Below are 55,889 nucleotides of genomic sequence, written 5' to 3'. Positions count from 1 at the left end.
GCGCGCTCGGGGCGGCGCTGTGTCGCCGCTTCCTCGACCTCGGCTGGACCGCACGCGGCACCGGCCGCGCCGTCCGCCTCACCCCGGCCGGGCGCCCCGCCCTCGCCGCCGCCCTCGGCCTGACCCCGGCCGACCTCGCCCCACCCCCCGCCCGCGACACCGGCCCCGCCCGCGCCTGACCCACCCGCCGCCCTGCCCACCCCACCCCCGGCAGGGTCGATCATGAGGTTGGCGGCGGTTTCGGAGATCGACATCGCCGTCAACCTCATGATCGAAGGGCGGGATCGTTCGGTCGGGGCCGAAGCGACCCGGGCCTACGGTCGGGGGATGAGTTGGCCGGAGATTCCGCAGGCCCCGGGGACGCCACCGTGCGGGGCGCCGGTACTTCTCGACGACGGATGGGTCGTCACCCGGCACGCCGACGTGCTCGCGGTGCTGACCGACGACCGCTGCGTGGTGCCCGTCGCGCCCGACGGGCCGCCCGGCACCCTCGCCTGGCTGCGCGGCACGGTCAGCCGGTTCAGCGCCCCGGACCCGCACGCCGCCCGCCGGGCGATCGGGGTCGCCGCACTGGCCGGCCTCGACCCGGACGAGTTGCGTGCGGCCGCGGCCGGGCTGACCGAGGAGGTGTTGAACCGGGTGACCACCTTGCCGAACGGCCAGGTCGGCCTGGGCACCGGGCGCGACCGGGCCGACGTGGACGAGCCGACGTCGGGCCGGGTGGACGTGATGGCGCGGCTGGCCCGGCGCGTACCCCTGGCGGTCCTGGCGGCGCGGCTCGGCCTGGCCGATCCGGCGGCCGGGCCGGCGGTGGCGGCGGTAGCCGCCGCGTACCACCCGGGCGCCGACCCGGCGGCGGTGGTCCGCGCGGACCGGGCGGTGGCCGCGCTGCTGGCCATGTCCCCACCGGCCCCGGCCGAGGTCGCCGCGAACCGGATCGGGCTGCTGGTCCAGGCCTGCGACGCCACTGCCAGACTGATCGGCGCGGCCGTCCGGCACGGCCTCGCGGCGCCGGCGGCGCTGTCCACCGGCGACCTGCTGGCGGAGGTGCTGCGCCTCGACCCGCCGGTACGCGCCACCCGGCGGGTGACCACCGCCGCGCTGCGCCTCGCCGGCCGGGAGATCGGCCCGGACGCCCCGCTGCTGCTCCGCTTCGACGCGGCCAACCGTGACCCGGCCGTGCACCCCGAACCGGACCGGTTCCACCCCGGCCGCCCCGGCGGGTCGCTGACCTTCGGCGCCGGACCCCGGGGCTGCCCCGGGGAGCGGCACGCCCTGGCCCTGGCCGCCGGGGTGGTCGGCGTGCTCCGCCGCCGCTGCGGCGGCACCGCCGGTCCGGTCGGCTACCCGGCCCACCCCACCCTGCGCGTCCCCACCAAGATCGAGGTGACCGTCCGATGAGTGAGCGCACCACCGCCTTCCACGCCCTGCACCGGCCGGGCCGGCCGCTGCTGCTGCCCAACGCCTGGGACCACGCCTCCGCGGCGGCGCTGGCGGCCCGGCGGCATCCGGCGATCGGCACCACCAGCCTCGGGGTCGCCGCTGCCGGCGGGAAGCCGGACGCGGCCGGGGCCACCCGGGCTGAGAACCTCGACCTCGCCCGGCGGCTGCGCGACCTGCCGGTGCTGCTCACGGTGGACGTCGAGGGCGGGTTCAGCGACGACCCGGACGCGGTCGCCGACTACGTCGCCGAGCTGGCCGCGCTCGGCGTGGTGGGCGTGAACCTGGAGGACGGCCGCCCGGACGGGAGCCTGGCACCGCCGGAGCTGACCGCCGCCAAGATCGCGGCGGTGAAGGCCGCGGTGCCGGAGCTCTTCGTCAACGCCCGCACCGACGCCTGGTGGCTGGGCGTGCCTGAGGCGCTGGCGGAGGCCCTGGACCGGGCCCGGGCGTACCGGGTGGCCGGGGCCGACGGCTTCTTCGTCCCCGGCGCGCCGGACGACCTCGTCGAGCGGCTGGCGGTCGAGGCCGGCCGGCCCCTGAACGTGCTGCACCGGCCGGGCGGGCCGGGCCTGGCCGACCTGGGCCGGCTCGCCGTGGCCCGGGTCAGCACCGGCTCGCTGCTGTTCCGGGCCGCTCTGGGCGCCGCGCTGCACCTCGCCGACGCGGTCCGGACCGGCCGGGACGCCGACCTGCCCGCCGCGCCGGCGTACGGCTGGGTGCAGGCGCTTTCCGGACCGGACGCGGCGGCTCGTCTTCCTTAGGGGGAGATAGGAGGATTGTTCGGGGACCTCCCGTTCCTGGCATTTACGGTGACTTCGACCACACCGTGTCCTGCCCGGAGAGGGGACCCGACCATGCGTGTGCCCAGCCGAAGCCCCGGCCAGCAGCCCGGGCCCACCGTCGCGGCCACCGCACCCGCCCGCCGGTTGCCCCCGGCCGCCGGGCGCCGGCCCGCCGGTGCGCCGGACCTGGCCGCCTACCGGGCGGCGGTGGCGGAGCTGCTGGTCGAGGTGGGCGCCCTGGCGGACGCACCCTCGACCACCGCCCGCCAGGTGCTGCTGGACCAGCGGCTACGCGAGCCGGCCATCGCCGCGGTCCTCGACGCCACGTCGCAGGGGTTCGTCGGCGCCCGGGAGACCCTGCTGCTGGAGATGACCCGCTACCAGCCCAACGCCCGCAGTTCGGCGCACGACCTCACCGCGCTGGTCCGGATCTACCTGCTCTCCCGCATCGACGTGATGTGGTGGCGGGACAGTCCGACCTTCCTCACCGACAGCCAGGTCAACACCAGCATCGACCTGGTCGACCTGGAGTGGCTGCGCCGCCGCGGCCTGCTCGCCTTCCGCTACCAGGAACAGCCCGCCGGCGTCCTCAGCCGCGGGCTGCGAGCGGTACGCCGGCGGCTGCTGCCCGACGCGACCCCGCGCACCGCCGGGCTGATGTTCCGCCGGGCCCGGCGCGAGGTGGTGGCCCTGCTCAACGACATCGGCCGGGAATTCGCCCTGGCCACCCCGCCGGGCACCCCGCCGCTCTGGGTCACCAGCCTCGCCCGCAGCGCCGAGCACCAGTACCGGCTGCGCCGCCTGGGGTACGCCGCCATGGTGCCCAGCGGGCACTGCCTCGGCTGGGCGGCCGATGTGGAGATGGCCTGGTTCCGGCGCTTCGGCGTCCGGGAGACCCTGGTCGACCTGCTGCTGGCCCGGCAGGAGGCCGGCGAGATCAACGTGGTCGACGAGGGCCAGGCCTGGCACCTCTGCCTCGCGCCCGACGCCCGCCGCCGGTTCCGGCGGGCGTACGAGGTCGAGATGGGGATGTGACGGGCATGTGCGGGATCGCGGTGAGCATCGGGCCGGAGGCCGACCCGGCCACCTTCCGCCGGATGCTCGCCGTCCTCGCCCCGCGGGGCGAGGTGACCGAGACCCGGCAGGAGAACGGCCTGCTCGTCGGCGTACGCCGGCTGCCGATCGTGGACCGCGAGCGGGCGGTGCAGCCCTGGGTCTCACCCGACGAACGGCACCTGCTCTGCTACAACGGCGAGATCTTCAACCACCACGAGCTGCGCTCGCAGTTGGCGCGGCTCGGGTACCCCTTCCGCAGCGCGAGCGACACCGAGGTGGTGCTCGCCGCGTTCCAGCACTGGGGCGAGGAGGCGGTGCACCGGCTGCGCGGGGAGTACGCCTTCGCCGTGGTGGAGCGGGCCACCGGTCGGGCGTACCTGGCCCGTGACCCGGTCGGGGTGAAGCCCCTCTACTGGTCCCGCGGCCCGGGCTGCCTGCATCTCGCCTCGGAGGTGAAGGCCCTGGTCGGGCACGGCGCGCCGATCAGCGAGGTGCCGCCCGGGCACCACGGCTGGGCCGAGCCCGACGGGCGGGTCCGGCTGCGCCCGCACGTGGACCTGCTCCGCCTGGGCGCCGGGCTGCCGGTGATCGACGACCCGGACGAGGCCGCCCTGCTCGTCCGGGTCGCGCTCACCGACAGCATCCGGATGCGGCTCGACACCGACCTCACCGTCGGCGTGGTCCTCTCCGGTGGACTGGACAGCGCGCTCGCTCTGCTGCACGCCCGGCAGCTGCACCCGGACTGCGTGGCGGTCACCGTTGGCGTGCCGGACAGCCCTGACGTGGTGTACGCCCGGCGGCTCGCCGCCGACCTGGGGGTGCCGCACGAGGTGATCGAGCTGCGCCCGCGGGACATCCGGCTGGCCGACATCCGGGAGGCGATCCGGATCTCCGAGCTGACCGAGTACGGGGACATCATCAACGCCGTGGTCTCGGTGCCGATCTTCCGGCGCCTGCACGAGCTGGGCGTCAAGGTGGTGCTCACCGGGGACGGCTCGGACGAGCTGTTCGGCGGCTACCCGATGTACCGCCAGGTCGGCCCGGAGCAGTCCCGCCGGCTCGTGCTGCACAAGATCCGCAACCTGTGCCGGACCGAGTTGCAGCGGGTGGACCGGGCCAGCATGGACCACGGCGTGGAGGCCAGGGTGCCCTTCCTCGACCTGAGCGTGCTGGAGCTGGCGATGCGCATCCCCCTCGACCTGAAGATGCGTGACGGCCAGGAGAAGTGGATCGTCCGGCGGGCCTTCGCCGACGTGCTGCCCGACTACATCCGCCGACGCCCGAAGAACCCGATGTCCTACTCGTCCGGGCTGCACGAGCGGGCCCGGCTCTACAAGCCGCTCTTCGCCCGCCTGCACCGCTCCTTCGGCTACGACCTGCTCGAACCGGTCCGCCGCGACTTCGACAGCGTGCTCACCCGCTGCGGCAACGATCTGGACCGGGCGATCGCCGACGGCCTGGCCCGGTCCGACTACACGGTGCTGGAGCACGCGCGGGACCTGGTCGGCGCGGCGAAGTGGAACGCCGTGCCGATGGTCCGCCGGCTGGTTGGCCCCCGCGCCACCCGGCGTGTCGCGTCCCGCCGGTGACGGCCGCGCTTGACTCTGACACCGTGTCAGGGGCGAGCGTGAGGGGGCCATGTTCACCATCGGAGAATTCGCCGCACTCGGCCGGGTGTCGGTCCGGATGCTGCGGCACTACGACGGCATCGGGCTGCTCCGTCCGGCCGTCGTCGATCCGCACACCGGTTACCGCTACTACCGCGCGGCGCAGCTGGGCCGACTCAACCGGGTGATAGCCCTGAAGGACCTGGGGCTCACCCTGGACCAGGTCCGCGCCGTCCTCGACGACGACTTGGACGCCGCCGAGCTGCGGGGCATGCTGCGGCTGCGCCGCGCCCAGCTCGCGGCGCAGGTGGCCGCGGACACCGCCCGGCTGGCCGGGATCGAGGCGAGGCTCCGGATGCTCGAGACGGAGGGTCGGATGACCACGAAGGACGTCGTGCTCAAGGAAATTCCGGCGGTGCGGATCGCGGAACTGACCGCGGTCGCCGCAAGCTACGAGACGCCGGACATCGGCCCGGTGATCCAGCCGCTCTACCCGGAACTGTTCCGCCGGCTGGACGAGGCGCGGGTGCGCCTCACCGGGCCGGCCATCGCCTGGTATGAGCCGGTGGGCGAGGGGGAAGCGGTCGTGGTGCACGCCGGGGCGACCGTCGGCGTCGACCCGTCGGTGTCCCGGGACTTCGCCGTCGTCGACCTGCCCGCGCTGCCCACGGCCGCGACGCTGGTGCACCACGGGTCGATGGACGAGGTCGAGGCCAGCATGGAGGTGCTGGCCCGGTGGATCGAGGAGAACGGCTGGCGGGCCGAGGGGTACGCCCGCGAGGTCTACCTCGACTACTGCCAGGAGGCGCCGGAGAAGGGCGTGACCGAACTGCAGATCCCGGTCTCCCGACGCTGACCAGGGCACGGGCCGCCCGAGGGGGGCGGCCCGTGCCGAGCGGCCCAGGGCGGCCGCAACGCGAAGTCCGATCGCCGCCAGCCGACCGCCCCACCACGGGCCAGGCTGGGGACATGAAGACGACCACCGGTTACCTGATCCGGCCCGTGCCCCCACCGGTGCTGGCCGAGGTGCGGCGCACCGGCCGCGACGCCTGCGGCCAGCCGCTGGAGCGGTGCTGCGCCGAGGGCGGCGAGCCGTTGCGCTGCTGCCTCCGTGACGCCACCCCGGGCGAGCCGCTGCTGCTGTTCGGGTACGCCCCGCCCATTCCGGCCGGGCCGTACCGGGAGGTCGGGCCGATCTTCGCGCACGCCGTCGACTGCCCCGGCCGGGCGGACGTGACGGGGTACCCGGCCGACTGGCGGGGACGGCCCCAGGTGCTCCGGGCGTACGACCGGCGGGGGCGGATCGTCGGCGGCCGGCGGCACGACGGCGGGGACCCGGAGGCGGTGATCGCGGAGCTCTTCGCCGACCCGGCGGTGGACCGTCTGCACAGCCGCAACGTGGTGTACGGCTGCTTCATGTTCGCAGTCGTTCGGCCGTAGCAGGGCGTGACCGGCGGTGGCCCGGGTATCAGCGCGGCATGGCCGGACTCGACGCGATCGTGGTGGGGCAGGTGGTGCGGGATCTCGTCCTGCTGGTGGACGAGGTGCCCGGCCCGTCCGCCACGGCTCCCGTCCGGTGCCGGCGGGAGCTGCTCGGCGGTAAGGGGGCCAACCAGGCCGTCGGGCTCGCCCAGCTCGGCGCGCGGGTGGGGCTGCTCGGCGTGGTCGGTGAGGACGAGGTCGGCGACCGGCTGCTGGGCCGGGCCCGCAGCGACGGCATCGACGTCGCCCCGGTGCTGCGCCGCGCCGACACGCCCAGCGCGCTGATCGTCGACGTGGTCGACGCCCGGGCGCACTGGCGCTACCTGGAGGACATCCCCGAGGCGACCCTGCTGACCGAGGCGGACGTGACCGGTGCCGAGGAGGTGCTGCGGGCGGCCCGGGCGGTGGTCGTCCAGCTCCAGCAGCCGCTGCCCGCCACGCTCGCGGCGGCCCGCTGCGCCCGTACCGCCGACCGGATGGTGGTGCTCGACGGCGCGCCGGACGACCCGGCCGGCGCGGCGGACCTGCTCGCCCTCGCCGACGTCTTCCGGGCCGATGCCCGGGACGCCGGGCTGCTCGTGGGCGATCCGCCGAAGGACGCCGAGGCGGGGCTACGCGCCGGCCGGGACCTGCTGGCCCGGGGGCCCGGGCTGGTCGCCGTCGAGGTGGCGCGGGAGGGGAACGCCTTCGTCTGGCCGGACGGGGAACTCTTCGTGCCGCTGTCCGAGACGCCCATGGTGGACAGCACCGGCGGCGGGGACGCCTTCGTCGCCGCGCTCACCGCTGGCCTGCTGCGCGGCGAGGCGTACCCCGAGGTCGCCCGGTACGCGGTCGCCGCGGCCGGGGCCACCGTCGGCCATCCCGGTGGACGTCCCGCCCTGAATCCGGCGGCGATCGAGGCGCAGCTGTCCCGCATCCCGCCCGGCTGACCGGATGGACAATCGTCGCTGGCTCTTCTAGCGTCGCGGACATGCGCAGGACATCGCTCGCCACCGGTCTGGCCCTGCTGCTCCTCACCACCGGCTGTGCGGAGAGCAGGCCGAGCCCGGCGCCGCTGGCGGCCGCGCCGAACGCCGGCGGGAGCCCGACGCCGGGGGCCGTCCCCACCGCCTCCCGGCAGGATCCGGGTCAGGTGGAGCGCACGCTGGCCAGTCTCCGCAAGGTCGACGACCTGCCGCTGTACGAGATGACCTACGTGGGGGACTACGACCCGATGGCGGGCGTCGCCGGCACCCCGCAGGCGAGCCCGTTCGGCTGTTCGCTCTTTGCCGCGCTGGGTGACCGGAACCAGCCGCTGTTCGCCCGGAACTTCGACTGGGAGCCGAACCCGGCGCTGGTGCTGCGGGCCGACCCGCCGGACGCGTACGCCTCGATCTCCCTGGTGGACATCGCCTACCTCGGCGTCGGCGCCGATCCGACCGGCGACCGCCGGCTGCTCAACGCGCCGCTGCTGCCCTTCGACGGGATGAACGAGCGGGGCCTGGCGGTGGGGCTGGCGGCCGACGACGCGGCGACCGCCCGGCCGGTGCCGGGCCGCCCGACCGTCGGCTCGGTGCGGATCCTGCGCCTGGTGCTGGACTCGGCGGCCACGGTGGACGAGGCGATCGCGGTGTTCGAGCGCTACAACCTGGACTTCGCCGGGGGGCCGGCGCTGCACTACCTGCTGGCCGACGCCACCGGCGCCTCGGCGGTGGTGGAGTTCGTCGACGGCGTCATGCGGGCTGACCGGAAGCGCGGTCCCTGGCGGGCGCTGACCAACGTCCAGGCTGCCGGCGTGCCCGACAAGGAGTTGCGGCGAGATCACCGGTACGGGCTGCTGGCGAAGGCGTTGGACGCCGCCGGCGGGACGGTGGACGCCCCGACCGCGCTGCGCGTGCTGGACTCGGTGCGGCAGCCGCACACCCGCTGGTCGGTGACGTACGGGCTGCGCAGCGGCGAGGTGCGGGTGGTCCCGACCGGCGGCGGGGAGCGCAGCTACCGGCTGCCCATGAGCTGACAGCCGACGGGCCCGGCCCCGCGGATGCGGTGGCCGGGCCCGCGGACGGTGGGACGTCAGTCCCGGTAGTCGGGTTGGGTCTGCACGTTGAGCCGGGTGAAGTGCCTCGTCTTGGCGCCCGGGATGGACGCCTGGTCGATCTCCACCACGTCCAGGCCCTTCTGGATGTCATTGGAGTAGATGTGACCGTTGTAGTAGTACGACGACCAGGACCCACCGACGATCAGTCGGGTGTCCGAGAGCGGCCCCCGCTCCCAGTAGCCGATCTCCTTCGGGTTGGCCGAGTCGGTGAAGTCCCAGACCGAGATCCCACCCTGGTACCAGGCCTGGACCATGATGTCGCGTCCGGGCACCGGGATCAGCGAGCCGTTGTGGGCGACGCAGTTCTCGGTGTCGCCGTTCGTCCGGGGGATCTTGTAGTAGCTCCGGAAAGTCATCGTCCGCGCATCACCGGCGCCGGTGATGTCGAAGATGGCGTCCGCGCCGCGGTTCGGCCCGACGGTGGCGTTGCAGGTCGCCCCGCCGCCGCCACCCAGTTCGTCGGTGAAGACGACCTTGGTGCCGGTGTTGTTGAAGGTGGCCGAGTGCCAGAAGGCGAAGTTGGTCGTGTCCCGGACCTGGTTGATCACCCGGGGCGCCTCCCGGTTGGAGATGTCCATCAGGATGCCGTCGCCCATGCAGGCGCCGGCGGCCAGGTCCTTCTGCGGGTAGACGGTGATGTCGTGGCAGCCGGTGGTTGCCGAGCCGCCCGGGCGGCCCGCGTACCCGCCGTCCGGGAAGAGGTTCGGCGTTGCCACCACCGCCGCGTCGGTGGGCGTCTCCAGCGGCACCTTCACGATGGAGATCGAGTCGTGCGGCGGCTGGCAGTCGGGGAAGGCCGCCGACGGGCTGTACGAGGAGACGTACAGGTAGACGGAGAGGCCGTCCTTGGCCGGCACCAGGGTGTGCGTGTGCGAGCCGCAGTCCGTCTCGACGGACTTGATGTAGCGCGGATTCTTCTTGTCGCTGATGTCGAAGACCTTGATGCCCTCCCAGGACGCCTTGATGCTCGCCGACTGGGACGCGCTGGCGCAGGAGTCGTCGCTGCGCGACGAGTCGGTGGAGAGGAAGAGCAGGTCACCGTAGACGGAGACGTCGTTCTGGGAACCTGGGCAGAGCACCTGCGACATGACCTTCGGTGCGGCCGGGTTCGCGATGTTGTAGATGGTGAAGCCGTTGTAGTTGCCGGCGTAGGCGAACGGCCCCTGGAATGCGAGGTCGCTGTTGAGGGCGCTCTCGCTGTCGAACGGTCCCTGCTTTGGCAGGTTGGCGATCTGACGGAGGTTCGGGCTGCTGGAGATCTCATCGACGCCGAGCCCGGTGCTGGCGCTGTCCACGGTGGCCGGTTCGGCGGCGAGCCGTGGGGTGGCCTGCGCGCTGGCCGGAGCGGCGACGGCGGCGAGGAGGAGACCGGCGGCGGCAAGGCTGCCGATCCGGAGACGACGGGACTTGGACGTGTGCGATCTGACCATCGGCGAAACCCTTCGAAAGGGGATGACGATTGTGGATACCTTACCGTCAGCTGATGGGGATCAATGTGGCCTGCGTCACATTGACGGTCCTTTATCGCTGGTTAGGATCGCTGTCACCTCGATCGGAGGGGGTTGACGCATGACCGGCCAACGTGGACGCGTCCTGATCGTCGTAACAGTTGTGGTCCTGGCGCTCGGCGCGCTGGGCCTGACGCTGTGGCACCAGCCTGACCGTCCGGACGCCGTCCGCGCCGCCGGGTCGAGCCCGTCACCGACGGTGGAGGCGCCGCCGGTCATCGTGCCCGGACGACCGGGGGAGCCGGCGGTGACCCGCCCGGCCCAGGAGGTGCGGGACACCTCGACGCCCCGCTACAACAGCCTCGACGTCTGGTTCGTCCGGATGATGATCCCGCACCACCAGCAGGCCGTGGAGATGGCCGCCCTCGCCCCGGACCGGGCCGCCGACCCCCGGATACGCGCGGTCGCCGACCGGATCCAGGCCGCCCAGCAGCCCGAGATCGGCGTGCTGCGGGCGTGGCTCGCCGCCCGGGGTCTGCCTGCCGAGGTCCCCGGCCACGACCACGGCACGATGCGCGGGATGCAGTCCCCGGAGGCGATGCGGCAGCTCGCCGCCGCCCGCGGCGCCGACTTCGACCGCCTCTTCGTCCGGATGATGACCGAGCACCACGAGGGTGCCGTGGTGATGGCCACCGACCTGCTCAAGGTCGGCGTGGACCAGACGATGCAGGAGTTCGCCAACTCGGTCGCCGCCGAGCAGTCCGTCGAGATCACGCGCATGCGCGAGCTGACCGCGTCCTGACCCGCCGGCCACCGTCGTCGCCCTGGCATGGGACATGCCGTGGCGGTCGCGAAACCGGCATGCGCCGTCGATCAAGACTTGGCACCCTCGACGGATGCAGACGACCGACGACCTCGCCGCTTCGCGCTATGTGCGGATGCGCTGGAACACGCCGCTGTCGGAGGAACACGCCGCGCTGCTGCTGCAGCGGCTGGACATCCGGCCCGGCGCGCGCGTGCTTGACCTCGGCTGCGGGTGGGGCGAGCTACTAATCAGGGCGGTTGCCGCCGGAGGCGTGACCGACACAGCTGTGACGACGGGCATCGGTGTCGATACGGATGATGCAGCTCTCGCCCGGGGGCGGACAGTGGCCGCCGGCCGCTCACTGGACCGGCAGGTCACCTTCGTCAAGGGGGAAGCGGCGGCCTGGCGGGAGCCAGCCGACCGTGTCGTGTGCGTTGGCGCCGCGCATGCCTTCGGCGGGACGGCCGATGCCCTCAAGGCGCTCGCCGAGCTCGTGCGGCCCGGTGGCCGGCTCCTGTTCGGGGACGCGTACTGGGAGCGCCCACCCACGGATGCGGCTCTGGAGATCTTCGGGAAAGACACCGTGCCGCTCGCGGATCTCATCGAGCAGGCGCGTGGGCTGGGCTGGCGAGTCCTCCATTTCGGCACCGCCGACCAGCGAGAGTGGGACGACTTTGAGTCGACCTGGCGCGCCGGCCGGCAGGAGTGGCTGCTGGCGCACCCGGAGGACCCCCGCGCGACCGAGGTCCGCGAGGAACTCGACGCCCGGCTGCGCGAGTACGTCAGCATCTACCGCGGCGTGCTGGGCCTCGCCTACCTCGTACTCGGTCGTTGACGCACGCCCGGGATGCCTACGCCGTCCCGGTTCCGTTTCGGTGCTGACAGCGAGGCCGCGGGAGCGGAGGATTGGGGCGTGGAGGCAGAAGGACGAGCATCGTGACCTCGGCTGGGACGCGCCTGGGTCGCGGCGCGTCGGTTGCATTGCTGCTCGCCGCCGCTTACGGCATCGTGCTCGTCGTCGCGGGGTTCGTCGCCCCGGTCTACAACTCGGAGACCGTGTCAGCCTCGGGTGAGGTCACGCGAGGATCGGGCACGGTCGTGGGTGTGAACGGTCCAGGTGCCGCGGTCGGACTCGGCGTGCCCCTGCTGGCGACTGTCCTTGTCGGGTGCGCGCTGTGGCTGCGCTCGATGCCGTCCGCGTGGGCGCTGACCGGGCTCCTGGCCGGGTTCAACCTGCTGGCGCTGGCGTCCATCGGTCTCTTCGCGCTTCCGGTCACCGCCGCCCTGCTGGTCGCCTGCGCCAGGTGCCGACGGCAGCCGAAGCAGCAGGACCCAGCCGCGGCGGCTGCCCCCTGAGGCCGGATCGACGTCGATCGCGGTGGTCGAGGCCGGGCTGCCGGACCTTAGCCAGGTCTGGTCGGACCCGCACTGGCGGCTGTACGCGGTGGCCGACCCCACCCCGCTGGTCGGCAGTCTCGACGCCCCGACCTGAGCCGCAACGCTCGGGGGTGTGGCAGGTGGGTCGTCGGGCTGAGATGGCCCGGAGCGGTTGTTGGTGAACCACGCTTTCGAGCTGATATCGCAAACGACTCAAGCGTGGCCCGGGCCGGGGGCCACCAGCCCCGATGCGGGGTGGCGGCCGGCACCGGTGAGTCGTTGGCGACATCAGCTCCAAAGCCGCTCTCCGGTGCCCGGCCGGCGTCGGCCGCCAAGGGTGTACGTGCCGACGCGGGGCACGGTCACCGTCGTCCACTCGCGGCAGCCGGCTTCGCGGAGGCGTACGGGCAAGTATCGACGGGCAGCACACCCCGTACGCTGAGTGACCGTGGACCGCATGATCTTCGGCCGCCCGTTGCGGAGCGTCGCCTTTGACGTCGCCGTCTCCGGGCTGGTGGCGCTGCTCGCCGTCGCCGGAGTGGTGGCCCAGCCCGGCGGCTGGAAGGCGACCACCGTCGGGGTCGCGATGGCGCTGGCCCTGCTGTTCCGGCGGACCCATCCGTCGGCGGTGGCGGCTGCGGTGGCCGCGCTCGCGCTGACCCAGGTGCTCGCCCACTGGGGTCCACTGGCCTACGACGTCGGCGTGCTGATCGCCCTCTACAGCGTGGTCAAGTACGCCGATCGGCTCCGGGACGGGGTGATCGCCGGAGTCGTGGCCGCGGTCGGCGTGGTGCTGGCCGCACTCCAGGTGCCCGGACCGGCCGCGTGGTGGGCCAGTGCGATCTGGTTCGGGACGGTCACCGGGGCGGTCTGGCTGGTCGGGCTGAACGTGCGGACCCGCCGGCTCTACGTGCTGAGCCTGGAGGAGCGGGCCACGACTTTGGAGCGGGAGCGGGAGGCGGAGGCGCGGGCTGCGGTGGCCGAGGAGCGCACCCGGATCGCGCGGGAGTTGCACGACGTGGTCGCGCACAGCATGGCGGTGATGATCGTGCAGGCCGACGGCGTGCGGTTCACCATCGACCGGGACCCGGCCACCGCCCGCGAGGCGGCCAAGGTGGTGGCGGACACCGGGCGGCAGGCGTTGGAGGAGATGCGCCGGCTGGTGGGCGTACTGCGGGAGCCGAGCCGGCCGGAGCCGGCGGCCGCGCCGGGCGCGGCGGCCGAGCCGGCGCACCGCCGGCCGGCGGTGGTCGAACTGCCCGACCTGCTGGACCGGTTCCGCGCCGCCGGCCTGGAGATCGCCTACGCCACCACCGGTGAGCCGCCGGCCCTGCCGCCCGGCCTGGAGCTGACCGTCTACCGGGTGGTGCAGGAGTCGCTGACCAACACGCTCAAGCACGCCGGGGTGGGCGCGTCCGTCGCGCTGGACCTCGACTGGTCCCCGGACGCCGTCGTGGTCCGGGCCGTCGACGACGGGCGCGGCCGTCCGGCGGTCCGGCCGGCGCCGTCCGGCGGGCACGGCCTGGTCGGCATGCGCGAGCGGGTCGGGGTGTACGACGGCAGCCTCGCCGCCGGCCCCACGCTGGCCGGGGGATGGCGGGTCGAGGCGCGGTTGCCGCTACCGTCGGCACCCGGCACGGAAGAGGAGGCGGTGTGAGCGTCCGAACAGAGGTGGCGGAGTGACCGTCCGCGTGGTCATCGTCGACGACCAGGCGCTGGTGCGCGCTGGGTTCCGCATGGTGCTCGACTCGCAGCCCGACCTCGAGGTGGTCGGCGAGGCGATCGACGGCGCCGACGCGCTGCGCGTGCTGGACCGGGTCGAGGCCGACGTGGTGGTGATGGACCTGCGGATGCCCACCATGGACGGGGTGGAGGCGACCCGCCGGATCGTCGCCCGGCCGGCCGACCGCCGGCCCCGGGTGCTGGTGCTCACCACCTTCGACACCGAGGCGGACGCGTTCGCCGCGCTGCGGGCGGGCGCCAGTGGGTTCCTGCTGAAGAACGTGCCGCCCGAGGAGCTGCTCGGCGCGATCCGGGTGGTCGCCGAGGGCGATTCGGTGGTGGCCCCGTCGGTGACCCGGCGGCTGCTCGACCGGTTCGCCGGCCAGCTCGGCCCCGGCCCCACCGAGGACCCGCGGCTGGCCCAGCTCACCGAGCGGGAGCGGGAGGTGCTGCTGCTGGTGGCGCAGGGACTGTCCAACGCGGAGATCGCCGCCCGGGTGCACGTGGCCGAGGCGACGGTGAAGACGCACGTCGGTCGGATCCTGGCGAAACTGCAGCTCCGTGACCGGGTGCAGGCGGTGGTGCTGGCGTACGAGAGCGGGCTGGTCACCCCCGGCGGCTGACCCGGCGTACGACCTGAGTCGTAGGGGTCGACCCGATCCGGGGCGACCCGGGGCGTACCGAGGTCGAGCGCGCAGGTGGAGATCGACAACGGGGTGTCGGACATAGCGTCGGACTCGAAAGATGATCGGGTCCGACAGGAGCACCACGTGTCCGCAACCCCGCCCACCGGCGTCGCCGTCACCACCCGCGAACTGCGCAAGGAGTACGGCTCCGGCAAGTCCACCCTGCTGCACTGCCTGGCCGGCCTGGACCGACCGTCCGCCGGGACGGTGCGGATCGGCGACGCCGATCTCGCCCGGCTCGACGACCGCCGGCTGACCCTGCTCCGGCGGGACCGGGTCGGCTTCGTCTTCCAGAAGTTCAACCTGCTGCCGACCCTCACCGCCGAGGAGAACATCGTGCTGCCGCTGGCCATCGCCGGCCGGCGACCCGACCCCGGCTGGTTGCGGCAGGTGGTGGCCGCGGTTGGCCTCACCGACCGGCTCGGCCACCGGCCCGCCGAGCTCTCCGGCGGCCAGCAGCAGCGGGTGGCCGTGGCCCGCGCCCTGGTCGCCCGGCCCTGGGTGATCTTCGCCGACGAGCCGACCGGAAACCTCGACTCCCGTTCCGGGGCGGAGGTGCTGCGGCTGCTCCGCGAGGCGGTCGACACCCTCGGCCAGACGGTGGTGATGGTGACCCACGACCCGGTGGCCGCCGCCCACGCCGACCGCGTGGTCTTCCTCGCCGACGGCCGGCTGGTCGACGAGCTGCACGCCCCGACCGCCGCGCAGGTGCTCGACGCGCTGGCCCGCCTCGAGCCGGCCGTGCCGGCGGGGCGGTGAGCGGGATGCTGCGCCTCACCGTGCGCCAGGTCCGCGCGGACGGGCTGCGCCTGCTGCTCTCCTCGCTGGCCATCGTCCTCGGCGTCGCCTTCGTCGCCGGCACCCTGATCTTCACCGACGGAATGCGCGCCGGGGCGTACGCCCGGGCCGGTGCCTTCGACCGGCACACCGACCTGGCCGCGTACGCCGGGGACAAGCCCCTGCCGCCCACTGTGGTCGACCGGGTCCGCGCCGTCGACGGGGTGGCCGCCGCCGACGGGGAGCTGACCGGGACCGCCGGGATCGTCGGCACCGACGGCCGGCCCGTGCTCGGTTACGCCGTCCTGGCCGCCATCCCCACCGACCCGGCCCTCCAGTCGTACGACGTGGTCGCCGGGCGGCTGCCCCAGCGCCCGGGCGAGCTGGTGCTCGACGCCCCCACCGTCGCCGACCAGGGCTTCACCCTCGGCAGCCCGGTGCGGATCGGCGGGTCCGGGGGGCCGGCGCGGCCGTACACCCTGGTCGGCACGGTCGACGTGGCTGGCACGACCCGGGACGTCGGCGGTCCGTACCTCGGGCTGGTCGGCGCGGACGCGCTGCGCGTCGGCGGCGAGCCCGGGTACGGCCGGATCATGGTGGCCGCCCGACCCGGCGTGGACCGGGAGGCGCTGGCCGACCGGGTCCGCGCGGTCGTCGGCCCGGGCGTGCCGGTCAAGGACCGGCAGACCATCCTCGACGAGGCGGTCACCGACGCGGTCCGCGACGGTCGGCAGTTCGGGCTGTTCCTGATGACATTCGCCGCCGTGGCGGTGGTGGTGGCCGGCTTCGTCATCGCCAACACCTTCGCCATCGTGCTCGCCCAGCGGATCCGGCGGACCGCGTTGCTGCGGCTGGTCGGCGCCACCCGGGGGCAGGTCTTCCGGGCCGCCCTGGCGGAGGCGGCGCTGACCGGGCTGCTCGCCTCGGCGGCCGGCGTGCTCGCCGGCGTCGGGCTGGCCGTGGGGCTCGGCGCGCTGCTGTCCGCGTTGGACGCCCCGGTCTCCGGCGCGCTCACCGTCACCGTCCGTACGGTGCTGCTCTGCCTCGGTCTCGGCACGCTGCTGACGGTGGTGTCCGCCGCCGTACCGGCCTGGCAGGGCACCCGGGTCGCCCCGGTGGCCGCGCTGACCGACGCGGCCGTGCAGCCGGCCCGGCGGGCCGGTCGGGTCCGGCTGGCGGCCGGCGCGCTGGTCCTCGCCGCCGGGCTGGCGGCACTGGTCGGTGCCGGTCAGACCGGTCAGCTGCCGCTGGTCGCCGCGGGCGGGGTGCTGGCCTTTCTGGGCATCGTGCTGTTCGGCCCGGTGCTGGTGCCGGCGCTGGTCCGGGGGCTCGGCTGGCCGGTCCGCCGGCTGCTCGGCGCCACCGCCGGGCTGGCGGTGGCGAACGCGGTCCGCAACCCGCGCCGGGTGGCTGCGACCGCCACCGCCATGGTGATCGGGATCGGCCTGGTGTCGGCGTTCGTCGTCGGCGCGGGCAGCGCGAAGGCCAGCATCGAGGGTGCCGTGGACCGGCAGATCGGGGTGGACTTCCTGGTGACCGCGATCGGCGGGGAGCTGCCGGCCCCGCTGCTGGGCGAGCTGTCCGCCCGCCCGGAACTGGGGGTGGTGCACGAGCAGCGCAGCCGGGTGGTCGGCGGCGTCGAGCTGCGGGCCGCCCACCCGAAGCTGGTCCGGCGGACGCTCACCGCGGTGGACTCCGGCGACCCGACCGGGTTGGCGCCGGGATCGGTGCTGGTGCACCGCGAGCTGGCCGCGGCGAAGGGCTGGCGGGTCGGTTCGACGGTCACGCTGGCCGGTCGACCGTTCCGGGTGGCGGCGGTGGTCGCCGACGAGGGGCCCGTGCTGGCCGGCAGCCCGGTGCCGGCCGGGCACGTGGTCGACGTGACCGACGCCGACTTCGCGCGGCTCTTCCCCGCCGAGCGGGGTTACCTGGCGGAGGTCGATCCCGCCGACGGTGTCTCCCCGGCCACCGCTCGGGGGGCCCTCGAGTCGGTGCTCGGGAACTACCCGACGGTCAACGTGCTGGACCAGGGCGCGTACAAGAAGATGCTGACCGGCACGGTGGACATGGTGCTGGCGTTCGTCACCGCGCTGCTCGGCCTGGCCGTGGTGATCTCCCTGGTCGGCGTGGCCAACACGCTCAGCCTGTCGGTCGTGGAACGCACCCGGGAGAACGCGGTGCTGCGGGCCGTGGGCCTGACCCGGGGCGGGATGCGGGCGGTGCTCGCGGTCGAGGCGGTGCTCACCGCGCTGGTCGGCACCCTGCTCGGCGTCGCGCTGGGCACCGGCGTCGCGGCCGGCGCGATGGCCGTCGTCGCCCGGATCAGCGGCGACTTCACCCTGGTGCTGCCGTGGGGTCGGCTCGGCCTGGTCGTCGCGGTGGCGGCCCTGGCCGCCCTGGCCGCCTCCGTCCTGCCGGCCCGGCGGGCGCTGTCTCGCCCGGTGGTGGCCGCCCTCGGCGGGGAGTGACCGGATTCCGCTCCGGCCCCCCTGGCGTCCCGGGCTCGCCTCAGTTGGCCCCGGCCGGCTGCTGAGCCCCGACACCGGCGGCCGGCGGGTTCGTCGGGGGGACGGTCGGGGGCGTCGAGTCGGTCGGCGGCGCCGTGGTCGGCTCCGTGGACGGTGCGCTCGGCGTGGTGGACGGGTCCGGGGAAGGAGTCGGCTCCACCGAGGCGCTCGGGGACGGGGTGGGCGTCGCCGAGACCGACGCGGACGGCCTCACGGGCCCGGCCGGCCGGTGGGTGCGACCGGGATTCGTCGGGGGCGCCTCGGTGACCGCGGTGTCGCCGACGGAGTCGCTGGGGGCGACCGCCGGGGGCGTCGTCTGGTAGTTGGTGGCCGGCTCGCCGGTGTTGCGCGCCGCGCCGAGCGCCGCGCCCAGGGCGGCCAGCGCCACCAGCACCGCGGCCAGCGCGCCCACCAGCGTCCCCCGCCGGGCCCGGCGGCCGCCCGGCGCCGTCGCGGCGCGCGGCGCCGCGACGGTCAGGTCGTCCCGGGTGGTCGTCGGGCCGCCCGCGCCGCGCAGCGCCATGGGCACCATCGCGGTGGGCGACTCGGCGATCGCCGCCCGGGCGGCCTGGGCCATCGCCGCGCCGGTGGGGTAGCGGTCGGCCGGATCCTTGGCGAGCGCCCGGGCGACCAGCTCGCGGACCACGGGCGGGATCTCCTCCGGCAGCTCCGGGGGCTCGTCGTCCAGGTGCCGAACGGCCACCTGGAGCGGGTTGTCACCGGTGAACGGCGGCGTGCCGGTGAGGCAGCAGTAGGCGACGGCGCCGAGCGCGTAGATGTCGGTGGCACCGGAGACCGGGCGGCCGGCGGCCTGCTCGGGGGCCATGTAGAGGGCGGTGCCGGGCACCGCGTTCGTGCTGGTGATGCTGGTCACGTTCGTCGACCGGGCCACCCCGAAGTCGACGAGGACCACCGTGCCGTCCGCCTGCACCAGCAGGTTGCTCGGCTTGACGTCCCGGTGCACGATGCCCCGGGAGTGCGCGGCGTGCAGGGCCTGGGCCACCTGCGCCACGATCGACATCGTCTCGGCGACCTCGAGCTGCCCGGCCGCCTCGATCCGCCTGGACAGCGGCTCGCCGTCGACGAACTCCATGACCAGGTAGTCGGCCCGGCCGCCGTCGGGCAGTTCGTCCTCGCCGCAGTCGAAGACCTGCACGATGCCCGGGTTGCGCAGCGACGCCATGATCCGCGCCTCGGCGCGGAACCGGGCGATGAAGTCGGGATCGGAGACCAACGCGGGAAGCAGGATCTTCGCCGCGACCTGACGACCCAGCACCAGGTCCGTGGCACGCCAGACGTCCCCCATGCCGCCGGTGGCGACACGGTCATCTAGGCGGTACCGACCGCTGAGTACGACCTCCGAAGACAGCACCTCCATACCGTACCCAGCGGCGGCGGGAAGTATTTCCCGCGATCTCTCGCGTCGCGACCGGCAAGCGGCTCTATGCTCCCGCCGGAACGGTCAGCGGATCTCGCGCCCGTGGGCTGACGGTGACGACCCGGGTGCAATCGGCCAGGAGAGGACGCTCCCCGGTGCGGGTGTCCGAGTGCGGGACAGGGGTTTCCCGGGCCGCGGCGCGTCACCGGAGCGTCCGGCGGGCGCTCTCCGTTACGCCGACCCGCCGCTGACTCAGGTAGAGAATTCTCACTTTTTCGCCCTCGAGTGGCGGCTTGTCCACCCGGCTCTCCGCTCCTAGCGTTGGCCCGGCTCTGCGCCGCCCCGTGACGCCGGTACGGTATGTCCGCCGACGCGGTACTCAGCGGCACATGTCCACACGCGCGCCCGTGCGCTCCGGCTCGGGGCGGCGGATCAGGTCAGCGGGGGGCCGATGGTGCGGGTGGGGGGTCCGGTCACCGGGCCCGGCGGCGTCGGTCACGGCACCGGTGGAGGCCGGTCCGGGACGTTGGCACGGCGGGGACGGCGGGTTCATGACCGGTGAGCTGAGCGAGGCGGTGGCCGCGGCGCAGGCGGGCGACGAGGCGGCCTTCCGGTACCTCTACCGCAGCCTGCAGCCCGGACTGCTGCGCTACCTCACCGCGCTGGTAGGGGGCGACGCGGAGGACGTCGCCTCCGAGACCTGGTTGCAGATCTCCCGCGATCTGCCCAGCTTCACCGGCGGCGAGTTCCGTGCCTGGACCGTCACCATCGCCCGCAACCGGGCCATGGACCACCTCCGACGGCAGCGCCGGCGGCCCTCCCTGCCGGTGCCCGTGCAGGCGCTGAGCGAACTGGCCGGCGACGCCGACACCGCCGAGCGGGCCGGCGAGACGATCGGCACCGAGAGCGCGCTCGCGCTGATCGCCACCCTGCCGCCCCGCGAGGCGGAGGCGGTGCTGCTGCGCGCGGTGATCGGGCTGGACGCGGAGACCGCCGGGCGGGTGCTCGGCCGGCGGGCGGGGGCGGTCCGGACCGCCGCGCACCGCGGACTGCGTCGCCTCGCCGCGCTGCTGGAACGCTCCGAGGTGGCACAGCCGACGGGCCGGGCCGGGGCAGCCACGCTGCCTCGCCCGCGTACCGGCCGGGGACGGCACGCGCCGAACGCGCCCAAAGCCGAACCGGCGGACGGATGACGTGAGGGGAACCTGGATGAGCTTTCGCCGCTCCGACGGACCCGCCGACCGGGCGGAGTCCGAGCGTCTCCTCGACGCGGCCCGCGCCGGGCGTCCCCCGACGCCCGGCGCCGACCCGCTGGCCCACCTGCTCGCCGCAGCGGCCGCCCCGGCCGACCCCGGCGAGCTCGCCGGCGAGGAGCACGCGCTCGCCGCGTTCCGGGTGGCCCGGGCAAACGCCGCGTCGGTGCCGGCCCGGGCACCACGCCGACGCCGCCTTCGCGTCGGCGTGACGGCCTGGGCGGCCGGGCTCGCCGCCACCGCCACCGCCGGTGCCGCCTTCGCCGCGGTGAGCCTCGACCGGCCCGAGCAGCCCGCACCCCCGCTGGCGCCGACCAGCGCGGGCAACACCGGCGGGAGCAGCGCGGCGTCGCCGACCGGGTCCGCCGGGGACAGCCCGACCAGCGGGACCGCGGGCCCGGCTCCGTCCACCGGCGTGGCACCCACCGGCACCGGCGGACCCGGTCAGCCGGCGAAGGCGGAACAGCTCACCGGTCTGTGCCGGGCGTACCTGGCCAAATCGGACGAGCAGCGGGTCAAGGCCCTGGAGGCGCCCGCCTTCGCCGACCTGGTGGCCGCCGCGGGTGGGGCCGAGCAGGTCGAGACGTACTGCCTCCGGCTCGTGCCGGACCAGGGCCCGAAGGGGTCGCCGAGCCCTCGCGGGGACCTGTCGCCCGGTGCCGCCACCGAGCCCGCGCCGGCCCGCCGCACGGGCGAGCCGAGCGCCGACAGCTGACCCGCGGCCAGGCCGGCGCAACCCGATTTCGGACAAAAATTCATCTTCCTGGGCGCGCGGATTCCGTCTGCTAGACAGAAGATGGTGGGACTGCGCCCGCGCGGCCGGTGTCGGGCGGTGGCGACGGAGCGACCCGGTGGTCGCCGACCCGCAAGGGAGAGGAGCCGTCTCTTGGTGATGTCACCGGAGCTCGACCGGGCCACCGTCCTGCGGGGCGAGGCCTCGGCCGCCGGGCACATCGCCAGGATCTGCTTCAAGACCGGCCCACCCACCCTGACCGGCGTCGAGCTGGAATGGACCGTGCACGACGCCGGGGATCCGACCCGCCCGGTCGACCGCGAACGGTTGCGCCGGGCGCTGGGGCGACACAGCCCCGTGACCATCGACCCGACCAGCCCCGCCGAAGGGCTCCGGCACGGCGGCGCCGTGACCGTGGAGCCGGGCGGGCAGGTGGAAATCTCCTCCGCGCCGCGACCCTCGGTCGCCGCGCTGATCCTGGCCACCGAGGCCGACATCGCCGAGTTGAGCGCCGTACTGGATGCCGCCGGCCTCGTCCTCGGCAGCACCGGCATCGACCCCTGGCGGACGCCCCGCCCGGTCGTGGAAACCCCCCGCTACCAGGCCATGCGCTGCGTCTTCGACCGGCGCGGCCCGGCCGGTCGTGCCATGATGTACAGCACCGCCGGTCTCCAGGTCTGCCTGGACGCGGGCGAGCCACAGCAACTGGCCGAGCGGTGGGCCGCCGCGCACGCCGTCGGGCCGCCGCTGCTGGCCGCGTTCGCCACCGCGGACCGGCACGCCGGCCGGCACACCGGGTGGGCCTCCGCCCGGATGGCCGCCTGGCTCGCCATCGACCCGGCCCGGACCCGGCCGGTCTGGTCGCCCGACCAGGCCGACCACGACCCGGTCGCGGCCTGGACCGGGTACGCGCTCGCCGCGCCGCTGCTGTGCGTGCGGGGCGACGGTCCCGATTGGACGCCGCCACCCGGCGTCACGTTCGCCGACTGGCTGGCCGGCGCGCTGCCCCGCCCGCCGACCACCGACGACCTGGAATACCACGTCAGCACGCTCTTTCCGCCGGTCCGCCCGCGCGGCTACCTGGAGATCCGCTACCTGGACGCCCAGCCCGGCCGGGAGTGGACGCTGCCGCCCGCGGTGCTGACCGCGCTCTTCGCCGACCCGGCCACGACCCGGGAGGCGCTGGCCGTCGCGACACCGGTCGCCGACCGGTGGTACGCGGCCGCCCGGTACGGGCTCGGCGACCCGCCGCTGGCCGCCGCCGCCACGACCCTGTTCGACCTGGCCCTGGCGGCCCTGCCCCGGCTGGACCTGCCGGCCGGGACGCACGAGGAGACGAGCCGAGGAATCCGGCGGCGCCGCGCCGCCGCGGAGAGGAGGCACCGGTGACGACGACCGAGCGGCCGGGCCCGGAGAGCGAGCAGCTGCGCAGCCTGATCGCGGCGGAGCTGGAACGCACCCGGGCCCGTACGGCCCAGCTGACCGACGCGGTGGACGACGACGACCTGATGCGGCAGCACTCCACGCTGATGTCCCCGCTGGTCTGGGACCTGGCGCACGTCGGCAATCAGGAGGAGCTCTGGCTGGTCCGCGACGTCGGCGGCCGCGAGCCGGTGCGCCGGGACATCGACGACCTGTACGACGCGTTCAAACAGCCCCGCAAGGACCGCCCGGCCCTGCCGCTGCTGCCACCGGCGGCGGCCCGCGCCTACGTGCGCACCGTCCGGGACAAGGTCTACGACCTGCTCGACGGGATCCGGTTCGCGGACCGGAGGCTGGTCGAGGACGGGTTCGCGTTCGGGATGGTCGTGCAGCACGAGCAGCAGCACGACGAGACCATGCTCGCCACCCACCAGCTGCGCGCCGGGGCGCCGGTGCTGGACGCGCCGCCGCCGCCCGAGCCGCGGCTCCGGGTCGGCGGCGAGGTGCTGGTGCCGGCTGGGCCGTTCACGATGGGCACCTCGACCGACCCGTGGGCGCTGGACAACGAGCGGCCCGCGCACACCGTCGAGCTGCCCGCGTACGTCATCGACGCGGCGCCGGTCGCCAACGGGCAGTACCGCGCCTTCATCGCCGACGGCGGATACGACGAGCCGCGCTGGTGGAGCGAGGCGGGCTGGCGGCACCGGGTGGAGGCGGAACTGAGCGCCCCGATGCACTGGCGTCGGGACGGCGACGGCTGGGCGTACCGGCGGTTCGGCCGCTGGTCGCGGGTGCGCGACGACGAGCCGGTGGTGCACGTCTGCTTCTACGAGGCGCAGGCGTACGCGGCCTGGGCCGGCGGGCGGCTGCCCACCGAGGCGGAATGGGAGAAGGCGGCCCGCTGGGACCCGGCGACCGGCCGCTCGCGCCGTTACCCCTGGGGCGACGAGGACCCGACCGCCGAGCACGCCAACCTCGGCCAGCGGCATCTCTGGCCGGCGCCGGTCGGGGCGTACCCGGCGGGCGCCTCGCCGCTGGGCGTGCACCAGCTCATCGGCGACGTCTGGGAGTGGACCTCGACCAGCTTCCGCGGGCACCCGGGCTTCGTGGCGTTCCCCTACCGGGAGTACTCGGAGGTCTTCTTCGGCGACGACTACCGGGTGTTGCGCGGCGGTTCGTTCGGCACCGACCGGTCGGCCTGTCGGGGCACCTTCCGTAACTGGGACTACCCGATCCGGCGGCAGATCTTCAGCGGCTTCCGCTGCGCCCGCGACGCCCGGCCGGAAGAGGCGGACACGTGAGCGAGCGGAGCGAGCGAACCATCGGCTCAGTAGCGGCGCCTCACGCCGTCGCGGAGCGAAGCGAGGCGGCGGCGTGAGCGTTGGTGCCGCCTGATGTGCCGCCACCTGGCTTACCTCGGGCCGCCGGTCAGCCTGCGCAGCCTGCTGTACGACCCACCGTACGGCCTGCTGCGGCAGTCCTGGGCGCCGCGCGACATGCGCGGCGGCGGCACCATCAACGCCGACGGCTTCGGGGTCGGCTGGTACCCGCCGGGCGACGGCGACCCGGTCCGCTACCGGCGGGCCCAGCCGCTGTGGAGCGACACCACGCTGCCGGGGCTGGCGGCGGCGACTGTCGCCGGCGCGGTGCTCGCCGCCGTCCGCTCCGCCACCGTCGGCATGCCGGTGCAGGAGACCGCCGCCGCGCCGTTCGCCGAGGGTCGCTGGCTGTTCAGCCACAACGGCGTGATCCGGGGCTGGCCGGACGCCGTGGCGCCGCTCGCCGCCGAGCTGCCGGTGCGCGATCTGCTGACCCTCGACGCGCCGACCGACGCCGCGCTGCTCTGGGCTCTGGTACGGCACCGGCTGCGGGCCGGGGAGGATCCGGCGCGGGCGGTGGCCGACACCGTCGCCGCGGTCGCCGCGGTCGCCCCCGGCTCGCGGCTGAACCTGCTGCTCACCGACGGCACCTCGGCGGTGGCCAGCGTGTCCGGTCACGCGCTGTCGGTCCGGGCCGGCGACCGGTCGGTGCTGCTGGCCTCCGAGCCCCTCGACGACGAGCCCGGCTGGCGACCCGTGCCGGACGGGCAGCTGGTGGTGGCCACCGCCACCGGGCTGGACACCCGGGAGCTGATGGGCGTCTGACACCTCGTTTCCGCAGGTAGGACAAGAAGGGACAGCTGATGAGCGCGGAGCCGTTGGAGATCTACCTGGAGGAGCAGGACCTCGAGCGCAGCCTGCGCGAGGACGTACGGATCGGGTTGACCGCCACCCCGAAGTGGCTGCCGCCGAAGTGGTTCTACGACGCCCGGGGCAGCGAACTCTTCGAGGAGATCACCCGGCTGCCCGAGTACTACCCGACCCGGGCCGAGCGGGCCGTGCTGGCCGAACATGCCGACGACATAGCCGAGCTGACCGATGCCAAGACGCTGATCGAGCTGGGCTCCGGCTCGTCGGAGAAGACCCGACTGCTGCTGGATGCCTTCGCCCGCCACGGCGGCCTGGGCACTTTCGTGCCGCTGGACGTCTCGGTGAGCGCCCTCCGCCAGTCCACGGAGCAGATCGCCGCCGAGTACCCCGGGCTGCGGGTCCGCGGCATCGTCGGGGACTTCACCCGGCAGCTCGACCGGCTGCCGACGGGCGGCCGGCGGCTGGTGGTGTTCCTCGGCGGCACCATCGGCAACCTGCTTCCGCGGGAGCGGGCCGAGTTCCTCACCGCGATGCGCGCCGCGCTGGAGGCCGGCGACTGGCTTCTCATCGGCACCGACCTGGTCAAGGACCCGAAGGTGATCGTGCCGGCGTACGACGACGCGGCCGGGGTCACCGCCGACTTCAACCGCAACGTGCTGCGCGTGATCAACCGCGAGCTGGGGGCGGACTTCGACCCGGAGGCGTTCACCCACGTGGCAGTCTGGGACCCGGAGCACGAGTGGATCGAGATGCGGCTGCGCGCCGAGCGTCCGACCCGGGCGCGCGTGCTGGACCTGGAGGTCGACTTCGCCGCCGGCGAGGAGTTGCGCACGGAGGTCTCGGCCAAGTTCCGCCCCGAGGGGATCGCGGCGGAGCTGGCCGCCGCCGGGTTCGAGCGGCAGGCGTTCTGGACCGACCCGGACGGGCTGTTCGGGGTGACCCTCGCCCGGGCCGACTGAGTTGTCCGGGTCCGCCGCGGGTGGAGGCTCTTCAGCCGCGGCGGCTCCGCCGGCCGGGGTGGGATAGGCTTGCCGGCGCGAAGGGGAGTAGCCCCCAATGTCGTGGTCGACATACTGATGCGTCCCGCATCCGGCCACGCGGCCCCGTTCCACGGGCGGGCGAGACCTTCGACTCAGGCTGTCGCAGCCGGGTCGAGGGCGCCCCATACCTCCTCCCGGCTTGATCGGGAAGGTTCACATGGACGGTTTCCTCGTCGCGCTGGTGATCAGCTTCGGCGTCATCTTCGTCGCCGAACTGGGCGACAAGTCCCAGCTCATGGCGCTCACGTTCGCCACGCGGTTCAAGCCCGTACCGGTGCTCATCGGCATCACCGTCGCCACCGCGATCGTGCACCTGGCGTCGGTGGCGATCGGGTACGGCCTGCACGCGGCGCTGCCCACCGCCTGGATCTCGCTCATCGCCGGTCTCGCGTTCCTCGGGTTCGGCGCCTGGACGCTGCGCGGTGACAAGCTCACCGAGGAGGAGAAGCGTAAGGCGGAGAAGACCAGCAAGTCGGCCATGGTCGCCGTCGGTGTCGCGTTCTTCCTGGCCGAGCTGGGCGACAAGACTATGCTCGCCACCATCACCCTGGCCACCAAGTACGGCTGGTTCGGTACCTGGCTTGGCTCCACCCTCGGCATGGTGGCCGCCGACGCCCTGGCGATCATGGTTGGCCGGCTGCTCGGCCGGCACCTGCCGGAGAAGGCCATCCGGTACGGCGCCGCGATCCTCTTCGCCATCTCCGGCCTCTGGCTGGTCCTGGAGGCGATCAACGAGCTCGCCTGAGTCGGTCCGCCGTCGCGGCCGTGACCGGTCGCGACGGCGGAATCCCGGCTCCGGATGATCGTGGACGGCGTCGCTGGGTATGAACGTCTGCGCCGCGCCTCGGCGGGAACGACCACCGCCGGGTCCGCGTCACCAGAGCGAACCAGGACGACCGGGAGGTCCGCGCATGAGCAGGCACGACGAGCCCAACGAGTACGGATTCGCCGGGGATCCCACCGCCCCCGAGCCGCCGCCCGGTGGGCGCTCCGACGAGCAGGACCGGGCCGAGGAGGTCGCGGTGCCGGGCGACGACCTGCTCGACCCGTACGCCGACGCGGTGGAGGAGGAGACCGACGGGACGGAGGAGGAGCGCGCCAGACGCCTGCGCTGATCCCCGCGCGGCGTGCCGGGCGGGCCGCCCCGGCTACCCGGTCTCCTCCTGGTAGACGTCCAGCACGCCGTCGCCGTCGCTGTCCCGGCTCTCCCGTTCGGAGATCCGCCGGTAGACCCGGTTGCGCCGGATCAGCACCGTGGCGGCGAGCACGGCCGCGACCAGCGAGCCGAGCAGGACCGCCGCCTTCACCCGCTCGTCCTCGGCGCTGCCGGCTCCGAAGGCCAGCTCGCCGATGAGCAGCGAGACGGTGAACCCGATCCCGGCCAGCAGCGCCAGCCCGAACAGGTCGGCCCAGGTGATCTCCTCGTCCAGCTCGGCCCGGGTGAACCGGGCGAGCAGGAAGGTCGAGCCGAACACCCCGACCGCCTTGCCGAGCACCAGCCCGGCGACCACGCCGATCACGACCGGATCGGTGAGCACGCCGGCCAGGTCGACGTCGACCAGCGACACGCCGGCGGCGAAGAACGCGAAGATCGGCACCGCGAAGCCCGCGGAGGCCGGGCGCCAGCGGTGCTCCAGCCGTTCGGCCAGCCCCGGCCTGCCGGTGCGCGACGGCAGCACCGGCACGGTGAAGCCGAGCAGCACGCCGGCGACCGTGGCGTGCACCCCGGAGGCGTGCACCAGCGTCCAGGCCGTCACGGCGAGCGGGAGCAGCGCCCACCACCAGGTCCGCCGGTGCTGCACCAGCAGGGCGAAGACGGCGATCGGCGCGAGCGCCCCGAGCAGCGGTAGCGGGTGGAAGTCGGCGGTGTAGAAGACCGCGATGATGATGATCGCGAAGAGGTCGTCCACCACCGCGAGCGTGAGCAGGAAGGCGCGCATGCCCTGTGGCAGGTGGGAGCTGACCACCGCGAGCACCGCCAGCGCGAAGGCGATGTCGGTGGCGGTCGGGATCGCCCAGCCCCGCAGGCCGGCGCCGCCGGCGGAGAGCGTCACGGTCACGTAGCTCAGCGCCGGCAGCAGCATGCCGCCCATCGCGGCCACCACCGGCAGCGCGGCCCGGCGCGGGTCCCGCAGGTCTCCGGCGACGAACTCCCGCTTGAGCTCCAGGCCCATCACGAAGAAGAAGATCGCCAGCAACCCGTCGGCGGCCCAGGTGGCGAGGTTCAGGTCCAGGTGCAGCCCCTGACCGCCGGGCCACGGCACCCAGTCACCGAGCTGCGCGTACGCGGACCGCCAGGGGGAGTTCGCCCAGATCAGCGCCACCACCGCGCCGAGCAGCAGCAACCCGCCACCGACCGTCTCGGTCCGCAGCACGTCGGCCAGGAAGCGCGCCTCCGGCCACGATCGGCGGGAGAGGAGACGGTCGGGCCGGCGGTTCTCTCCGGTGCGCGGGGTGCGGTCGGTCATGCGGTGTCCACCTCGGGATCAGGAGTCGGCGACGCGATCGCCGACCAGACTTCCCGGCACACCGCCTCCGACCCTATCCGGTCGGGCGTCGTCGACGAGCTGGCGCGGCGGCCATCGGCTCAACGTGTCGCGGGTCCGGCCGGCGCCAAGAAATCCGCCGCACCACGCCGCCATGTCCGGCGTTAAGAGAGACAGGGTGCGTCCGCGACCGGTGACCCGGGCGCGGGGTCGTGCGCCAGTGTCCTCAGCGGCGGTGGTTTCGCGATCCACGGTTCCCCTGCGTCCGGTCCGGGAATGTAAGGATTTAGACCGTATGTGCGCTTCTCGTCGCTTACATTCGGCTAGGCGTTTACTGTGTTGTATAAGCGTTTTCGCGACTGACACGTTTACTGGGCGATTTAGGGGGCTTTCGTGCAGTTTTATCGGCTGATCGGCGTGTCGCGAGGGGGAACGTGATGGACGTTCTCAGTTACCTGCGCCTGGTCCGACGCCACTGGTGGATCGTGCTGATCACCGTGATGGTCGCCCTTGGCGCCGCCGCCGGGATCACGGTCCGCACGCCCGCGAAGTACCAGGGCTCGGTGACCTTCTTCGTCACCACGCCCAGTCAGGGAGTTACCGACGCCTACCAGGGCAGTCTGTTCCTCCAGCAGCGGGTGAAGTCCTATGCCGACCTGATCACCAGCGACCGGCTGGCACAGAGAGTGGTGGCCGAGAGTCAGCTCGGTCTCACCGCCGACCAGGTGCAGCGTCGGATCAGCACCACTGCCGAGACCGGCACCGTGCTGCTGAAGGCCACCTTCACCGACACCGACCAGACGCGGGCACTGAAGGCCACCGAGACGCTCTCCGCCAAGTTCATCGAGCTGGTGCAGCTGGTGGAGACACCGCCGGACGGCACGGCGCCGCCGGTCAAGGTCGAGGTGGTCAGCGGTCCCCGGGTGACCACCAGCCCGGTGTCGCCGCAGCCAGTGCGGAACCTGGTCATCGGTGGACTGCTGGGCCTGCTGGTCGGGATGGCGCTGGCCGTGCTGCGCGGCGTGGCCGACGTCCGGATGCGGGACGCGGCCGCGCTCCAGCGGGTGACCGGCAGCCCGCTGCTGGCCGAGGTCCCGTTCGAGTCCAGCGCCAAGACGGCTCCGCTCATCGTGGCCGAGGCGGCCAACTCACTGCGCGCCGAGGCGGTCCGCAAGCTCCGGACCAACCTGCGCTTCGTGGACGTGCACGAGCCCGCCCGGGTCATCGCGGTCACCAGCGCCCTGCAGGGCGAGGGGAAGACCACCATGGCCTGCAACACGGCGATCGCGCTGGCCGAGGCGGGCTGGCGGGTGCTGCTCATCGACGCCGACCTGCGCCGGCCCAAGGTCGCCGACTACCTCGGTCTCGACGGCGGGCTGGGCCTCACCGATGTGCTGGTGGGCGACATCAAGGTCGGCGACGTGGTGCAGCGGTGGGGCGACAAGTCGCTGCTCGTGCTCCCCAGCGGTGCCGCCCCGCCCAACCCGAGCGAGCTGCTCGGCTCCAAGGCGATGGCGGACCTGCTGGTCGCCCTGCGCGAGTCCGCCGACATCGTGATCATCGACACCGCGCCGCTGCTCGCCGTCACCGACGGTGTGGTGGTGGCGGTGCAGGCCGACGGCGCGTTGCTGATCACCCAGCATGGGCGTACCTCGCGCAGCCAGGTGGCCGCCGCGGCCCGCGCGTTGCAGTCGGTCTCGGTGCGCCTGCTCGGTTGCGTGCTCAACATGGCGAAGGTGGCCAAGGCGGACGCCTACCAGTACGAGGCGTACAAGGTGGTCGTACCGCCGGCCGGGCCCTCGGTGCCCAGCGACCGCGCCGCTGTCGCCCGGCGCGGTGGACACGCCGCCGCGGCTGGTGGCGACCGTACTCAGGAACTCAGCCGGCTGTCGCGATGAGTGCCAGCACGGGTCGGATCGACCGCTCGATCTCCTCGGCACAGCGCCGGAAGTCGGCGGGCGAGCCGCCGACCGGGTCGCGCAGGTCCTCCGCGTCGGGGGCGGCGGGTTGCAGCCGCCCCCGGGCGAGGGCGGCCGCCGACACGGCGGCGCGCAGCGGGGATCCGTTGCGCGCCGCGGGGGCCTCGGCCGCGCCAGCCAGCCGGGCGAACTGGCGGATCGTGAAGGTCCGGTGCAGTGCGGCCGGGGCCAGCGACGTGCAGACGGACCGCTGTCGCCGGGTCGCGGTCAGCACCAGCGTGGCACCGGCCAGGTGCTCCGCCCGCAGCCGGCGGGTGCGGAAGGACGCCGGGTCCGCGCCGGTCCCGGCGGCCACCTCGACCGCGTACGGGTGCATGGGCGCGCCGTCGAGGGCGTCGGTGCCGGCGCTGGCCACGGTGACCGGGTGGTCGGCGAGGAGCCGGCGCGCGATGTACTCCGCCATCGGGGACCGGCACAGGTTGGCGTGGCAGACGAAGAGCACCTCGTCGACCATCTGCACCCCTCTCGTCGACACGGTCGCGGGACGGATCGCCGCGACGGCGGGCGTCGTCCGGTCGTCACGGCCGGACGCGGAGGGGATGCGGGCATCGTACGCGGTGGCTGCGGCCGGGCGCCCCCAGGCCGCGCCAGGAGCGCGGCCATGAAGATCGGGATCCTCTCCTACCACTTCCCGCCGGAGCCGGCCTTCATCCCCGGCAGCCTGGCCGAGGAGCTGGCGGCCCGGGGCCACGAGGTACGCGTGCTGACCGGCTTCCCGGACTACCCGGGCGGGCACGTCTACCCGGGCTGGCGGCAGCGCTGGCGGCACCAGACGCGCAGCGAGCGGCTGACCGTCCGGCGGGTGCCCCGGTACGCCGGCGGCGACGGCTCCGCCCGCGCGCGGATGGCCAGCTGGCTCTCCTTCGCCGGCAGCGTGGCGCTGGCCGGCCGGCGCTACCTCAGCGACGTCGACGCGTTGTACGTGTTTCAGCTCCCGGCGGTCACCTTCGCAGCCGCCGGCCTGCTGCGGCTGCTCGGCCGAGTGCCGACCGTGCTGCACGTGCAGGACGTCTGGCCGGGGGAGGAGCCGGCCCGGGCCGGGGAGGCCCGCCGGTGGTCGGGCCGGCTCGACGCCACCATGCGCCGGATCTTCCAGGAGGCCGGGGCCGTCGCCGTCACCGCGCCGTCGATGCGCGACCTGGTGGTCGCCGGTGGGGCCGACCCGGAGCGGGTGCGGGTGGTGCTGAACTGGACCGACGAGCGCATCTTCCGGCCGACCGAGCCGAGCCCGGTCGCCCGCCGGCTGATCCGCCGGGACGGCCGGTGCGTGGTGATGCACGCCGGCACGATCGGCATACGCCAGGGTCTGGAGACCGCGGTGCGGGCCGCGGCCGCGTTGGACGACCGGATGGACCTGGTCCTGGTCGGTTCGGGAGCGGAGGAGCGGCGGGTGCGGGGGCTCGCCGCCGAGCTCGAGGCGGAGAACGTCCGGTTCGTCGAACGGCGCTCGCCGTTGGACATGCCCGAACTCTACGCGGCGGCCGACTATCAGCTGGTCATGCTGCGAGACCTGCCGGAGCTGCGCGGCATGGTGCCTGGCAAGCTCCAGGCAGCGCTCTCCTGCGCCGCCCCGGTGGTCGCCTCGGCCGGCGGGGACACGGTGGAGTTGGTGGAGCGGGCCCGGGCGGGGCTGTCCTGCCCGCCGGAGGACTGGGCCGCGCTGGCGGACCGGTTCTGGTTGGCTTCGACGATCCCGCCGCCGGCCCGGGTGGACATGGGCCGCCGCGGGCGGGACGCGTACCTGCGGGAGATGTCGCACCGCGCCGGTGTGGACCGGATCGAGCAGCTGCTCCATGACGTCTCGGCGCGGGCCGCCCGTCCGGGCCGGTAGCGGCGAGCGTGTACCAAAGGCCCAACATTTAGCCAGGCCGTCCGGCCGTTTTACACAAGAAGCCACCGACCGTCATTGATGTCCTGACCGGGTGGGGGGAGTGGCGTGACGGACAGCGGTGGGTCCCGTCGGCGGCGCAGCCGAAGACGGCGGCGGGCCCGGGTACGGCGTGCCCTGCTCACCGGCCTGGTGGTGGTCTCGCTGCTGCTCACGACGGGTGGCTGGGTCGGCTTCCGCGGCTGGCAGACGCGGACGCACCTGCTCAACGCCGCGGGGTTGGCGAAGGAGCTCAGCACCGAGGTGGTCGGCGGCGACGCCGGCCGCGCCCAGCGCACCCTGGCCGCCCTCCAGGAACAGGCCGGCGCCGCCCGGCGCGCGACCGGTGATCCGGGCTGGTGGCTCGGTCAACGTGCCCCGTACGCCGGCAACGACCTGACCGCCATGCGGCAGATCGCCGTGGCGGTGGACGACCTGACGCGGCTCGCCTTCCCGACCCTGCTCCGGCTCGACCTCGCCTCGCTGGTCCCCTCGAGGGGCGCCTCGACCTGGCCCGGCTGCGCGCCGTCTCCGCCGAGGTCTCGACCGCCAACCGGGCGGTCCGGGAGACCACCACGCGGCTCGCGGCCGTGTCGACCGACGACCTCATCAGGCAGGTGCGGGAGGCGCTCCTCGGGCTGCGTACCGAGCTCGACCGGCTCGGTGACCTGACCTCCGCCGCGGACCAGGGCGCCCGGCTGCTGCCGCCGCTGCTCGGCGTCGACGGCCCGCGCCGGTACCTGCTCGTGTCGCAGAACCCCGCGGAACTCCGGGCCACCGGCGGCGTGTTCGGCGGGTACGCCGTGCTCCGGGCGGAGAGCGGTCGGATCCGGATGACCGCGCAGGGGTCGAGCTCCGGCCTGGAGCGGTTCGACCCGCCGTTGCGGCTCAGCCCGGAGTTGCGCCGGCTCTGGAACGACCTGCCCGGAACCTATGCGGCGGACGTCAACCTCAGCCCCGACTTCCCGACCGCGGCCGCGCTCTATCGCGAGATCGTCCGCCGGCGCACCGGAACGACGGTGGACGGGATCCTGGCGGTGGATCCGGTGGTGCTGTCGTACCTGCTCGGCGTCGTCGGTCCGGTGGCCGTGCCCGGCGAGCCCGCCCTGGCGGGCGGCACGGTGGTCCGGACGCTACTCAGCGACTCCTACCGGGACCTGGCCGGCAAGGCGCAGGAACAGTACTTCGTAGCAGCCTCGTCGGCTGTCGTCGGCGCAGTTCTCACGAAAAGGGTCAATCAGCGGGAACTTCTGACGATCTTCAATCGTTCCATCGCCGAACGGCGGATGTTGTTCTGGAGCTTCCATCCCGAGGAGCAACGCGTCCTGGCTGACAGTCGGCTGGCCGGGCGGCTCCCCGAGAAGGACGGTGTGCCGATGGTCGGCGTGTTCCTCAACGACGGCAGCGGCGCGAAGCTCGGCTACTACCTCAGGTTCTCGGCCACCCTGACGGTCGACGGCTGCCAGCCGGACGGGCGGCGGGAGCTGCGGCTGCGGGTCGACGTCCACTCCACCGCGCCGCAGTCCGGTCTGGCCGGGCCGGTCACCGGTCTCGCCCCGTCCGGCGACCCGTACACCGCCCGCACCTTCGTGTCGGTGTACAGCCCCAGTGGAGGGGCGGTGCTCGGTGGTCGGCTGGACGGCCGCACCACGGCGATGGGTAGCGGGATGGACCATCGCCGCCAGGTAACCGTGGCGACCGTGGAGGTCGGACCCGGACGGACCCGGACCCTCGACGTCACGTTGCTCACGGGCAAGACCGGCGCCGGGACGGCCGAGCTGGTGTTCACCCCCACCGTCACCCCATGGACCACCCAAGTGGTCTCCGCCCCGGGCTGTGACGAGTAGGAGGGAATCTACCCGCGCCGGTGCAGGGCTCCGGCGGCCGGCCCGGAGCCGCACAATGACCGGGTGGGCGTGGGCGAGGTGTGGACCGAGCGGAGCGGACTGGTCGTGCTGCCCGGCGGGGCCGCCGTCCGGGGCCGGCGGATCCGCGTACCACCGCCCTCACCCGCCGACTTCGCCCTGCTGCTGGCGCCCGGGCCGGTCCCGGACTGGCCGCACCGTCGGATCCGCTGGCCGGACTTCTGGGTCCCGCGTGATCCGGCCGACGCGCTGGACGCCCTGCGGGAGGCGTGGCGGCGGGCGTACGCCGGCCAGCGGGTGGAGGTCGCGTGCCGCGGCGGCGTCGGCCGGACCGGCACCGCGCTGGCCGCGCTCGCCATCCTCGACGGGGTGAGCCCCGAACGGGCGGTGGCCTGGGTGCGCGCGCACCACCACCCGGGCGCGGTGGAGACGCCCTGGCAGCGTCGGTGGCTGCGCCGGGTCGGTTGAACCGGGCACGGCTACCTCGCCGACCTCGGCCTGGCACCCGGCTGACCGTCGGCGGTCGGCCCGGGCGGTCGCTCTGCGCGGTCACCTCGTCGGCGCAGGGTGGCCGGCGTGACCGGTGCCATCGTCCCGCGATCTTGCGGGTTAGTCTCCGTGGTCATGAGAGCTCGGGTCCTGGCCGTCGCCGCCACCGCCGCCGTCCTCCTGGGCATCGGCACGGTCGTCCCGGCCGCCCACGCCGCGCCGCCCGCGCATGCCGGGCACGCCGCCCTCGCGCCGGTGCCCTGCCCCAGGGCGCCGGCCCCGAAGGTCTCCCGGCCACCCCGGCCCGTGCCGCCGCCGGCCGTGCCGGCGGACCGTGTCGTCGGCGGCGCGCGCCTCGACACCCCCGGGCTGGTCACGCCCGACGGCGCGCCCACCCCGCCCGCCGTCACCGCGACGTCCTGGCTGGTCGCCGACCTCGACACCGGCGCCGTGCTGGGGGCCTGCGGCCCGCACGAGTACGGCACCCCGGCCAGCACCCAGAAGCTGCTGCTGGCGGCCACCATGCTGCCCCGGCTCGATCCGAAGCAGGTGGTCACCGTGACTCGGGGTGACCTGAACATCGCTCGGGGGAGCTCCGCGGTCGGCCTGCTCGTCGGCGGGAAGTACAGCGTCGAGACGGTCTGGCTCGGCCTGCTGCTCAACTCCGGCAACGAGGCGGCCAACGTGCTGGCCCGGCTCGGCGGCGGCGCCGACGGCGTGGCTGGCGGGGTCCGCGCGATGAACGAGGAGGCCCACCGGCTCGGCGCCCGGCAGACCCACGCCGTCACCCCGTCCGGCCTGGACGGCAAGGGGCAGTTCACCAGCGCGTACGACCTCGCGCTGATCGCTCGGTCCTGCTTCGCCAACCCGCTGTTCCGCCGCTACACGCTGACCGAGCGGACCCAGATCCCCGCCCAGCCGGCGCTGAAGAAGGGCGGCTTCCAGATCCAGAACGAGAACCAGCTCATCTACCGCTACCCGGGCGCCCTCGGCGGCAAGACCGGCTTCACCGAGCTGGCCCGGCACAGCTACGTCGGCGCCGCCCAGCGCGGCGGCCGCCGCCTGGTGGTCACCCTGCTCGGCGCCGAGGCCCGCCCGGTGCGCGGCTGGCAGCAGGGCGCTCAGCTGCTCGACTGGGGGTTCTCCCTGCCCCGGGACGCCTCGGCGGGTCGGCTGGTCGAGCCCGGCGAGCTGGATGCGGCGGAGACGGCCCCAAGCGGTTCCCCGACCGCGCCCACGCCGGCCGCGCTGCCCGAGTGGCGGGGGCCGGCGGGGACCGCGCTGCGCCGGATGGCCGACGGCGACTGGAGGGTCATCGTGCCCGTTTCGGGGCTCCTCGCGCTGACCATCGGGGGCCTCGTCGCGGCGGTGGCCGCCCGCCGGGGCCGGTCCCGGCGGGCCGGCCGCCGTCGCGCCTGACCGCCGGCGGCGTCGACCGGTCGGGCGGATCGCCCGCGTTGCCGCCCGGGACGGTGGCCGGCCGCCCTATGGTCGACCCATGCGGGACAGCGGGGCAGCCGTCGGGGCGACGGGTGCGGACGCGCGCGCCGACGCCGGTCATCCGCCGGTCGTCCGCTGACGCCGGCGATGTCCCGGGCCCACCGGCCGTCCCCGGCGCTGGTCCTCAACCTGGTCGTCTCCGGCGGGCTGTTCGGCCTCGTCAGCGCCTGGGCCCGGCAGCGCCCGCCGGGTCGCTGGGAGCGGGACCTCTTCGGCCTGGTCAACCACATCTCCGGGCCGGTCGGCCCGGCCATGCAACTGGTCATGCAGGTCGGCGCGTACCCGGCGATCCTGGCCACGGCGACGGGCGCCGCCGCGGCCCGGCAGTGGCGGCTGGCCCGCGACCTGCTGATCGCGGGCAACCTGGCGTACTGGTCGGCCGTGCTCGCCAAGCTGGTGGTCGCCCGGGCTCGCCCGGCCGGCTTCCTGACCGACATCCGCTTCCACGAGACCATCAGCGGACGCTTCGGCTACCCGTCCGGCCACGTGGCGGTGGCCACCGCGCTGGCGGCCGTGCTCGCCCCGGCCCTGCCCCGCCGGCTGCGCGGGCTGGTCTGGCTCGCGGTGGCCGTCGTCGCGACGGCCCGGATCTACGTCGGCGCGCACCTGCCGGTCGACGTGCTGGGCGGCTTCCTGCTCGGCTGGTTCACCGCCAGCCTCACTCGGGTGATCGTCGGTGACGTCGGACCCGGCGGCACGGCGGGACGGCTGCGGCAGGTGCTCCTCCGCCGGGGCATCGAGGCGGCCGAGCTGATCCCGGTCGCCGGTGACGCCCGGGGCTCCCGTCCCTGGCAGGTCACCACCACCGACGGGCGGCGCCTCTTCGTCAAGGTGACCGGCGGCAGCCAACGGGACGCGGACTGGCTCTACAAGCTCTACCGCCGGCTGCGCTACCGGGGCATCGTCGACGAGCCGCCGTACGTGACCGCGAAGCAGAAGTGCGAGCACGAGGCGTACCTGCTCATGCGCGCCGAGCGGGCCGGCGTGCGAACACCCCGGCTGGTCACCACCGCCACCGACCCGGACGGGGACGCCCTGCTGGTGCAGGAGTTCGTGCCGGGGCGGCCGCTCGACGCACTCGACCCGGCCGAGCTCGACCGGGACACGCTCGATGACGTCTGCCGGCAGGTGGCCCGGCTGCACCGGGCCGGCCTGGCCCATCGGGACCTGCGGGCGGCCAACGTGCTGGTCGCCGACGCCACGGCCTGGCTGGTCGACCTCAGCTTCGGCACCGACGAGGCCACCGCCGACCAGCAGGCCCGCGACCTGGTGGAACTGCTGGTCACCCTCGCCGCGCTGGCCGGCGTGCCGGCGGCGGTCGACGCGGCCACCGGGCAGCTCGGCACGGGCCCGGTGGCGGACACCCTGCCCTGGCTGCAACCGGCCCTGCTGTCCCGCGCCGGTCGGGCGCTCGCCGACAGCCGGCCCGGCCTGCTCGACCACCTGCGGGACGAGATCTCCCGGCGCTGCCCCGGCCGATCCGACCACCTCGCCCGCGTCGTCCGGATCACCTGGCGGGACGTGTTCCTGCTGGTCATGCTTGGCCTGCTGGTGCACTTCCTGCTGCCGCAGATCGGCGAGGTGCGCGCCGCGCTGCACGCGCTCCTGCACGCCAACCCCCTCGCGGTGACCGGCGCGCTGCTCGCCTCGGCCGCAACCTACCTGTTCAGCGCCGAGGCGCTGCGGCTCGCCGCCGCCGGCCGGGTGCCGCTGCGCCGGACCCTTGCGGTCCAAGTGGCCGCGTCCTTCGTCAACCGGCTCGCCCCGGGCGCGCTCGGCGGTGCGGCGCTGAGCGTCCGCTACCTGCGCCAGCAGGGTCTGGCGGTGCCGGCGGCCGCCACCGCGGTCGCCGTGGACCGGGTCGCCGGTGTGCTCGGCGTCGCGCTGCTGCTGCCCGTCCTGCTGCCGTTCGCCCGGGGCACCCGCCACCATCTGATGAGCGCCGCCACCGGGCGGGGCCTGGCCGTGCTGCTGACCGTGCTGGCGGTGCTGCTGCTGGCCGCCGTGGCGTTCGCCGTACCCCGGTGGCGGTCCCGGGTGCGCGCGGCCCGGCGGCAGGCCGCCGAGGCCCTGCGCGCGCTGGCCCGCAGCGGCCGCATCGTCCCGCTGCTGGCGGTGAGCGTGGCGCTCACCCTCGCCTACGGCGCCGCGCTCTGGTCGGCCCTGCTCGCCGTCGGCCTGCCGGCCGACCCGGCGCTGATCGCACCGGTCGTGCTGGTCTGCACGGTGGGAGAGGGGGTGTCGACGGCGGCGCCGACCCCCGGCGGCCTGGGCGCCACCGAGGCGGCCCTCGTGTCCGGCCTGCTGCTCTACGGCGTGCCGCCGGAGATCGCGGTCTCCGGCGTGCTGGTCTACCGCCTGGCCACCTTCTGGCTGCCGGTGCTGCCCGGGTACGTGGCGCTGCGCCGGCTGGTGCGTCGACACGCCGTCTGAGGGCGGAACCGGCCAAGCGTGGATGCCGTGACCTTGGGTAAGCGCCGCGGCATGGAGTGCCCGGGACGGATCGTGGTGGTCTCCGCGGACGTCGGCGCCGGCCACGACACGGCCGCCGCCGAGCTGACGCGGCGGCTGCGCGGCCGGGGCTTCGTGGTGGACCGGCTGAACCTGCTGGACGTGCTGCCGCGCCCGGTGCACTGGGCGTTCAAGGAGGCGTACCGGGGTATCCTGCGGTGGCTGCCGTGGGGCTACGACATGCTCTTCGGGCTGACCAGCCGATCCCGGTTGTCCGTTTCGGTGCTTCGTACGCTGCTCCGGCCGGTCCGTCGCCAGATGCGCCGGTCGATCCCCCCGGACACCCGGGCGGTGGTGACCACCTACCCGTTCGCCAACCAGCTCCTCGGACCGCTGCGCCGGCAGGGACGGCTGGCCGTCCCGGTCATCACCTACGTGACCGATTTCGTGGTCCACCCCACCTGGCTCGCCCCGGGCGTCGACGTCTACTGCGCGATCCGGCACGCCGAGGTGCAACCGGCCGGCGCGGCCGACGGCATCGACGTCACGGTGGTCCAGCCGTTGGTGTCCCGGGCCTTCGCCTACCCGGCCGACACCGACCGCCGGCACGCCCGGCGGAGCTTCGGCCTGCCCCCCGAGGACCGGTTGGCGCTGATCGTGGCGGGCGCCTGGGGGGCCGGCGACGTCGAGCGCACGGTCGCGGAGGTACGAGGGACCGGCTGCGTACGCCCGGTCGTGGTGTGCGGGCGCAACGAGGAACTCCACCAGCGAATGCGGGCCCACCACGAGCACGTGTTCGGCTGGGTGGACGACATGCCGACGCTGATGCGCGCGGTGGACGTGGTGGTCGAGAACGCCGGCGGCCTGACCTGCCAGGAGGCGCTCGCCTGCGGGGTGCCGGTGGTGACGTACCGGCCGATCCCCGGGCACGGCCGGGCGAACGCCTCGATCCTCGCCCGGACCGGCCTCACCCGGTGGGTGTCCGGGCCCGACCAGTTGGGCTCGGTGCTGGCCGCGCTGGTCGGCGGCGACCGTCCCGCTCCGGCCGGTGCCCCGGTGGACGACCCGCTGCTCACCGCGGAGACCGCCGAGCCGAAGGCCGACCCGGCACACCTCGTCGCCGAGGCAGCGGGCCACGCCGGCAGCGCGGGCGCGGAGGAGCGCAACCGCCGCGCCCTGGTCGACTCGGTCGGCGACGCCGTGGCGGTCGTCGCCGCGCTGCTCCAGTCCTCCGGCGGTCTGCGGTGAACCGTGGCTCCCGGTGGGCCACGGGCGCGCTGGCGCTTCCGCTGCTGCACCTGGCGCCGGCCCTGACCGCGGTGCCGGCCGCCCGGGCACGGTTCCTGCCCGGACTGCACGGCGTCGGCCGGCCCGACCGGGTCGCCCTCACCTTCGACGACGGGCCCGACCCGGAGTCCACCCCGCGGTTCCTGGAGGTGCTCGCCGCCCACCGGGTACGGGCCACCTTCTTCCTGCTCGGCGTGATGCTGCGCCGCTCACCCGACCTCGGCCGCCGGCTCGTCGACGCCGGTCACGAGGTGGCGGTGCACGGTTGGGAGCACCGCAACCTGCTGCTGCGCGGGCCGGTGGCGACGGTACGCGACCTCGGCCGCGCCACGGAGCTGATCGCGGAAGTGACCGGGCGGACGCCCCGGTTTCTGCGCCCGCCGTACGGCGTGCTCACCGGGGCCACGCTGCTGGCGGCGCGCCGGCTGCGGCTGGAGCCGGTGCTGTGGAGCTGCTGGGGGCGGGACTGGACCCCGTCGGCCACCGGCGACACGGTGTACGGGACCGTCCGAGCCGGCCTCTCCGGCGGGGGCACGATCCTGCTGCACGACTCCTCGTGCACCGCCGCGCCGGGCGCCTGGCGGGCCACGCTGGCCGCCCTGCCCCGGCTGCTGTCGGAGTGCCGCCGCCAGGGCTGGACGGTCGGCCCGCTCGGCGAGCATCGGGACCCGGCCCGGTGATCCTCGCGGTGCTGGCCGCCCTCGTGGCGGCGTTCAGCTTCGCGCTCTCCACCACCCTGCACCAGCGGGCGGCCAAGCGGCAGCCGCCCCAGCGGGCGCTCGACCCCCGGCTGCTGTGGCGGCTGCTGCGTACCCGCCTGTGGCAGCTCGGGTGGGCCCCCGACGTGGCCGGCACGCTGGCCCAGGCCCTCGCCCTGCGTTCCGGGCCGCTGGCCGTCGTGCAGCCGGTGCTGGCCAGCGGGCTCTTCATGGCCGTCCTCATCGAGGCCGCCTGGAACCGCCGGCCGGTGCAGCGACGGGACCTCGTGGCGACCCTGATCGGCACGGCGGGCCTGGTCGGTTTCCTGGTCACTGTCGACCCGCGGGTGGGGCTCGCCGATCCCACCGCCACCGCCTGGTGGTGGGTGTCGGCCGGGGTGGGCGCGGCGGTGGCCGTCTGTCTCGGAGCGGCCCGGTCGACCACCGGCGCCACCCGGGGCGCGCTGCTCGGCGTGGCCGCCGGGGTCGTCTACGGCATGGCCGCGGCCCTGCTCAAGGCGGTGGCGACCCGGTTCCACGACGACCTGCTCGCGCTGGTGACGGATCCCCGCCTCTTAGCGCTGGTCGTGGTGGCCCTGGTCGGTGTGCAGCTCAACCAGAACGCGTTCCAGAGCGGCCGGATCGCCGCCCCGCTGACCGCGCTCACTCTCAGCGAACCGGTGACCGGGGTGGTCATCGGCGTGATCGCGTTCCGGGAGACGCTCTCCCTCGGCGGGCTGCGGACACCGCTGGTCGTGGTCGCGGTGGCCGCGATCGCGACGGGTGTCTGGCTGGCCGGGAGCGCCTCCCGCGCCGCCGTCCGCTGACGCCGCGACCCGCACCTTCCACATGCTCATTCGCCGCGGAGGGCCGGCCGGATGTCGGCGTACCGGATGGTCTCGACGACGATCAGCGTGGCGAGGATGACCGCCAGGACGGTGAGCCCGACCAGCGGTGGCAGCACCGCGGCGGCCGGCAGCCAGGCCAGCAGCACGAGCGTGGTGACGAACCGCCCGACGTGCAGCGAATAGTGCATGCGGTTGGCGAACACCAGGTGCCCGGCCAGGTAGAGCGCCGTTCCACCGCACAGGGCGGCAGCGTAGAAGATGCCGAGCGGCTCGTGCTCGCCCGCGTGCGCGAGCACGCCCTCGACGCCGAGCGCCGTGAGGACGATGCCGGCCACGATCGGGAAGTGACCGTAGGTGTACGCCTCGATGGCGAGGATCGTCCGGGCCTGCCCCTGCGCCTCCCGGAAGCGATGCTCGTACGCCGGCGACACCAGGTCGAAGTAGAGCCACCACAGGCCGATGGCGACGGCGATGCCGAGCACGGCCGCCAACAGGATCGGGGTGCTGACGGGTTGGTTCGCCGCCCCGACACCGAGGGCGAGGATCGACTCGCCGATCGCCAGGATGATGAAGAGAGCGTGCCGCTCCGTCCAGTGGGTGGCGCTGTGGATCCGCCAGTTGCCGCGGCGGGAGGTGACGTAGACGACGCCCCAGTCGACGGCCAGCGCGGCGGCGAAGAGCAGCGTCTGCCGCCAGCCGCCGAGCAGGACCCCGACCAGCAGCAGGGTGGCTCCGGCCAGGCCGGGGGCCCACGTGATCGCGAGCTGGTGACGCAGGCCCGGGTCACCGGCCGCCGCCACCGAGTACACGGCCAGGTGCACGCACCGGACGACGAGATAGGCGCAGACCAGCACCACCGGGCCGTACAGGCCGCCCGGCGTGTCGTGCCACGCCTCGGGGATGGTCAGGTCGACGACGAAGATGGCCGCCATCGCCACCGACATGGCCGCCCGCAACAGGGCCTGGTCCGCCCTCGCCTGGTTGCCGAGCCAGCTGTACCCGGACCAGGTCCACCACAGCAACGCGAGCAGCAGCAGGCCCTGCACCACCCCGTGCGCGCTGTGGGCGTGCGCCATGTATTCGGAGACGCGGGTGACCGCGAAGACATACACCAGGTCGAACAGCAGCTCGAACCTGGTCACCGACTGGCCCTCGCCGGTCGGGCTGACCGGGAACCGGAGTCCCCGGCGTCGCCGGCCGCCGCCCCCCTCCGACATCGCACGCCACCGTTACCTTTCAGCACGCTTTGGTAAGGCTCTGATTGGCAGTCCCACCGTGCGGCTCACCCCGGCCAGCAGCGCGACCTCCTCCCGGCGCAGCCCCGCCACCGGCGGTTGCCGCCGTACGCGGGCAGGCCCGCCCGTTCCGAGGTGATCCTCGCCCGCCGGGAGGTCAGGAAGTCCCGGATCTCGCTTCGGCTGTCCACGGCCTCGACGCTACGTCGACCGGGGCCGACCAGGGAGGTTCTGGCATTACCCGGAACAACCGGAACTTCCTGGCCGCCCGGACCCTGCTCTTCCCGGGAGGTCGCACTGGTGTGGAGCCGGCGCGAGTGGGTAGGCAGCGGGCGCTACGCACCCACGAACCGCTCGTGCGCCAGGACGTTGGGGGAGGCATGGGCGCCAGGACGTTCATCGTTGTCGGGGGGACCAGCGGCCTCGGGCAGGCGGTCGCCCGCCTGCTCGTCGGCGAGCACCGGGTGGTGGTCTTCGGCGACGTGGCGAGCGAGGTGGCCACGACGGCCGACGATCTCGGGTGCACCGGGGTCGTCTGCGACGTCTCCTCCTACCCGCAGGTCCGGGACGCCTTCGCCGGGGTGGTTGACCGGCACGGGCGGATCGACGGGGTGGCCAACTGCGCTTCGATGTGGGGCGGCGGGGACCTGGCCGAGTTGTCCCCGGAGCGGATCCGCCGGGTGGTCGAGGTCAACGCGCTCGGCACCACGTACGTGCTCAAGGAGGCGCTGCACCACCTGCACCGGCAGGGCTTCGGCAACGTGGTCTACGTCGGCGCGTTGGCGGTCACCAAGCCGCGCCCCGGCATCCCGCTCTACCGGGCCACCAAGAGCTACGGCAGCAGCCTGGTCGAGTCCGTGGCCGAGGCGCAGCACAGCAACCGGATCAAGGTGATGCAGCTGCATCCGGGTCCGATGCCGACCCGACTGCAGGAGCGGGTCGGCGACCAGTTCCTCGATGAGGTGTACGCCCTGCCCGAGCAGGTCGCCGCCGAAGTCGTACGACTGCTCCGGCTCGCCCCCGACGACCTCTACGTCTCCGGCGAGCACGTGCTCCGCGCGGACGGGCGATGGTGAGCACCGTCGATCCGAATGCCGAACCGTCGGTTTCGGCCTGGTCGCCGCTGCGCACCGCGGTCTACCGGAGCCTGTGGCTGGCCCTGCTCGCGGCGAACATCGGTACCTGGATGCAGACGGTCGGCGCCCAGTGGCTGCTGGTGCACCAGGCCAACGCCTCCACCCTGGTCGCCCTGGTGCAGACCGCCAGCCTGCTGCCGATGCTGCTGCTGGCCCTGCCGGCAGGCGCGCTGGCCGACACCTTCGACCGCCGTCACCTGCTGATCTCCGTACAACTGTTCCTGGTGGTGGTGGCCGGGGCGCTGACGCTGCTCACGGCGACCGGCCGGATGCCGCCGGCGCTGCTGCTGACCCTCACCTTCGCCTTCGGCGTCGGTCAGGCGCTCACCCTGCCCGCGTGGGCGGCGGTGATCCCGGAGCTGGTGCCCCGCGAGCAGTTGCGGGCGGCCTCCGCCCTCGGCTCGATCAGCGTCAACGTGGCCCGGGCCGTCGGGCCGGCCGCCGCCGGTGTGCTCATCGCGCGGGTGGGCGTGGCCCCGGTGTTCGGCCTCAACGCGCTGGCCTTCGTGGTCTTCGCCCTCGCGCTGGTCCGGTGGCGGCCCGGGGACACCCGCGCCGTGGAGGTGCCCGAGCGGTTCACCGCGGCGCTGCGCGCCGGTGGCCGCTACGTGCGGCACTCACCGACGGTGCGCCGGCTGCTGCGCCGTGCGCTGGTCTTCGTGATCCCGGCCAGCGCGCTGTGGGCGCTGCTGCCGCTGGTGGCCAACCGCCGGCTCGGCCTGAACTCCAGCGGGTACGGCCTGTTGCTGGCCGCGCTCGGGGTGGGCGCCATCCTGGGCGCCCTGCTGCTGCCGTGGATCCGCAGCAGGATCAGCGCCAACCGGTTCCTGCTGGCGGCCGGGGCCATGTACGGGGCGACCCTGATCGTGGTGGCCTCGGTCCGCAGCGTCCCGGTGGTGCTGATCGCCCTGCTGCCGGCCGGGGTGGCCTGGGTGACCGTGCTCGCCAACGTCAACGCGGAGATCCAGCTCTTCCTGCCGGGCTGGGTACGCGCCCGCGGTCTGGCCGTCTACCAGGTGGTCCAGGGTGGCGGGCAGGCCGTCGGCGCGCTGATCTGGGGTGTGGTCGCCGATGTCGGCGGGCTGGTCGCCGCCTTCCTCGTGGCGGCCGTGCTGATGCTCGTCGGCGCGGTGACGTCGCAGATCTGGCCGCTGCCGGACCTGCGCGGAATGGTCAAGGACCCGGCCGCCTACCGGCCGCCCCTCTCGCTGGCGCTGCAGCCGGATCCCCGGGTGGGTCCGGTGCTGGTGACCGTCACGTACACGATTCAGCCGGAGCGGGAGGTCGAGTTCCTGGACGCGATGGAGCACGTCCGAGGGTCGCGGCAGCGTACCGGGGCGATGCGCTGGGGGCTGTTCCGCGCGGGTGAGACGCCGGACGAGTTCACCGAGGTCTACCTGGTGCCGTCCTGGGACGAGCACCTGCGCCAGCACGGCGGCCGGCTGACCGAGGCGGACCGGCGGGCCGAGGACCGGGCGCGGGAGCTGTCCGATTGCGCCCCCGCGGTGCGGCACCTGCTGCCGGCCGCCGCCGAGTGGACGGCCGCGGCCGGCCCGCAGGTCCCGGGGGCCGGGTGAGCCGGCGACAGGGCAGGGTGGGGCGAGCGAGACGAGGGCTGGCGATCCTGGCCGTCCTGGCCACGGCGGTCACCGCCGCGTGCGGACGGCCCGCGCCCCGCCCAGCCCCGTCGCCCACGCCGTCCGCCGCCGGGCCCCTCGCCCCGGCCGACTTCGTCGACCTCGCCACCGTCGACCCGGGCATCCGCACCGACCTCCGGTACGCCACCGCGCACAACTTCGTCGGCCGGCCGGTCACCGGCTACCCGGAACCGCTCTGCCTGTTGACCAGGAAGGCGGCGGAGGCGCTGCACCGGGTGCAGGCCGCCGCGATCGCCCAGGGCCGCAGCCTCAAGGTGTACGACTGCTACCGGCCACAGCGGGCGGTGAACGACTTCGTCGCCTGGGCGAAGCTGCCGGGGGAGCAGCAGATGAAGGGGGAGTTCTACCCGGACGAGTCCAAGACCCGGCTTTTCGCCGACGGCTACATCGGGGCGCCCACCGCGCACAGCCGGGGCAGCACCCTCGACCTCACCCTGGTGCCGGTGCCCACCCCCGAACAGCCGGCCTACCTGCCGGGACAGTCGCTGGTCCCCTGCACCGCACCCGCCGGACGTCGCTTCCCCGACAACTCGGTCGACATGGGCACCGGCTTCGACTGCTTCGACCCGCGGGCCCACACCGCCGACAACCGGATCACCGGCGCCGCGCGGGACAACCGGCAGCTGCTCAAGCGGCTGATGACCGCGCAGGGCTTCGAGAACTACCCGCGCGAGTGGTGGCACTACCGGTACACCGACGAGTCGTACCCCGACACCTACTTCGACTTCCCGGTGGCCCGGTCCTCGCTGCGGTGAGCGCCGCCGCCCGCGGGGGCGGCGCCCACCGGCGGCGGTCAGAGGATGCCGCGGGCGGCGAAGGCGGCCCGGGTCGCCGTGGCGGCCTGGGTGCCGTAGAGCCGCTGCGCGGCGGCCACGGTGGCCAGCGCCGCGTCCCGGAAGGTGGTGTCCTTGGCGAAGTCGAACTGCGCCTCCACGATCAGGGTGGTGGCCTTGCGGTCGCCGAGCGCGGTGCGGACGTCCCACAACGCGCGCGACCAGATCTCGCCGTCTGCGTGCACCTCACCGCGCAGGTCGGCCGGGTAGACCTTGGTGCCGTCCAGGCGGCGCAGGCAGTGCGGCGCGCTGCGGGTGTAGGAGACGGAGTCCCAGTCGGCCACGCAGGCCTCCGGGGTCTTCGTCGGCACGCCGGTGGCCCAGCTGGTCACCGCGACCGCCAGATAGTCGCCGAACGCCTCGCCGATCGCGCCGGACTCCAGGGTGGTGCCGAAGCCCGGCACCTGGCCGTCCTGCACCGAGTGGCCGTACTCGTGCACGATCACCTCGGCGTCCTCGGCGTCGTCCACGCCCCCCTTGCCGAGGGTGATGTTCGCCTTGTCCTCGCGGAAGAACGAGTTGTCGCCGCCGTACTGGTCGATGCGCAGCTCAATCTGCCGCTGGTTGACCGGCCGCAGCGTGCTGCCGAAGCCGAGCGACTGCAGGTACGCCTGGGCGGTGTTCACCCAGTGGTAGCCCATCACCTGCTCGAACTGGTCGGCGTCGCGGTGCCACGCCGGGTACCCGCCGTCGACCGCCCGGGCCGGCGTGCCGGTCTTGCTCTTGACCACGACGTACTTCCCGGTGAGCGTGCCAGAGCCGTCCAGGTTGGTCAGCAGCACCGACCGGTACGCCCCGGCCAGCGCCGGGTAGTCCGCGTCCTTCTGGTCGGTCAGCGACTGGTCGCCGAGCTGCTGCACGGGGTTGGGGGCGAAGACCGTCGCGGTGGCGGTGTGGTCGTAGGGATCGCCGGCGGCCTGGACGGTCGTGCCGCCGGCGACCAGCGCCGCGGTGACCGCCGAGGCGACCAGCGCGGAACGTCGGAGGTGGGGGTTCATCAAGATCCCTTCGGAGGTGGATCGATCCGCTGAGGCTAGGCTCCCCCTCGACCATTGCCAAGCAACCACGAGCAGGCCGCCCGGCCTGCGGGGAAGGACTCCCGTGGAGACCGAACGGATCGGCCCGCCCCTGCTGGCCGGCGAGCGGGAGACGCTGCGCGCGTTCCTCGACTTCCACCGCGCCACCCTGGCCATGAAGTGCGCGGGGCTGACCGACGAGGAGCTGCGCCGGCAGTCGTCGCCGCCGTCGACCCTGTCGCTGCTCGGCCTGGTCCGGCACATGGCCGAGGTGGAGCGCACCTGGTTCCGGCGGGTGATCAACGGCGAGGACATCCCGCTGGTCTGGTCGGAGACTGGCGACTTCCAGGAGGCGTACGACGCCACCAAGGCCGACCGGTCGGAGGCGTTCGAGGCGTGGCAGAGGGAGGTCGAGCACGCCCGCCGCATCGAGCGGGAAGCCGAGTCCCTCGACGTCAGCGCCTACAACGCCCGGTGGGAGGAGAACGTCTCCCTGCGCCTGGTGATGCTGCACATGATGCACGAGTACGCCCGGCACAATGGCCACGCGGACTTCCTCCGGGAGGCCATCGACGGCTCCGTCGGCGTCTGAGCGTCGCGTCGACCCGGGCTTTCCACCCCACCGTCAACGACCGGGCGGAGGCGCGCCGGGTCGTCGACGGTGGGCTCACCGACCGCTGACGTCGCGCCGCAGCGGCAACCAGGCCAGCACGTCCTGGATCTTCGCGTCCCAGTACGCCCAGTCGTGGTCGCCGGGGGAGAAGTCCACGGTCAGCGGCACCCCGCGCCGGCGGGCGGTCCCGACGAAGCGGGTGTTGTCCTCGTACAGGAAGTCCTCGGTGCCGCAGGCGACGTAGAGCGCGGGCAGGTCGACGCCGGCGCGTTCCAGCAGCGCCACCGTGTCGTCGTCGGTGGGTGCCGCGTCCCGGTCGCCCCAGACGGTGTGCCAGACCTCCGGGTCCATGGGCCTGGTCTGGTGACGTCGCCGCCGGGCGACGTTGAGCGCGCCGGAGAGGCTGGCCGCCGCGGCAAACCGGTCCGGGTGGCGCAGTGCCCACTTGACCGCCCCGTAGCCACCCATCGACAGGCCGGCCACGAAGGTGTCCTCGCGACGGTCGGACAGGCGGAAGAACGACCGGCAGACCTCGGGCAGCTCCTCGCTGAGGAAGGTCCAGTACCGGTTGCCGTGCTCCTCGTCGCGGTAGAAGCTCCGTCCGGCCTGTGGCATCACCACCGCCAGACCGAGCGGCGCGACGTAGCGCTCGATCGAGGTGCGCCGGGTCCAGATGGTGTCGTCGTCGGTCAGGCCGTGCAGCAGGTAGAGCACCGGCGGGTCGCCGGCGACGGTGCTGCCCGCCATGCCGATCTGCGCGGAGCTGCGTTCGGGCAGCAGCACCGTCATCGACGTGCCCATGCCGAGCGCTTCGGAGAAGAAGTCACACCGGATCCGCGCCATGACGCTCGATCGTACGCGTCGCGGCGCACCCCGCACGGGGCGCGCGGCGAGGCGTACGGTCAGCCGGCGTACCGCAGGCGGCGCAGGCCGACGACGGCGGCCGCCGCGGCGACGACCGCCGCGACCACCCCGGCGGTGAGGTCGGCCCCGGATCCGCCCAGGTCGCCGGCCGCGGCGCGGGCCAGGTCGGGGAGGGTGAGCACCGTGGCGGCGAGACCGAAGACGGCGATCGCGACCAGCGCCAGGGGGCCGGCCGGGGGCCGCCAGGCGGGGTCGCGCAGCGGCCCGATCCGGCGGGCCGCCGCGTACAGCGCGAGGGCGACCAGGCCGAGGACCCCGGCGGCGACCCGGTATTCCACCACCTCGCCCCAGTGGTGCAGCTCGGCAGCCCGGGCGCAGGTCGGTGCGCCGGGCACCAGCCGCAGGTACTCGGCGCAGCGCTGGGCGGTGTAGGTGACCCCGGGGCCGTCCCCGGCCACCAGGTGCGCGCCGAAGAGCCGGCCGGCCACCTCGGCGAGCAGCCCGCTGACGCCGACGGCGAGCAGCCCCACCGCGCCGAGCAGCCAGGCGCCGGTGACGCTGCGCCGCAGCACGTCCGCAGTGGACAGGTGGACCCGGCGCAGCCGGGTGGCGATGTCGGCGGCGTCGCCGAAGCGCGCCACGGCGATCCGTTCGGCCTCGACGGGGTCGGCGCCCTCGGTGACCGCCTGGGCCGCCGCGCTGCGCAGATGGTCCTCCGCCTCGGCGAGCGCCCGCCGTCCGGCCGCGCCGGTGCCGGCCAGCCGGTCGAAGAGCCGGTCGAGGTGGGCGTCGATCGGTGATTCGCTCATGCCGTTGCTCCCTGGGTCGGTGCGAGGATCGCGGCGACGCCGCGGACGAGGGCCTGCCATTCCGACTGCTTGGCGGCGAGCGCGGCGACGCCCTGGTCGGTCAGCTCGTAGCAGCGACGGCGGCGGCCGGACCCGTCGCGCCAGGTGCTGGCCACCAGGCCGGCGCGCTCCAGCCGGTGCAGGGCCGGGTAGACGGTGCCCTCGGGCAGGTCGAAGGTGCCCTCCGAGCGCTCCCGCAGGGCCTGGATCAGGGCGTAGCCGTGGGTCGGGCCGGTCCGTCGCAAGGTCGCCAGGATCAGCAGGTCGAGGTGTCCACGCAGGTCCATCGCCATGCCTAGAAACACTAGGCATAGAACTTCTAGGGGTCAACGATGTTCCCCCGATGGAGGCCGAAACGACGGTTCCTATTGCCGTGGGGCGGCCAGGGGGGACAGGATGACCATGCGCGCTGGAAACATCCCCGTAACCTGCGTGCTGCTGGTCTCTGTCACGAGGAAGTGGGAGTCAGTCATGAGCGACGTGTCGGCGGCGCTGGGTGTGCGCCTCTACCCGGACCTGGTCGAGCAGGGCGGTCTCGCCCCCGCACTCGTCGACACGGCCGCCCGGCACCAGCTCGACGTCGGCCAGGTGACCGCCCCCGAGCAGGGGCGCGCCCGGTTCACCTGCGCGGAACTGACCTCCCCCCGCGGTGTCGTCTGCGTCGGGCTCGGCTCCCAGGCCCGCTACTTCATGATCGACCTTCGGGTCTCCGGCGAGGTGCAGGCCCGGGGCGACGCCACCGACCTGCTCCAGGTCGCGCAGGTGGCCGCCGCCTGGCGGGTCGGGATGACACTCGCCGAGCTCACCGCGCGGTTCCCCTTCATGGAGGAGATGAAGCGCCACCCGGTCGCCCACGCCGGCTAGTACCCCGCCTTGCCGACGTCGACATCAGCAGCGATGGCCGTGCCATACCTGTAGTTCGTCAACCGATGAGAGGTCGCCTCTCACTCGGTTAGCGGTTGCGCCGATCCGATAGCCCTTGGGCCTTGCCCAGTTTGGCCACACTGACGCTGTGAGTTCGGGAAACTGGGTCCGGTTCACAGCGCTGACCATCTGCGTCCTGGTGGCCGGCGCGGTCGGTCTGCAGCGGGCCTGGGCGAGTGCGACCGTTGACCCACCCTCGCCGCCCTCGGTGTGTCAGCTCATCCGACCCGAGCTGTTCGACCTTCTCGTACCTCGGCACGAGCCGCTGCAGGCCGAGGGTGCAGAGGGGAGCCGCCCTGGTACCCGCTCGAACACCTGCGCAACGGAGACTACGTCCACTCTGAACGGCTCAAGGGCCTCGCTGTGGGTCGCGTTGGTCCGCTTCGGCCGACACGATGGCCAGGGCCCGCAGTGCGTCAAGCGTGACGGGTCGCTGTTGATGCCGCTGAACCGCACCAGCTACCGCATCACCCTCGGCGACGCCGCTGTCTACTTTTTCGAGGGCGACCCTGACACTGGCCGGGTCATTCACCTCAGCGCCTGTCTCGGCACCTATCTCGTCTACGTCAGGTATGAAGCTGTCGGTGCCACCGACGCATCCATGGTCGAGTCGGCCGCTACCGTCGGGCAGGAGGTGCTGTCGTGGCTATGAACTGGCCTCCCTGGGCATTTGATCTCGAGGGCGGCCTGCCACCCCGCCGTCCCGTCGATCGCCAGGTGCTTCTGCGGCAATGGGCGTTCGGTCTGGCGTCCCTGTCGCTCGTCATCGCCGCCGGGTTTCTCGGTTGGCACCTTGGTCGGCTCGCGGCGCCCAGCGTCGTGCGATGGCAGATCGAAATGACCGATTCGACGAGTCAAGCCCCTCCGCCGCCCCACCTGCCGGCGTCTCCGTCCGCGCGATGACCCGCGGCCGCACCTGACCGCCCTTACCGGCAGCTCCGACGCCACCATCACCCGTCCGGTTAATCGCTTGCCCGACCTTGCTCTCGGTTGGTGCAATCCCTCGACGACATCCACCGAGTAGAGGAGCACCACGATGCGAGCTGCGTCCATGTCCCAGCAGAGGGGAACGACCGCCTACCCAGAGGACATGACGCTGCGTGAAAACCCTCAATCTCGGAATCCTCGCCCATGTCGACGCCGGTAAGACGAGCCTGACGGAACGGCTGCTGCACAGCGCCGGCGTCATCGACGAACTCGGCAGCGTCGACCACGGCAGCACCCGTACCGACACCATGGCGCTGGAGCGGCAGCGTGGCATCACCATCCGCTCCGCCGTGGTCTCCTTCGCCATCGCCGGGGTCACCGTCAACCTGATCGACACCCCCGGCCACCCCGACTTCATCGCCGAGGTGGAACGCGTGCTCGGCGTACTCGACGGCGCGGTCCTCGTGGTCTCCGCCGTCGAGGGCGTCCAGGCCCAGACCCGGGTGCTGGCCCGCACCCTGCACCGCCTCCGCATCCCCACCCTGATCTTCGTGAACAAGGTGGACCGGGCCGGCGCCGACCCGGACCGGGTGCTGCGCCAGATCGCGGACCGACTCAGCCCCGACGTGATCGCCCTCGGCCGGGTCGAGGCCGCCGGCACCCCGGTCGCCCGCTGGCACCCCTTCCCGACGGGCCACCCCGACCACGCCACGCGCCTGGTCGACCTGCTCACCGCGCACGACGACGCGCTGCTCGCCGCGTACGTCCGGGACGAGCGCGCGGTGACCGACGCCCGGCTGCGGACTGCGCTCGCCACCCAGACCGCCCGGGCCCGGGTGCACCCGATCCACGCCGGCTCCGCCATCACCGGCGCCGGGGTGGACGACCTGATCAGTGCCATCGCCGAGCTGCTGCCGACCACCGCGGGCGACGACCACGCCCCGCTCTCCGGCGCGGTCTTCAAGGTCGAACGGGGCCCGGCCGGCGAGAAGATCGCGTACGCCCGGATCTTCGCCGGCAGGGTGAGGGTGCGCGACCGGATCCGCTACCGGGGCGACCACGAGGCCAAGGTCACCGCCATCGGAGTCTTCGACGGTGGCGACGCCGTGCCGAGCGACTGCGTCGGCGCCGGGCGGATCGCCCGCCTACACGGCCTCACCGACGTCCGCGTCGGCGACGCTCTCGGCACCGCACCCGACCGGCCCGGCGGGCAGCACCACTTCTCCCCGCCCACCCTGGAGACGGTGGTCGAACCCATGCGGGCGACCGATCGGCCGGCGCTGCACGCCGCCCTCGCCCAGCTCGCCGAGCAGGACCCGCTGATCAACCTGCGCCAGGACGACCTGCGTCGGGAGCTCGCCGTCTCCCTCTACGGCGAGGTGCAGAAGGAGGTCATCCAGGCCACCCTCACCGATGAGTACGGCGTCCCGGTCACCTTCCGGGAAACCACCACCGTCTGCGTGGAGCGGCCGGTGGGCGTCGGCACCGCCGTCGAGTGGATCGGCAACGACCCCAACCCCTTCCTCGGCACGGTGGGGCTGCGGATCGAGCCGGGGCCCGTCGACAGTGGCGTCGAGTTCCGGCTCGGCATCGAACTCGGCTCGATGCCGCTGGCCTTCCTCAAGGCCATCGAGGAGACCGTCGTGGAGACCCTGCGCCAGGGCCTGCGCGGCTGGGAGGTGGTCGACTGCGTGGTCACCCTCACCCACGGCGGCTACTGGGCCCGGCAGAGCCACGCCCACGGGGTGTTCGACAAGAGCATGTCGAGCACCGCCGGCGACTTCCGCAACCTCACCCCGCTGGTGCTGATGGCCGCGCTCAGCCGCGCCGGCACCAGGGTCCACGAACCGGTGCACCGGTTCCGCCTCGACCTGCCGGCCGACCTGCTCGGGACGGTGCTGCCCGTGCTGGCCACCCTGGACGCGGTGCCCGGCACCGCCACCCTGCGCGGCGGGTCGTACCTGCTGGACGGGGAGGTGCCGGCCGGTCGGGTGCACGCCCTGGAGCAGCGCCTGCCGTCCCTCACCCGGGGCGAGGGCACCCTCGAGTCCGAGTTCGACCACTACCGGCCGGTACGCGGACCCGCGCCGACCCGCCCCCGGTGGGACCACGACCCGCTGCACCGCAAGGAGTACCTGCTCGCCGTCGCCCGCCGGGTCACCGCCCGGTCGGAGCGGTGACCGGCCGGGGCCATCGGGCCCGCACCGCGTCCACACAGGTGTCCCGGGAGGTGGGCCCGCCGAACCGGAGCCGGTCGTACCCGGTGAACGCCGGCTCGAGGACGTCCAACTCGTCGACCAGCGCGTGCAGCCGGTCGAGCCACGCCGCCGAACCGGCGTCCGGCTCGGCCGGCGCCGCCCGGATCGCCGCGGTCAGCTCGTCCTTGCGCCGGATGGTCTCCGGGGTGACCGAGCGCAGGCAGACGTACCGCCCACTCAGGTAGGCGTCCCATTCCGCCGCGCCCCGCGCCGGGTCGGCCCAGCACCCGACGAACCACTCCGCCAGCCGCGCCACGCCACCGGCCCGCTCGGCGAGCGCGAACAGGTCCGCCGGGACCATCTCCGCGCCGTCCGAGCGCAGGTAGCCCGGCAGCGGCAGCCGCCGGTCCAGCATCAACCGGCGTACGCCGTCCGGGTCCCACCCGGTCACCGCGCACAGCTCGTCGAGCACCACGAACTGCGCGCTGACGTACGCGTCGTCCGCCGCCGTCATCGGATGCACCCCGTTGACCTCGCGGAACCGCTCCGCCACCCGCCGCCGCAACGCCATCCCGGCCCTCCTTCGTGCCCGGCGACAGGCTAGGCCCGGCACCGTTCGGCAAGGGCCGAAACGTCCGCGCGACTATTCATTGCGGTGCCCCCGCCCGCGGCCGAGCTGCGCAACATCGGTGCGCTGCCCTGGGCGCAGAGGGCCGCCGTGACGCCGGGCGTGCACTTGGACGCGAAGTCGAGCCCCCTTCTCATTCCGTTAGGAACAGAAGCGATGTTCCGACCACGAGGTACGCCGTGCAGCGAGACCCGGGCAACGGCGCCTGTAGGTCGTCGATCCCAGCGAACCACGCTGTCTGACCCCGGCGGTAGCGTGGCCCGCACGGTCGCGCGAGGAGGACAAATCGTGGCAACCAGCCGGAAGAAGGTCAGCGTCACCTGCGCCAAATGCGGCTACATGCGGTCCGTACGTGCGGCACTGGTCCGCGGCTTCGACGCGCTGGTATGCGAGCGCCACCACCTCGCCAGTCCACCGGCCTCGTTGGTCGTGCCCGCAGGCCAGGTCGTAACGGTCACCTCGAACGTCGCCGGATATTTTGCCGGCTACACCGTCAACGCCCCGACCCCCGCCCAGGAACTCTCGCTCTGGCGTGCCACGGCGCTCGCCGCCGCCGCAGCCGGCCGTCCCGCGCCACCGCCGCCACCGGTCCCAGACGTGCCGGCGTGGCAGCCGGTCGTCGACGCACTCACCGCCAAGCTCGGCCCCAACGGGTGGGAGCTCGCTGACGCCGACTCCGAGCGCGGCCGCCGGGGCCGGGTATGGACAGTAAGGATCTACACGGACTTCGGCTGGGCCGGATTCCTCGCCGGTTCGCCGCGGCAGATCGCCTCAGATCTGGCCGCGATCCGCGACCACTACGCCCGACAGACTGCCGCAGCCGGACTGACCTGTCCCCACTGCGACGCCGACCTGTCCCCGACCGCGCCGGCCACTCGGTGCGCCTGTGGCTCGATCGCCTGGCAGCCCGCCGCCTGGAATGCCCATAACCTGGTGACCGCAATCGCTGACGTGCTGGCGTATATCGACGATGCCCCACCATATGAGGTCGCCGCCGAACAGGTACTACTCACCTGCCTGCTCGAATCCCACATCGACTGGGACGCGAGCGAGCCGCACCGTCCAGCGCTCACCTTCCACGACCTTGCGGATGCGCTGCGGGTGCTCGTCCCATCCGCGCGTTGGGCGACGATCGGGGAACGGTTACGCGCAGTGCTGCCGGTGGGTGTCCAGTGGGAGGGCGGCCGCGCCGCCCAGCTGCGCCAAGCGGCGACCGCTCTCGGGTACCAGTTGGTCCGTGTCCACCCGAGCGACTCGCTGCGCATCCCATGCCTGGCGGCGGCTGACGACACCGAACGCGGCCTGCCGGCATGGTTCGACGTCACCGCCACCACCGGCGGGGGCTGGCAGCTGCGTATCGATGCTGATGCCGGCCGGCTGTGGCAGCGGTGCGTCGACGGGCACCCGGACGTCGACGACATCGACCTCGGTGAGGCCGTCGAACAAGTGCTGGACGACGCCATGCTCTCCAGCGATCATGCAACGTGGGCGGTGGCCACCTATTGGGGGGAAGGCGCCCTCGCGATCGCGCGCCCGATCGACGACCCGTTCGACGCCGCGGCGCTGTCCTCGGCATTGCGCGACGGCGTCGAGGCGGTGGCTGCCATTCACTCCGCCGTCACCACCCACGTCACCGCCCTCTTACGCGACGCCGACTAGTCTTGCTTTTTAACCTTCGGCGTTCTGGCCGGACTTTGTGCGCTGTCGTGAGTGGACATGAAGACGGCCTTCGGTGATCATGTCGTCTCGCCAAAG

Annotated in this window: 52 protein-coding genes and 1 pseudogene (1 of these 53 running past the window's edge); 42 read left to right on the top strand and 11 right to left on the bottom strand. The window is 74.0% G+C overall.

Going from position 1 to position 55,889, the window contains the following annotated elements:
* The 9 genes from ACFYOS_RS27840 to ACFYOS_RS27800 all read left to right on the top strand — a co-directional run.
* Window positions 1-179, top strand: the final stretch of a protein-coding gene (locus tag ACFYOS_RS27840) for an ArsR/SmtB family transcription factor (protein WP_387147766.1). The gene continues 568 nt to the left of window position 1, outside the view; only the last 179 of its 747 coding nucleotides appear in the window; the start codon falls outside the window, past its left edge; its stop codon occupies window positions 177-179.
* A 148-nt stretch (window positions 180-327) separates the two neighbouring features.
* Window positions 328-1,401 carry a cytochrome P450 gene (locus tag ACFYOS_RS27835; RefSeq protein WP_387147763.1) on the top strand — a complete coding sequence of 358 codons (1,074 nt, stop codon included), beginning with the start codon at window positions 328-330 and terminating at the stop codon, window positions 1,399-1,401.
* A complete protein-coding gene (locus ACFYOS_RS27830) occupies window positions 1,398-2,204 on the top strand; it encodes an isocitrate lyase/phosphoenolpyruvate mutase family protein (RefSeq protein WP_387147760.1) in 807 nt (268 codons plus the stop codon). Before ACFYOS_RS27835 ends, ACFYOS_RS27830 begins: the two co-directional genes overlap by 4 nt.
* Window positions 2,205-2,297: 93 nt before the next feature.
* Window positions 2,298-3,260, top strand: a complete 963-nt coding sequence (locus ACFYOS_RS27825; protein WP_387147757.1) for a hypothetical protein — start codon at window positions 2,298-2,300, stop codon at window positions 3,258-3,260.
* 5 nt (window positions 3,261-3,265) lie between these two features.
* Window positions 3,266-4,870, top strand: a complete 1,605-nt coding sequence (locus ACFYOS_RS27820; RefSeq protein ID WP_387147827.1) for an asparagine synthetase B family protein — start codon at window positions 3,266-3,268, stop codon at window positions 4,868-4,870.
* Window positions 4,871-4,919: 49 nt separating this feature from the next.
* On the top strand, window positions 4,920-5,744 hold the full coding sequence (locus ACFYOS_RS27815) for a MerR family transcriptional regulator (RefSeq protein ID WP_387147755.1): 825 nt from the start codon (window positions 4,920-4,922) through the stop codon (window positions 5,742-5,744).
* 113 nt (window positions 5,745-5,857) lie between these two features.
* A complete protein-coding gene (locus ACFYOS_RS27810) occupies window positions 5,858-6,328 on the top strand; it encodes a DUF1203 domain-containing protein (protein WP_387147752.1) in 471 nt (156 codons plus the stop codon).
* Between the two features lie 38 nt (window positions 6,329-6,366).
* Window positions 6,367-7,299, top strand: coding sequence for a PfkB family carbohydrate kinase (locus ACFYOS_RS27805; RefSeq protein ID WP_387147749.1), 933 nt, complete (start codon window positions 6,367-6,369; stop codon window positions 7,297-7,299).
* 41 nt (window positions 7,300-7,340) lie between these two features.
* The gene (locus ACFYOS_RS27800; RefSeq protein ID WP_387147746.1) at window positions 7,341-8,366 is read left to right on the top strand and encodes a carcinine hydrolase/isopenicillin-N N-acyltransferase family protein; all 1,026 of its coding nucleotides are present in this window, start codon (window positions 7,341-7,343) and stop codon (window positions 8,364-8,366) included.
* Between the two features lie 56 nt (window positions 8,367-8,422).
* On the opposite strand, the gene ACFYOS_RS27795 is transcribed toward ACFYOS_RS27800, so the two are convergent.
* On the bottom strand, window positions 8,423-9,877 hold the full coding sequence (locus tag ACFYOS_RS27795) for an LVIVD repeat-containing protein (protein ID WP_387147743.1): 1,455 nt from the start codon (window positions 9,875-9,877) through the stop codon (window positions 8,423-8,425).
* 139 nt (window positions 9,878-10,016) lie between these two features.
* Here ACFYOS_RS27795 and ACFYOS_RS27790 point away from each other — a divergent pair, with 139 nt between their 5' ends.
* The 7 genes from ACFYOS_RS27790 to ACFYOS_RS27760 all read left to right on the top strand — a co-directional run bounded on the left by ACFYOS_RS27790 (window position 10,017) and on the right by ACFYOS_RS27760 (window position 17,730).
* Window positions 10,017-10,697, top strand: coding sequence for a DUF305 domain-containing protein (locus ACFYOS_RS27790; protein ID WP_387147741.1), 681 nt, complete (start codon window positions 10,017-10,019; stop codon window positions 10,695-10,697).
* A gap of 94 nt (window positions 10,698-10,791) precedes the next feature.
* Window positions 10,792-11,535 carry an SAM-dependent methyltransferase gene (locus ACFYOS_RS27785; protein ID WP_387147738.1) on the top strand — a complete coding sequence of 248 codons (744 nt, stop codon included), beginning with the start codon at window positions 10,792-10,794 and terminating at the stop codon, window positions 11,533-11,535.
* Between the two features lie 101 nt (window positions 11,536-11,636).
* Window positions 11,637-12,056, top strand: a complete 420-nt coding sequence (locus ACFYOS_RS27780; RefSeq protein ID WP_387147735.1) for a hypothetical protein — start codon at window positions 11,637-11,639, stop codon at window positions 12,054-12,056.
* Between the two features lie 463 nt (window positions 12,057-12,519).
* Window positions 12,520-13,734 (top strand): sensor histidine kinase, encoded by a 1,215-nt coding sequence (locus ACFYOS_RS27775; protein WP_387147732.1) that lies wholly within the window; start codon window positions 12,520-12,522, stop codon window positions 13,732-13,734.
* A 22-nt stretch (window positions 13,735-13,756) separates the two neighbouring features.
* Window positions 13,757-14,422: a response regulator gene (locus tag ACFYOS_RS27770; RefSeq protein ID WP_387147729.1), complete on the top strand. Its 666-nt coding sequence runs from the start codon at window positions 13,757-13,759 to the stop codon at window positions 14,420-14,422.
* 147 nt (window positions 14,423-14,569) lie between these two features.
* Window positions 14,570-15,244 carry an ABC transporter ATP-binding protein gene (locus tag ACFYOS_RS27765; RefSeq protein ID WP_387147726.1) on the top strand — a complete coding sequence of 225 codons (675 nt, stop codon included), beginning with the start codon at window positions 14,570-14,572 and terminating at the stop codon, window positions 15,242-15,244.
* 5 nt (window positions 15,245-15,249) lie between these two features.
* Window positions 15,250-17,730, top strand: coding sequence for an ABC transporter permease (locus ACFYOS_RS27760; RefSeq protein ID WP_387147723.1), 2,481 nt, complete (start codon window positions 15,250-15,252; stop codon window positions 17,728-17,730).
* A 40-nt stretch (window positions 17,731-17,770) separates the two neighbouring features.
* Here ACFYOS_RS27760 and ACFYOS_RS27755 read toward each other — a convergent pair whose 3' ends face one another.
* Complete coding sequence (locus tag ACFYOS_RS27755; RefSeq protein ID WP_387147720.1) at window positions 17,771-19,141, bottom strand: protein kinase; 1,371 nt, start codon at window positions 19,139-19,141, stop codon at window positions 17,771-17,773.
* Window positions 19,142-19,698: 557 nt separating this feature from the next.
* Here ACFYOS_RS27755 and ACFYOS_RS27750 point away from each other — a divergent pair.
* The 8 genes from ACFYOS_RS27750 to ACFYOS_RS27715 all read left to right on the top strand — a co-directional run bounded on the left by ACFYOS_RS27750 (window position 19,699) and on the right by ACFYOS_RS27715 (window position 26,899).
* Window positions 19,699-20,340 (top strand): RNA polymerase sigma factor, encoded by a 642-nt coding sequence (locus ACFYOS_RS27750; RefSeq protein WP_387147717.1) that lies wholly within the window; start codon window positions 19,699-19,701, stop codon window positions 20,338-20,340.
* Window positions 20,341-20,356: 16 nt separating this feature from the next.
* On the top strand, window positions 20,357-21,115 hold the full coding sequence (locus ACFYOS_RS27745) for a hypothetical protein (protein ID WP_387147713.1): 759 nt from the start codon (window positions 20,357-20,359) through the stop codon (window positions 21,113-21,115).
* A gap of 171 nt (window positions 21,116-21,286) precedes the next feature.
* Window positions 21,287-22,522 carry an ergothioneine biosynthesis glutamate--cysteine ligase EgtA gene (egtA, locus tag ACFYOS_RS27740; RefSeq protein WP_387147710.1) on the top strand — a complete coding sequence of 412 codons (1,236 nt, stop codon included), beginning with the start codon at window positions 21,287-21,289 and terminating at the stop codon, window positions 22,520-22,522.
* Window positions 22,519-23,856 carry an ergothioneine biosynthesis protein EgtB gene (gene egtB / locus ACFYOS_RS27735; protein WP_387147707.1) on the top strand — a complete coding sequence of 446 codons (1,338 nt, stop codon included), beginning with the start codon at window positions 22,519-22,521 and terminating at the stop codon, window positions 23,854-23,856. Before egtA ends, egtB begins: the two co-directional genes overlap by 4 nt.
* Window positions 23,857-23,949: 93 nt before the next feature.
* A complete protein-coding gene (gene egtC / locus ACFYOS_RS27730) occupies window positions 23,950-24,699 on the top strand; it encodes an ergothioneine biosynthesis protein EgtC (RefSeq protein ID WP_387147704.1) in 750 nt (249 codons plus the stop codon).
* A 38-nt stretch (window positions 24,700-24,737) separates the two neighbouring features.
* Window positions 24,738-25,703 carry an L-histidine N(alpha)-methyltransferase gene (gene egtD, locus ACFYOS_RS27725; RefSeq protein ID WP_387147701.1) on the top strand — a complete coding sequence of 322 codons (966 nt, stop codon included), beginning with the start codon at window positions 24,738-24,740 and terminating at the stop codon, window positions 25,701-25,703.
* Window positions 25,704-25,941: 238 nt separating this feature from the next.
* On the top strand, window positions 25,942-26,529 hold the full coding sequence (locus ACFYOS_RS27720) for a TMEM165/GDT1 family protein (RefSeq protein ID WP_387147698.1): 588 nt from the start codon (window positions 25,942-25,944) through the stop codon (window positions 26,527-26,529).
* 166 nt (window positions 26,530-26,695) lie between these two features.
* A complete protein-coding gene (locus ACFYOS_RS27715; protein WP_387147695.1) occupies window positions 26,696-26,899 on the top strand; it encodes a hypothetical protein in 204 nt (67 codons plus the stop codon).
* Between the two features lie 33 nt (window positions 26,900-26,932).
* Here ACFYOS_RS27715 and nhaA read toward each other — a convergent pair whose 3' ends face one another.
* Window positions 26,933-28,252, bottom strand: a complete 1,320-nt coding sequence (gene nhaA, locus ACFYOS_RS27710; RefSeq protein ID WP_387147692.1) for a Na+/H+ antiporter NhaA — start codon at window positions 28,250-28,252, stop codon at window positions 26,933-26,935.
* Window positions 28,253-28,707: 455 nt separating this feature from the next.
* Between nhaA and ACFYOS_RS27705 the strand changes: the two genes are divergently transcribed.
* Window positions 28,708-30,168 (top strand): polysaccharide biosynthesis tyrosine autokinase, encoded by a 1,461-nt coding sequence (locus ACFYOS_RS27705; RefSeq protein WP_387147689.1) that lies wholly within the window; start codon window positions 28,708-28,710, stop codon window positions 30,166-30,168.
* Here the strand turns inward: ACFYOS_RS27705 and ACFYOS_RS27700 are convergent.
* Window positions 30,149-30,703, bottom strand: coding sequence for a low molecular weight phosphatase family protein (locus ACFYOS_RS27700; RefSeq protein ID WP_387147686.1), 555 nt, complete (start codon window positions 30,701-30,703; stop codon window positions 30,149-30,151). The two genes, ACFYOS_RS27705 and ACFYOS_RS27700, sit on opposite strands and share 20 nt — an antisense overlap.
* A 147-nt stretch (window positions 30,704-30,850) precedes the next feature.
* Between ACFYOS_RS27700 and ACFYOS_RS27695 the strand changes: the two genes are divergently transcribed.
* From ACFYOS_RS27695 to ACFYOS_RS27655, 9 genes are all read left to right on the top strand, one after another.
* Entirely contained in the window at window positions 30,851-32,080 is a 1,230-nt protein-coding gene (locus ACFYOS_RS27695; RefSeq protein WP_387147683.1) for a glycosyltransferase family 4 protein, read from the top strand.
* Window positions 32,081-32,185: 105 nt separating this feature from the next.
* Entirely contained in the window at window positions 32,186-32,788 is a 603-nt protein-coding gene (locus ACFYOS_RS27690) for a hypothetical protein (protein WP_387147680.1), read from the top strand.
* Window positions 32,734-33,963, top strand: a complete 1,230-nt coding sequence (locus ACFYOS_RS27685) for a DUF4012 domain-containing protein (protein WP_387147677.1) — start codon at window positions 32,734-32,736, stop codon at window positions 33,961-33,963. Before ACFYOS_RS27690 ends, ACFYOS_RS27685 begins: the two co-directional genes overlap by 55 nt.
* Window positions 33,964-34,026: 63 nt before the next feature.
* Window positions 34,027-34,449 (top strand): protein-tyrosine phosphatase family protein, encoded by a 423-nt coding sequence (locus ACFYOS_RS27680; protein ID WP_387147674.1) that lies wholly within the window; start codon window positions 34,027-34,029, stop codon window positions 34,447-34,449.
* A 156-nt stretch (window positions 34,450-34,605) separates the two neighbouring features.
* Window positions 34,606-35,889 carry a D-alanyl-D-alanine carboxypeptidase family protein gene (locus ACFYOS_RS27675; RefSeq protein WP_387147671.1) on the top strand — a complete coding sequence of 428 codons (1,284 nt, stop codon included), beginning with the start codon at window positions 34,606-34,608 and terminating at the stop codon, window positions 35,887-35,889.
* A 168-nt stretch (window positions 35,890-36,057) separates the two neighbouring features.
* Window positions 36,058-38,403, top strand: coding sequence for a lysylphosphatidylglycerol synthase domain-containing protein (locus tag ACFYOS_RS27670; protein ID WP_387147668.1), 2,346 nt, complete (start codon window positions 36,058-36,060; stop codon window positions 38,401-38,403).
* Window positions 38,404-38,454: 51 nt separating this feature from the next.
* Entirely contained in the window at window positions 38,455-39,669 is a 1,215-nt protein-coding gene (locus ACFYOS_RS27665) for a glycosyltransferase (protein WP_387147825.1), read from the top strand.
* Window positions 39,666-40,388, top strand: coding sequence for a polysaccharide deacetylase family protein (locus ACFYOS_RS27660; protein WP_387147665.1), 723 nt, complete (start codon window positions 39,666-39,668; stop codon window positions 40,386-40,388). Before ACFYOS_RS27665 ends, ACFYOS_RS27660 begins: the two co-directional genes overlap by 4 nt.
* Complete coding sequence (locus tag ACFYOS_RS27655; protein ID WP_387147662.1) at window positions 40,385-41,233, top strand: DMT family transporter; 849 nt, start codon at window positions 40,385-40,387, stop codon at window positions 41,231-41,233. Before ACFYOS_RS27660 ends, ACFYOS_RS27655 begins: the two co-directional genes overlap by 4 nt.
* 26 nt (window positions 41,234-41,259) lie before the next feature.
* Here the strand turns inward: ACFYOS_RS27655 and ACFYOS_RS27650 are convergent, their stop codons facing one another.
* Together ACFYOS_RS27650 and ACFYOS_RS27645 are read right to left on the bottom strand one after the other, a co-directional pair.
* Entirely contained in the window at window positions 41,260-42,471 is a 1,212-nt protein-coding gene (locus ACFYOS_RS27650) for a low temperature requirement protein A (protein ID WP_387147659.1), read from the bottom strand.
* Window positions 42,472-42,534: 63 nt separating this feature from the next.
* Window positions 42,535-42,680: pseudogene (locus ACFYOS_RS27645) on the bottom strand (transcriptional regulator); the annotation flags it as partial.
* A 189-nt stretch (window positions 42,681-42,869) separates the two neighbouring features.
* Between ACFYOS_RS27645 and ACFYOS_RS27640 the strand changes: the two are divergent.
* From ACFYOS_RS27640 to ACFYOS_RS27630, 3 genes are read left to right on the top strand one after another with little or no spacing between them, the layout of a single operon-like run.
* A complete protein-coding gene (locus ACFYOS_RS27640; protein WP_387147657.1) occupies window positions 42,870-43,565 on the top strand; it encodes an SDR family NAD(P)-dependent oxidoreductase in 696 nt (231 codons plus the stop codon).
* Window positions 43,559-45,202 carry an MFS transporter gene (locus ACFYOS_RS27635; protein ID WP_387147655.1) on the top strand — a complete coding sequence of 548 codons (1,644 nt, stop codon included), beginning with the start codon at window positions 43,559-43,561 and terminating at the stop codon, window positions 45,200-45,202. Before ACFYOS_RS27640 ends, ACFYOS_RS27635 begins: the two co-directional genes overlap by 7 nt.
* The gene (locus tag ACFYOS_RS27630) at window positions 45,199-46,038 is read left to right on the top strand and encodes a M15 family metallopeptidase (RefSeq protein ID WP_387147652.1); all 840 of its coding nucleotides are present in this window, start codon (window positions 45,199-45,201) and stop codon (window positions 46,036-46,038) included. Before ACFYOS_RS27635 ends, ACFYOS_RS27630 begins: the two co-directional genes overlap by 4 nt.
* 38 nt (window positions 46,039-46,076) lie before the next feature.
* Here ACFYOS_RS27630 and ACFYOS_RS27625 read toward each other — a convergent pair whose 3' ends face one another.
* Window positions 46,077-47,114 (bottom strand): M36 family metallopeptidase, encoded by a 1,038-nt coding sequence (locus ACFYOS_RS27625; protein ID WP_387147650.1) that lies wholly within the window; start codon window positions 47,112-47,114, stop codon window positions 46,077-46,079.
* A gap of 103 nt (window positions 47,115-47,217) precedes the next feature.
* On the opposite strand from ACFYOS_RS27625, the gene ACFYOS_RS27620 reads away from it, so the two are divergent.
* Complete coding sequence (locus tag ACFYOS_RS27620; protein WP_387147647.1) at window positions 47,218-47,724, top strand: DinB family protein; 507 nt, start codon at window positions 47,218-47,220, stop codon at window positions 47,722-47,724.
* 75 nt (window positions 47,725-47,799) lie between these two features.
* Here the strand turns inward: ACFYOS_RS27620 and ACFYOS_RS27615 are convergent, their stop codons facing one another.
* The 3 genes from ACFYOS_RS27615 to ACFYOS_RS27605 are packed head-to-tail and all read right to left on the bottom strand — an operon-like array spanning window position 47,800 to window position 49,750.
* Window positions 47,800-48,588: an alpha/beta hydrolase gene (locus ACFYOS_RS27615; protein ID WP_387147644.1), complete on the bottom strand. Its 789-nt coding sequence runs from the start codon at window positions 48,586-48,588 to the stop codon at window positions 47,800-47,802.
* Window positions 48,589-48,647: 59 nt separating this feature from the next.
* Entirely contained in the window at window positions 48,648-49,418 is a 771-nt protein-coding gene (locus ACFYOS_RS27610; protein WP_387147641.1) for a permease prefix domain 1-containing protein, read from the bottom strand.
* Complete coding sequence (locus ACFYOS_RS27605) at window positions 49,415-49,750, bottom strand: PadR family transcriptional regulator (protein ID WP_387147638.1); 336 nt, start codon at window positions 49,748-49,750, stop codon at window positions 49,415-49,417. Before ACFYOS_RS27605 ends, ACFYOS_RS27610 begins: the two co-directional genes overlap by 4 nt.
* A 178-nt stretch (window positions 49,751-49,928) precedes the next feature.
* Here ACFYOS_RS27605 and ACFYOS_RS27600 point away from each other — a divergent pair, with 178 nt between their 5' ends.
* From ACFYOS_RS27600 to ACFYOS_RS27590, 3 genes are all read left to right on the top strand, one after another.
* Complete coding sequence (locus ACFYOS_RS27600; protein WP_387147635.1) at window positions 49,929-50,321, top strand: hypothetical protein; 393 nt, start codon at window positions 49,929-49,931, stop codon at window positions 50,319-50,321.
* A 148-nt stretch (window positions 50,322-50,469) separates the two neighbouring features.
* Window positions 50,470-51,033 carry a hypothetical protein gene (locus ACFYOS_RS27595; protein ID WP_387147632.1) on the top strand — a complete coding sequence of 188 codons (564 nt, stop codon included), beginning with the start codon at window positions 50,470-50,472 and terminating at the stop codon, window positions 51,031-51,033.
* A 448-nt stretch (window positions 51,034-51,481) separates the two neighbouring features.
* Window positions 51,482-53,488 carry a GTP-binding protein gene (locus ACFYOS_RS27590; protein WP_387147629.1) on the top strand — a complete coding sequence of 669 codons (2,007 nt, stop codon included), beginning with the start codon at window positions 51,482-51,484 and terminating at the stop codon, window positions 53,486-53,488.
* Here ACFYOS_RS27590 and ACFYOS_RS27585 read toward each other — a convergent pair.
* Window positions 53,466-54,077, bottom strand: coding sequence for a DUF6058 family natural product biosynthesis protein (locus ACFYOS_RS27585; RefSeq protein ID WP_387147626.1), 612 nt, complete (start codon window positions 54,075-54,077; stop codon window positions 53,466-53,468). The genes ACFYOS_RS27590 and ACFYOS_RS27585 overlap by 23 nt on opposite strands.
* 84 nt (window positions 54,078-54,161) lie before the next feature.
* Here ACFYOS_RS27585 and ACFYOS_RS27580 point away from each other — a divergent pair, with 84 nt between their 5' ends.
* Entirely contained in the window at window positions 54,162-55,793 is a 1,632-nt protein-coding gene (locus ACFYOS_RS27580) for a hypothetical protein (protein WP_387147623.1), read from the top strand.
* Window positions 55,794-55,889: the final 96 nt, after the last annotated feature.

The organism is Micromonospora sp. NPDC005806 (assembly GCF_042871425.1).
Lineage (GTDB): Bacteria > Actinomycetota > Actinomycetes > Mycobacteriales > Micromonosporaceae > Micromonospora.
The sequence above is the reverse complement of the archived record's forward strand: the minus strand, read 5'-3'. Positions and strand labels throughout refer to the sequence as shown.

What these genes read in the sequence shown, in the direction of transcription:
- ACFYOS_RS27835 (WP_387147763.1), top strand. Translation starts at nt 328, where the DNA reads ATGAGTTGGCCGGAGATTCCGCAGGCCCCGGGGACGCCACCGTGCGGG.
- ACFYOS_RS27830 (WP_387147760.1), top strand. Translation starts at nt 1,398, where the DNA reads ATGAGTGAGCGCACCACCGCCTTCCACGCCCTGCACCGGCCGGGCCGG.
- ACFYOS_RS27825 (WP_387147757.1), top strand. Translation starts at nt 2,298, where the DNA reads ATGCGTGTGCCCAGCCGAAGCCCCGGCCAGCAGCCCGGGCCCACCGTC.
- ACFYOS_RS27820 (WP_387147827.1), top strand. Translation starts at nt 3,266, where the DNA reads ATGTGCGGGATCGCGGTGAGCATCGGGCCGGAGGCCGACCCGGCCACC.
- ACFYOS_RS27815 (WP_387147755.1), top strand. Translation starts at nt 4,920, where the DNA reads ATGTTCACCATCGGAGAATTCGCCGCACTCGGCCGGGTGTCGGTCCGG.
- ACFYOS_RS27810 (WP_387147752.1), top strand. Translation starts at nt 5,858, where the DNA reads ATGAAGACGACCACCGGTTACCTGATCCGGCCCGTGCCCCCACCGGTG.
- ACFYOS_RS27805 (WP_387147749.1), top strand. Translation starts at nt 6,367, where the DNA reads ATGGCCGGACTCGACGCGATCGTGGTGGGGCAGGTGGTGCGGGATCTC.
- ACFYOS_RS27800 (WP_387147746.1), top strand. Translation starts at nt 7,341, where the DNA reads ATGCGCAGGACATCGCTCGCCACCGGTCTGGCCCTGCTGCTCCTCACC.
- ACFYOS_RS27795 (WP_387147743.1), bottom strand. Translation starts at nt 9,877, where the DNA reads ATGGTCAGATCGCACACGTCCAAGTCCCGTCGTCTCCGGATCGGCAGC.
- ACFYOS_RS27790 (WP_387147741.1), top strand. Translation starts at nt 10,017, where the DNA reads ATGACCGGCCAACGTGGACGCGTCCTGATCGTCGTAACAGTTGTGGTC.
- ACFYOS_RS27785 (WP_387147738.1), top strand. Translation starts at nt 10,792, where the DNA reads ATGCAGACGACCGACGACCTCGCCGCTTCGCGCTATGTGCGGATGCGC.
- ACFYOS_RS27760 (WP_387147723.1), top strand. Translation starts at nt 15,250, where the DNA reads ATGCTGCGCCTCACCGTGCGCCAGGTCCGCGCGGACGGGCTGCGCCTG.
- ACFYOS_RS27750 (WP_387147717.1), top strand. Translation starts at nt 19,699, where the DNA reads ATGACCGGTGAGCTGAGCGAGGCGGTGGCCGCGGCGCAGGCGGGCGAC.
- ACFYOS_RS27745 (WP_387147713.1), top strand. Translation starts at nt 20,357, where the DNA reads ATGAGCTTTCGCCGCTCCGACGGACCCGCCGACCGGGCGGAGTCCGAG.
- egtC (WP_387147704.1), top strand. Translation starts at nt 23,950, where the DNA reads ATGTGCCGCCACCTGGCTTACCTCGGGCCGCCGGTCAGCCTGCGCAGC.
- egtD (WP_387147701.1), top strand. Translation starts at nt 24,738, where the DNA reads ATGAGCGCGGAGCCGTTGGAGATCTACCTGGAGGAGCAGGACCTCGAG.
- ACFYOS_RS27720 (WP_387147698.1), top strand. Translation starts at nt 25,942, where the DNA reads ATGGACGGTTTCCTCGTCGCGCTGGTGATCAGCTTCGGCGTCATCTTC.
- ACFYOS_RS27715 (WP_387147695.1), top strand. Translation starts at nt 26,696, where the DNA reads ATGAGCAGGCACGACGAGCCCAACGAGTACGGATTCGCCGGGGATCCC.
- nhaA (WP_387147692.1), bottom strand. Translation starts at nt 28,252, where the DNA reads ATGACCGACCGCACCCCGCGCACCGGAGAGAACCGCCGGCCCGACCGT.
- ACFYOS_RS27705 (WP_387147689.1), top strand. Translation starts at nt 28,708, where the DNA reads ATGGACGTTCTCAGTTACCTGCGCCTGGTCCGACGCCACTGGTGGATC.
- ACFYOS_RS27700 (WP_387147686.1), bottom strand. Translation starts at nt 30,703, where the DNA reads ATGGTCGACGAGGTGCTCTTCGTCTGCCACGCCAACCTGTGCCGGTCC.
- ACFYOS_RS27695 (WP_387147683.1), top strand. Translation starts at nt 30,851, where the DNA reads ATGAAGATCGGGATCCTCTCCTACCACTTCCCGCCGGAGCCGGCCTTC.
- ACFYOS_RS27675 (WP_387147671.1), top strand. Translation starts at nt 34,606, where the DNA reads ATGAGAGCTCGGGTCCTGGCCGTCGCCGCCACCGCCGCCGTCCTCCTG.
- ACFYOS_RS27670 (WP_387147668.1), top strand. Translation starts at nt 36,058, where the DNA reads ATGTCCCGGGCCCACCGGCCGTCCCCGGCGCTGGTCCTCAACCTGGTC.
- ACFYOS_RS27665 (WP_387147825.1), top strand. Translation starts at nt 38,455, where the DNA reads ATGGAGTGCCCGGGACGGATCGTGGTGGTCTCCGCGGACGTCGGCGCC.
- ACFYOS_RS27650 (WP_387147659.1), bottom strand. Translation starts at nt 42,471, where the DNA reads ATGTCGGAGGGGGGCGGCGGCCGGCGACGCCGGGGACTCCGGTTCCCG.
- ACFYOS_RS27640 (WP_387147657.1), top strand. Translation starts at nt 42,870, where the DNA reads ATGGGCGCCAGGACGTTCATCGTTGTCGGGGGGACCAGCGGCCTCGGG.
- ACFYOS_RS27635 (WP_387147655.1), top strand. Translation starts at nt 43,559, where the DNA reads ATGGTGAGCACCGTCGATCCGAATGCCGAACCGTCGGTTTCGGCCTGG.
- ACFYOS_RS27625 (WP_387147650.1), bottom strand. Translation starts at nt 47,114, where the DNA reads ATGAACCCCCACCTCCGACGTTCCGCGCTGGTCGCCTCGGCGGTCACC.
- ACFYOS_RS27615 (WP_387147644.1), bottom strand. Translation starts at nt 48,588, where the DNA reads ATGGCGCGGATCCGGTGTGACTTCTTCTCCGAAGCGCTCGGCATGGGC.
- ACFYOS_RS27610 (WP_387147641.1), bottom strand. Translation starts at nt 49,418, where the DNA reads ATGAGCGAATCACCGATCGACGCCCACCTCGACCGGCTCTTCGACCGG.
- ACFYOS_RS27605 (WP_387147638.1), bottom strand. Translation starts at nt 49,750, where the DNA reads ATGGCGATGGACCTGCGTGGACACCTCGACCTGCTGATCCTGGCGACC.
- ACFYOS_RS27600 (WP_387147635.1), top strand. Translation starts at nt 49,929, where the DNA reads ATGAGCGACGTGTCGGCGGCGCTGGGTGTGCGCCTCTACCCGGACCTG.
- ACFYOS_RS27585 (WP_387147626.1), bottom strand. Translation starts at nt 54,077, where the DNA reads ATGGCGTTGCGGCGGCGGGTGGCGGAGCGGTTCCGCGAGGTCAACGGG.